This window comes from Paracoccus sp. (in: a-proteobacteria) (assembly GCF_047605025.1).
Classification (GTDB): Bacteria; Pseudomonadota; Alphaproteobacteria; order Rhodobacterales; family Rhodobacteraceae; genus Paracoccus.
Genome location: NZ_JASGGO010000002.1, coordinates 55,581 through 113,251, shown reverse-complemented (window position 1 = coordinate 113,251; position 57,671 = coordinate 55,581). Strand labels below are relative to the sequence as shown.

Sequence of the window (57,671 nt, the reverse complement as noted above, 5' to 3'; positions counted from 1 at the left end):
ACCGTGACGGCCACCACCATCGGCGAGACGATCGTGGACGATGAGCGCGGCTCGGTCATCACCGGCTCGGCCGGGAACGACATCATCGTGACGGGGGGCGGCGCGGGCCAGGATTTCGTCGCGCTAGGGGGTGGCGGCGACATCCTGCACTTCACGCGCGGGATCGGAAACGCCATCGTCTCGGGTTTCGGCGCCGATGACAGGGTCGTGCTGGAGGGCTTTCATTTCGACGGCGCTCAGGGCGCCATGTCGCGGCTGACCCAGGTGGGCAAGGATGTCTGGCTGACCAATGGCGCCTATCCCGCCGATCCTCAGACCATCATCTTTCGCGACAGCAATCTGGCCGATTTCCGTGCCGAGCAATTCGTGGTGCGCTGGTCCGTCACGCCCGAGGTCTGGAACAGCAAGATCCTGTCGTCCGAGCGGCTTAGGGATCAGGATGGCGACGGGCATGTCTGGGCCAGTTCCGAGGGTAGCCGGATGACCGATGTGGGCAGCAGCTTCGCCGGTTCGCTCACCATGCATGGCGGCGAGGGGGGCGATGTTTATTATCTTTATGGCCGTGATACCCGCGTGGTCGAGGCGGCCAATGGAGGCGTCGATACGGTCTATTCCAGCCGCAGCATGACCCTGGCCCAGAATGTCGAGAATCTGATCGCCGCGCCGGGCGTGCGCGGGATCACGCTTGCGGGCAATGACGGCGACAACCGGATCGAGGGCAACGGTTATGCCAACACGCTGCAAGGCGGCGTGGGGCAGGATCTGGTCGTCAGCCATGGCGCCGACGTGATCGTGCATGGCTTCGGCGACGGCCATGACGTGGTGGAGGGCTTTGACGGCGCCGACCGTATTCGGCTGGAAGGATACGCCGTCGCCAGCGCGCGGGACTTGCTCTCGCGGCTGGTGCAGGACGGCTCGGACGTGCGCCTGGATCTGGGAGAGGGCGGCTCGATCACCTTCCGCGACACCAAGCTGTCGGCCTTCGGTGCCGAGAATTTCGAGATCTCGGCGGGCGGCGGCAACGCGTTTGGGTCCGCGACCCGCGATCCCTATGCGCTGCCCAGCATCTCGGCGCCCGGCCAGGATGTGCCGGTCGATCCGCTTCCGTCCCCCGTGGAGGGCGGGCTTGACACCGGCACTCTACGAGGCACCCCGCTGGACGACGTGCTGCGCGGCGGCAGCGGCGATGATCTGCTGCGCGGGTATGCCGGCAATGACTGGCTGTATGGCGGCACCGGCAGCAACCACATGAACGGGGGCGAGGGCAATGACACCCTGGTCGCGCAGGGCACGGGCGACCGGCTGTTCGGGGCGGCGGGGGCCGATACCTTCATCCTGGACCTGGGCGCGACCAGCACGGCGATCATGGATTTCGCGCGCGGCGACAAGGTGGATGTCAGCCGGATCTGCGCCGAGGATGCCGATCTGCGGCTGGTCAAGGCGGGGCTTTGGTTCAACCTGGAGGTCCAGAACGGCGCGGACTGGGATCGCGTCTGCGCCATCCGCTCGACCGATGCGGCGGGTATCTGGGATGCGCTGATCACCGCCTGACCGGCGCCCGGCCCGTGCCCGGCCCGTGCCCGGACCCGTGCCTGGACCCGTGCCTGGACCCGCGCGGGTGCCGTGCCGCGTCCATGATGGTCCGGTGGTCGCAGTTCCCGCGCTGTCCACGGATTGGGCAACGCAGCCCCGATGGGGCGACCTCTCGACAGAAAGGCTGTAGCTGCTATGAAGCGCGGAACTTTCTTCCAGCAGTTCAAGAGGATCCCAGTGCGAAAACAGAATGCGGCAGGGCCGCGCGTCGGCGCCGCCCTGCCGACCGAGGTTGACGGTAAGGCGCGCAAGGCCATGTGGGGCGCCGCGATCGGCTATGCGATGGACGGGTTCGACCTGCTGATCCTGGGCTTCATGCTCAAGGTGATTTCGGCCGACCTGGCGCTGAGCCAGGCGCAGGCCGCCTCGCTGGTGACGGCCACGCTGGTCGGCGCCGTTCTGGGCGGGATCGGCTTTGGCATGCTGTCGGACCGGGTCGGGCGTATCCGGGTGCTGACCTGGACCATCGTGCTTTTCGCCGTATTCACCGGGCTTTGCGCATTCGCCCGGGGCTATTGGGATCTGCTGGCCTATCGCACCATCGCGGGCATCGGCCTGGGCGGAGAGTTCGGCATCGGCATGGCGCTGGTGGCCGAGGCATGGCCCGCCAGCAAGCGGGCGCGCGCCTCGTCCTATGTGGCGCTTGGCTGGCAAAGCGGGGTGCTGGCTGCCGCCATCGCGACGCCGCTGCTGTTGCCGCAGATCGGCTGGCGCGGCATGTTCCTGCTGGGCGTGTTCCCCGCAATCGTGGCCTATTGGATCCGCCATTCCCTGCACGAGCCCGAGGTCTTCGTCGCCAGGACCGCCCGCAGACCCAGGGAATCTGCCCTGAAGCTGCTGGTCAAGGACCGCGAGACCACGCGGATCAGCCTGGGGATGGTCATCCTCTGCTCGGTGCAGAATTTCGGCTATTACGGCGTGATGATCTGGATGCCGAACTATCTGGCCACGCAATTCGGCTTCGCGCTGACCAAATCGGCGGTCTGGACGGCGGTGACGATCCTGGGCATGGCGGCGGGCATCTTCGCCTTTGGCCATCTGGCCGACCGCCTGGGCCGGCGCCCGGCCTTTTTCGGCTATATGATCATGGCGGCGGTGATGGTCGTCGTCTATTCGCGGCTGTCCGATCCCGTGGCGCTTCTGCTGGTCGGCGCGGTGATGGGCTTTTTCGTCAATGGCATGATCGGCGGCTATGGCGCGCTGATGAGCGAGCTTTACCCCACCGCCGCCCGCGCCACGGCGCAGAACGTGCTGTTCAACATCGGCCGCGCGGTCGGAGGCTTCGGCCCGCTGGTGATCGGCGCCATCGCGGCGGCCTACAGTTTCCAGGCCGCCATCGCGCTGCTGGCGGCGCTTTACCTGGTCGATCTGGTCGCGATGTGGCTGCTGATCCCCGAGCGGCGCGGCGCGCAGCTTGAATGATCCATCCGAGGGGGCGGGCGGATGGGGGGCGGGCGCCTTGGCCCGCCCTTTTTCGTCTAATCCGTCAGCAGCAACCCCTGCCGGTGGGCCAGTTCGCTGGCACCGGCGATCTTGCCGATGACCTTGCCGGGCCAGGCGAAGGGCTGGCTGTGGCGGGCAAACAGAATGCCCGAGGTCTCGGCCAGGATGTCGACGCCACTGCCCAGCGGGTCGATGATCGTCGCCACCACCTCGTCTTTTTCCACCCGGTCGCCCAGTTGGCGGCGATAGGCGACCAGCCCGCCCACGGGCGCCTTGACCTGGGACATCGCGGCCAGCGGCGTGCCCTCGGCCCGCGCCTCGGGCAGCCCGCCCGGATCGCCCTGGATCAGCCCGCGCCGTTCCAGGATGCGATACAACGCCTCGGCCTGGTCCTGGGCCTGGCGCAGGTCCACGTCGTCGTTGCTGCCCAGTTCCAGCGTCGCGGCCAGGCAGGCGGGTGGAATCGCCGCCTGGGGATGGGCTGCGGCCAAGGCCCACCAGGGGCCGCTCAGCGCCTCGTCAAAGGGGTTCCCGCCCGAGACCTCGGCCAGCAGGACCGCGCGCGCGCCGATCTCGGCGGCGATGTCCCGCGCCTCGGGCCAAAGCGGCGTGCCGGTATAGACATGCGGCAGGGCCTGGTTGTCGGCATGCAGGTCCAGGACCAGATCGGCGTCATGGGCCAGGGTCATCAGCCGGTGGCGCAGCGCGTCCAGCGCGGTCGCGGGGCGTGTCGCGGCCAGGGCCTTGCCCATCGCGGCGCGGATCAGGGCCACGTTTTCCGCCGCATCCGCACCCAGCGCCAGCCCCTGCAAGGCGGGTGCCAGATCGGGATAGCCGCGATTGAAATTCTGGCCGCTCTCGGTCTCGTGGCGGCCATAGAGAAAGCCGTTCGGATGCTGGGTCAGGCCCAGGGGATTGGCCTGGGGCAGGATCAGGATCTCGCCCAGGACGCGGCCCTGCGCGGCGGCCTGGTCCAGGAGCCCACGCAGCAGGTAAAGCGCCAGCATGCCGGGGAATTCGTCGGCATGAAGCCCCGCCTGCAAATACGCCTTGGGCCGCGCCCCCGCCGCGCCATAACGCAAGGCGCGCAGGTGATGGACCGTGCCCGCGCCGGTGGGCGGCAGGGCGAAGTCCAGGGTTTCGGCGCGGCTTTCGGTCGTGCTCATGCGGGGTTCCAATGCGTCTGTCTTAGGCGGGTTGATCGGGGGCGGGGGCGTCCAGGGAAAACCGCTCGACCTCGTAATAGGCGGCGCAGGCATCCTCCAGCACCGCCTGCAATTCGCCGCCGCCCTTCATCACCGCCTTGGTCGCGGCCTCGATCAGCCGCTGCGAGGGCGGCATGTCGCGCAGTTCGATCTCGGCCAGCTTGAGATAGTTCAGCACATGGACCTCAAGCTCTGCGGGCTCCAGGCCCTTGTCCTTCAGTCCCAGGATGGTGCCCGCCACCGCCAGGGGCGAGGTGAACCGCTTGCGCGTCCCGGCGATGGCGGCGGCGGCGCGCTCCTCGGTGGCGGCGTCGGACAGGATCGCGGTCAGGGTCTTGCTGTCGAAATACATGGTCATGCCTTTCTTGAGGGGTTGGCCGGAGGACCGGCTTAGCCGTGCCGGTCCCGGATGCTCTGTATGTTCAACTGGCCGGTGCCGTCCCCTGCGGGGTGATAGTCCAGCAGGATATGCGCCTCGGCCGGCTGGCCGCGCGGATCGCCGGGGGTGAAGCCGCAGCAATCCTCGATCACGTCGGCCACCAGCGCGTCCAGCGCCTGGGCGGCCAGTTCGGGCGCACCCGCGCGCCGCAGCGTGCAGGTGCCCAGGTCGATCACGTCGCCGGGGGCGGCAAAGGCCAGCCTGGTTCCCGGCGCGGTGAAGTCGTCGCCCTGAAGCTCGGTGCGTTCCAGATCGATCTCGACCAGCACCGCGCCGCCGGTCCCGATCACCGTCAGGGCCGAGCCGTCATGATTGGCGATAACGCCGCTGTTTTCAAGCAGGCCCAGCCCGTGACGCACGCCTTCCTCGGCGCAGGCCACCGCCAGCCGTCCCAGCCGGCGCGAGGCGTCCAGGTTCTGGTCCACGATGGCCGCGCCGAACAGGCCCAGTCCCTCTTGGATGACCAGCCCGCGCCGGCCCATGTCGGATGCGATGCCAAAGCGCAGCGCCTCGTAGCTGGTGCCGCCGCCGATCATGAAACCCGACAGGGCCGAGGCCGCGCCGCTGACCGCGATCACCACTCCCCCCGCCGCATGGGCGCGGGCGATGGCCAGAAGGATCGGCGTGACCTCGCCCCGGTGCAGCAGCGTTTCTATCAGGCGGATCTGGTTGCCGCCGGTCAGCAGGATCGTCTTCAGCCCGGCGATCCGCTCGACCAGTTCGGCATCGCGGCCCAGCCGCTCCACATTGTCGATGGTGATGCCGAAATCCAGCGCGGCGATTCCGCGCGCCTCAAGCGCGCGGGCATAGCCGCGCGCCTCGGTCCTGGGATCGGCCGAGGCGGCCGCGATGATGCCGACCGGCCCCTGCGCCTGCGCGGCGATCTGATCTAGCAGCGCCGAGCCGTCGCGCAGCGGACTGGAGCCGAGCAGCATCAGCCGCGCCTGAGGTCCGCGCACAAGCCCGTAGTCGCGCGCCAGCGCGCTGCGATGGCTTTCCGCCAATTGCGCCGCGCTAAGCCGGCGCGTTCCCATCGAGGCGCGGAAACCCACCGCCGTCATGCGGAAGTCGCGGTCCCGCTCGGACATGAGCGCCCGCGAGCCGGGGGCGCGCGCGAATTCGACCGTCGTGGCGCAGCCGCCCTTGGGTTCTATCGCGCGGGCGCGGTCCGAGGCGTAGCTTTGCGGATCGCCCAGCACCAGCCGCGCCAGCAGGTCGTAAAGCGTATAGGCGCCGAAGACGTTGCGCAGCGAGCGGGCGGGGGCGCGATAGGCGATGTCGCGCGCCCCGACCGGGCGCTTGTCCGGGCCGGGCCTGACCTCGCCCGTGGCAAGGTCGAGGGCGTCGCCATCGTCTAGATAGGTAAAGCCGATCTCATCGACGCTTTTTTCCCGCGGATCAATGCGTGCCGTCGTCATGTCCAGCACGAAGGCGCCGAATTCACCGATCACGCGGGCCTGGTCGCCATCGACGAACAGCGCCGTGTTCTCGTCGATGCCGAAGCCGCGCGCGACGCCGCTTTCCGCCAGCGCCACCACCAGCCGGCCGAAGCGACCGCGCTTGATGAAATGCTGATCGACCACGCCCCAGGGAAAGAAGCCCAGGCCCCGGCCCAGCAGCATCCCCGGCTGGTCGGCGTCGCGCACCACGCCATAGGTCGCGGCCTCAAGCGAGGTGCCGCCCTCGATCATCACGTCCGACATGACCGCCGCCCCGGCCGAGGAGCCGGCGATCAGGCCCCCCGCCGCATGGGCGGCGCGAATCGCGGCCAGGACCGGGCTTTCGGCGCCGCCCGGCGCCAGGGCCCCGGTGATCAGCGCCTGATCGCCCCCGGTGAAGAACACGCTGCCGTAATCCGCGACCAGCGCGGCGATGGCCGGGTCCCGCGCCGCCTGGGCCGCGCCCGCGCCATGGACGGGGGCCATGGCCGCGTCGAAGCCATGGGCGGCAAAGACCGCGACGGTTTCGGCGCCCACGGCCTCGGGTTCGCCCGAGGCCGTCGGAAACACCAGGATGCGCCCGCCGGACAGGCGGTGCATCTGGGCATAGATGGCATCGTTGTCGTCTTCCAGCCGGCCGCCGATGACGGCCAGCTTGGGGTTGTCGCTGTTGATCGTCATGTCAGGCTGTCACGCGACCGGAGCGATCAGCACGCCGCGCTGATCCGTCACGACCTTGTAGCCCTCGGGGATGTCGAAGCTGTCCTGAAGGTGGCGCGCGACCTGGCTTTCCTCGGGTTCGGCCTGGAAGGCGGGGGTGAACTGGATGATCTGCTTCCACGACCGGGTGATCCCCTCGCAGAAGAACAGGATCAGGTCGTCGCGCTGCGCCATGCTCAGCGCGGTGGCAAGCGCGTCCTGCTCTTCCTCGACGATCTGGATCGCGTCGGCGGCGACGCCGTTCGCGATCAGCGCCTCGCGCATCAGGCGCGGCATCTCGTCGGGGGCACGGTTTCTCAGGTCGTCGTCGCGATGGCAGATGTAATGGTCGAAATGGCCGGCCACCTTGGCGGCGATGGCCAGCGCATCCTCGTCCCGGCGATCGCCGGGGCAGGTAACGCAGACGATCTTGCGGCCGCGCGGCTTCAGCCGGTCCACCAGATCGACCATCGCGCCCACGGCGGCCTCGTTATGGCCGTAATCCAGGATCACCCGGAAGCCGTGCTCGTCAAAGACGTTCATCCGGCCGGGGCTTTGGAAGAAGGTGTTGTCGAAGGTGCGCAGGCCGGTGCGGATCTGGTCCAGCGTCTTGCCGAGCGCGAAGGCCATGGCGGCGGCGAACATGGCGTTTTCGACGTTGTGCAGCGCCTTGCCTTCCAGCGTCGCCGGGATCAGGTGGGTCCAGATCAGGGGAATATGCGTGCCCTTGTCATAGATCACGATCTGCTCGCCATTGATGCCCTGTTCCAGCACCAGGGCGCGCTTGCCCAGGCGGATATGCTCGCGCACCAGTTCGTGCTCGGGGTTGCGCGTCACATAAAGGATATGCTTCGCCGGCGAATGGCTGGCCATCTTCAGCGTGTATTCGTTGTCGGCGTTCAGCACCACGGTGCCGCGCGTGACCTCGGCGATGACGCGCTTGACCCGCGCCAGCCCGTCCAGCGTATCGACGCCGCCCAGCCCCAGATGGTCCGAGGTGACGTTCAGGACCGCCCCCACGTCGCAGAAATTATAGCCCAGGCCGGAACGCACGATCCCGCCCCGCGCGGTTTCCAGAACGGCGATGTCCACCGAAGGATCGCGCAGCACCATCCGGGCCGAGACCGGGCCGGTCATGTCGCCTTTGACCGTCACGTTGCCGTCGATATAGACCGCATCGGTCGAGGTCTGGCCGACCACATGCCCCGCCATCTTCAGGATATGGGCCAGCATCCGCGCGCAGGTGGTCTTGCCGTTGGTGCCGGTCAGCGCCGCGATCGGCACGCGGGACTGCGCGCCCTGCGGGAACAGCATATCCATGATCGCGCCGCCCACGTCGCGCGGCTTGCCCTCGGAGGGCGCGATATGCATGCGCAGGCCCGGCCCCGCGTTGATCTCGCAGATGCCGCCGCCGGTTTCGCGATAGGACCGCGTGATGTCCGATGTCAGGAAATCCACCGCCCCCACATCCAGCCCGATGGCGCGGATCGCGCGTTCGGCCATCAGCTTGTTGTCGGGATGGATCGTGTCGGTGCAGTCCACCGCCGTGCCGCCGGTCGAGATGTTGGCGGTCTTGCGCAGATAGACCTCTTCGCCCTCGGGCGGGACGGTTTCCGGCGTATAGCCGCGCTCCTCCAGCAGGCGCAGGGCCTGGGCGTCCAGCTCCAGCCGGGTCAGCACGTTTTCATGGCCGACGCCCCGGCGCGGGTCCTGGTTCACGATCTCGACCAGTTCGGCGATGGTATGGCTGCCGTCGCCTTTCACATGGCCCGGCACGCGGCGGGCGGCTGCGACCAGTTCGCCGTTGACCACCAGCAGACGGTGATCGTCGCCGGTGATCATGCTTTCCACGACGACCGCGCTGCCTTCTTCGTCGGCGACGGCGAAGGCCGCCTCGACCCCTTCTTCGTCGGTGATGCTCACCGTCACACCGCGCCCGTGATTGCCGTCCAGGGGCTTCACCACCACCGGATAGCCGATGCGGTTGGCGGCCGAGACGGCCTCGTCGGCGTCATAGACCAGACGCTGTTTCGGGACCGGCAGGCCCAGATCGCTGAGCAACTGGTTGCAGATATTCTTGTCCGAGGCGAGTTCCACCGCGATATGCGGCGTGCGCGAGGTCAGCGCGGCCTCGATGCGCTGCTGGTATTTGCCCTGGCCCACCTGAATCAGGCTGGCGTCGTTCAGCCGCGACCAGGGAATGTCCCGCGCCTCGGCCGCGCGCACCAGTTCCAGCGCCGAGGGGCCGAGGCTGCGCTTGTCGGCATAGCGCAGGAAACCGGCGATGTCGCCTTGCAGATCGGCATCCTCGTCCTTGGCGATGGCGGCCAGCAGGTCGCAGGCGACCTCGCCCGCCTCAAGGCCGATATCCTCGGAATCGAAGCTATAGAAGACATACAGGAAATCCGGGTCGTCGGTCGTCTCGGACCAGGCCAGGTTCCCGCGCTGGCCCGCGACGCGCTGCAATTCCAGCGCCAGCCGCGCCAGCAGATCGCCCAGATCGAATCGCCCGCCGCGCGCGGCCTCGATCCAGGCCGCATCCGTGGCCGCCGCCCATCCCGGCAGCACCGCCAGCAGCCGCTCGATCACCGCGCCGCCCAGTTCCGCCAGGCGGGCGGCATAGGCGGGCTTCACGTCGATGCCAAGCCGGATCACCGGCTCTTTCGCATGCACGTTGGGGCCTACATATACCGAGGTGGAGTCGATGTTCATGCGGATTTCCTTCCTGTCCTGTCCTGTTCTGGGCGGCGTCCGCGCTTGCTCCGGCGGATTCGTGACGAATGGATCACTCTCTGGCGGACAGTGCAAGCGGTCGTGATCGCCGGGTCGGGGCGCGAAAGGGCATGGCAAGGGCCGGGCATCAGCCCGGCCCTGTTTCCGGCGCGGTTGCTTTCAGGCCAGCAGACCCGCGAAACGCAGCATTTCCTTGAGGCTGTCGATGGGCCTTTCAGGCCGGAACAGGCTGGGCGACCAGCGATGCCCATTGATCATCGCGTGCCAATACGAAGAGGGATCGCCCTTCACCAGCCCGATCAGCGTGTTTGCGACCAGATGGCTGCCCAGCGGACCCAGATGATGGCCGCCCGCCAACTCGGCCTCGCGCAGGACATAAAACCACAGCGGCGTTGCCTGATCCATGCCCGTATCGGCCAGGAATTCGCGCCCCTCGCGGACCTGTTCGGCTGTCAGCACGGGGACCGGACGGTAAAGCCCGGTCGCGTTCAGCGCCCGCGCCACCGCCTGCCCCGAGGGCAGGTTCAGCCGATAGCCGCGCCGCAGGTTGCGCTGCGCCAGCCGGCGCATCATCGCGGGGTCGGCGGGCTCGTTGATCAGATCGCCCAAAGGCGGGGCCAGATGCGTGTCGATCTTGCGCGCCGAGCGGGTCGGGCTTTCGGCATGGACGAACCGCTCCCATTCGATGACCCAATCGCCGGGCAGCGCGGTCTTCGGGTCGGGCGTCGTGGGCGAGGGCATGCGCCCGTTGCCGGTGAAGCGGAACAGAAGCTCGAACGAGGCAGAGGGCAGAAGCTGCGGCGCCCCCGCGACGGGGCTGCCGAAAAAGCGGTTGTGATCATATTCCGACCGCACCATCGAATGCCCGAAGCGAAAGCCCGCGACCGAGAATTCCAGCGGCAGGGGCAGCCGCGCCGGGTTTACGGGCGCATGCGCGTTCAGGAATTCGGCGTAAAGCGGCGCGCCGGTGGACAAAAGCTCATCCGCCACGTCGCCGGCGCAGATCGCGGGCAGATACTGGTTCAGCACCAGCCATTGGTAGTGAAAGCGGGTCAGCCTGCGGGCCTCTTCGAAATCCTCGGTCAGGTCCGCCAGCTTGTTGTGCAGCCGCAGGAAGGCGACGTGAAGCTGCGCGACCAGCAGGTTCTCGTCGTTGCGCCCGTCGCCCAGGATGGCGCGGGTGCGGATCGGGCCGTCCTGGTCGACGAAGTTCGCGCGCAACGCGGGGTCCAGGGCATCAAGCTCGGCCCGGGTGATCTCGCCCCGGTCCAGCAGAAAGCCCAGCCGCAGCAGGTCGGCCGCCGGGTCGGCGGGCAGGGGCGGGCGGCCATCGCCCGAATCCGCCGTGACCCCCAGCCGCATCTTGTGGCGAAAGGTCGGGTGGCGCATCAACCCGGCAAGTTTCGTCGCGAAGGCCCCCTGTCCGGGCGCATCGCCGTAAAGGCTGTCGAGGCCCAGCGAGCCGTCGCGCAGATTGGTGATCCCGGCCTGGACCTGATCGCGGTCGGTGGGCTGGAAATCCCCCGAGATGACCGAGATGCCCGCCACCTCGCGGTCGGTATTGGCGGTGATGTCATGGTCGATGAACTGCCCGAAATAGGTCAGGATCGGCGGCAGGGCGCTTTCCGACGCGCCCGGCGCCTCGGTCGCCATGCTGTCGGCCAGTCGATCCAGCGCGGCCAGCGTTTCCGGGGTTGCCGGAATACCGTCGGCATCGCGAAACAGATAGTGAAAGCCGCCGCTGGTGGCGATGGTGGAATACATGATCGCGCGCCCACGCATTCCAGCCGCGATGGCCGGGGCCTCGTCGATGACGGCCTGAATCCGGGCCGTTCCGGCGACGCTTCTTGCGGCGGGTCCTTCCATCACCACGCCGCCGCGTGCCAGATCGCGGGACGGGGGCGGTTCGGCCAGATCCTGAATGATGTGCATTCCGTGGCTTAGCGAAAACAACATGGCTGGGCTCCTGATAAGGTTCTGGAACTTGGCAAATAAGATGCAGGCAAGACAAATGGATCGGCATGACGAGCATGCGGGAAATGGGGGGGTGGAGAGGAAAGGCGGGCAATGGAACGCACGGGCAGGTGATTCGATTGCCTGAGGGGAAATATACTACAACCGATTTCCAGAATATAGTTTTACGTCAAATATGGTGTGATTGCGCAATTAACTCGCCAATTGGTTGTATCTCCGGGCACTCGCTTGATCGCTCGCCCGCCCGGCGAAGCTTCCAGGCGAAGCTCTCTAAAAGAGCTAGTAATTCATATGTAATACAAGGTAATTTAACGTATTTCCAGAGACTGACGTATTTTCGCATGCCGCTGTCGATAAACTCAGGCTTCCCTGGGTCGCGCGGGGTGCTATGGAAAATTTTAGATTAAGCTGACCGACCTGATATTTCCCAATATCCGTCCATCCGATTCTGTGATAAATTAACGGACATTGGATCTGATGTTAAAGAATCGCCCCTTTGGGCGCTGCGTAAGTTCAAGAAATTTAATGTCCAACTCGGCGCTTGGCCTGCAAGTGCGGGGGTGCGGGATCTGCGCGTCCGTGGGCGGGCTTGCCTCGTTACGATTTCGGTATCGCTTATGTGTGCATTTCCACATTATACTGGCGCCAGGCTCGATTTCGTCGATCTGCGCGATTATATCTATACACCGGGCCTTGCCGCGCTGCCGGCCGAGCATCTGCCCTGGGATCTGCTGCTGCCCGAGGGCGGAGAGGCGCTTGCGGTCCGCAACCAGCTTGCCGAGGGCACTTGCGTGGGCCAGGCCCTGGCGGCGCTGATCGACCTGCAACTGCGCCTGCGCGCCACGCCCGCGGCGGGCCATGTCAGCGCGGAAATGCTTTACCGCATGGCGCGTTATCACGACATGGCAAGCGAGGATCAGGGCAGCGGGGTCAGCAGCCTGCGCTCGGCGATCAAGGGGTTCTTTCATCACGGCGCCTGCCTCGATGCGGCCTGGCCCGATGGCGATGCGCGGGACTGGCCCGACGATCAGCAGGCCCTGGCCGCGACCGAGCATACCCTGGGCGCCTATAGCCGCTTGCAGCCGATCCTGCACCACTATCACTCCGCCATTCAGGAAGCCGGCGCGGTCCTGGTGACGGCCGCGATCCATGACGGCTGGATCAGCCCGGATGCCGAGGGGCTTATCGCGCCGCCGCCGCCCGAGGACGGGCCGAAGCCGCTGCGGCATGCCTTCCTGATCGTCGGCTATAACCGACGCGGCTTTCTGGTTCTGAATAGCTGGGGCCGGGATTGGGGCGGGGTGCCGATCCCCGCGCGTGGCACCACCGCCCCCGGCATGGCGATCTGGCCCTATGCCGATTGGGCGCGCAATATCGCCGATGGCTGGGTGCTGCGCCTGGGGGTTCCGGGGCAGGAGGCTTTCGCCGTCAGCACCCAGGCGCAGGGCCTGACCCCCGAGGGCGGGCGCACCGCCTCGATGCCCTATCGCGCCTTGCGCGGCCATGTCCTAAGCCTCAAGGAGGGCCGCTGGCAGACCCAGGGTGCCTATGCTACCCCCGAACGGGCCGTGCAGGGGACCGAAGAGCGGCTGCGCCAGGCGCTGGCCCAGTCCGACTGCCAGGGGCTGGTGCTGGCATTCCCCGGCATCATGATGGACGAGGCGGCAAGCTGGCGAAAGGCGCTGCGGCTGAAGAACCTGCTGCAATTCCGCAAGCTTGACCTGCTGACCTGCTTCTGGTGCGCCGATTTCTCGGCCGACATGATCGCGGTCATGGGCAATATCTTCGAGCGGTGCCGCGCCCAGTCCGGCGGCCCCGGAGAAGAGCGCGACCGGCTTTTCGAGGCGCGCGCGCAGGGAGCGGGCCGGGCGTTCTGGCGCGAGATCAACCGCCACGCCTATTGCGCCGCCTTGCCCTGCGACCCCGAGGCCGGGATGTGGCGCAACGATCCCGGCTGCGCCGGAGATCGCGGCGTGCTGGGCGATCTGCTGGAACGGCTGGGCCGGGAATGCGCCCGCCAGGGCAAGGGCCTGCATCTGCTGGCCGAGGGCGCCGGCGCGCTGGTCGTCGATGCCCTGCTGCGGCGCGCGCAGGGCCGCGACGGCGATAGCGATCCCCTGGCCTGGATGCCCGGCCTTGCCAGTCTGTCGCTGAGTTTTCCTGCCGTGCCCATGTCCCAGGCGGGCGAGCGTATCCTGAAGCTTGCCGATGCGCTGAACGCCGCCGCGCCCGGCTCGGCCCAGATCCTTCTTCCCAGCGAGCAGCTTGAGCGGCGACTGACGACGCAGGGCTATGGCGGCTCGATCCTGAAACTGGTCACGCGCTCGTTTCTGGACGGGCGCGAGCCGATGCTCGGCTCATGGGAGCAGGGCGCGGCCAAGGCGGCACCGCCTTTCCAGGTCTTTCCCCCTTCGCCCACGCCCGAGGACGGCCCGGCCCAATCCCCGGCCCAGTCCCCGGCCCCGAATCTGGCGCGGATCAACGTCGATGAGATCGAATCCGATCCTGGGGCCGAGGCGCAGTCGCTTCTTCCCCTGTTGGCCCATTCCAAGCCGGTCAAACCCTTAACCAACGCGCAGGAGCGTGACATGAACAGCTCGGATTTCCCGGCACTGACGCTGGAACAGCTTCAGGCCAAGATCAATGACGGGTCGCTGACACCCGAGGACACGCGGCATTATCTGATGCTGGACAAAAAGGCGTCCACGCCCTTCGCGCCGGTCCTGGTGGTCAATCCCGATCTGGTGCGGGTGCCGCCCGGCGCGCGCTCGGCCCTGGCGCTGAACTCGGCCAATGCGGCGGCGCGGCTGCTGCGGCAGGCGGCGTATATGACGAAGCTGGGCCAGGGCTATGACGGCCCGCGCCTGGCCGCTGAAGGCGATAGCTGGTTTCAGTATCCACTGCGCCTTTTCGACGTGATCGACTACGCGATGGATCATTACGCCGTGTTCGACACCTCGGCGGCGGGCGATCTGCTGGAGAACATGGCCCGGTCGCGCGAATATATCGCCGCGCTTCGCCGCAGCGAGGCCGAGATCCTGCTTTTGTCGGCGGGCGGCAACGATGTCTGCGCCGGCGGCAAACTGGCCGATTTCCTGGAAACCTATGATCCCGACCATCCCGACCTGAAGCCCGGCGACTATCTGAAGCGCGGCTATCAGGCGGTGATGGATAATGCCATCGCAGCCTATGAGCGTATCTGCCGCGATGTGAACCGCGAGTTTCCGGGCGTGACCATCGTGGTCCACGGCTATGATTATGTGATCCCGAATGGCGGGCGCTGGCTGGGCGGACCGATGGAAAGCCGGGGCATCGCCGACCGCAAGCTGCAACGCCGCATCGCCGCCGAGATGATCGATCAGTTCAACCGCGCGCTGCGCCGCATGGCCCGGGATCTGGGCCATGTCGCCTATGTCGATTGCCGGGGCGCCGTCGCGGATGCCGATTGGTTCGACGAATTGCATCCCACGAGCAAGGGCTTCGCCGCAGTCTCGTCGCGGATCCTGACCACGGTGAAGCAGATCCTGGCGCAGCGGCCCCCGCGCGTCACGCGCGACCTGGCCCCCGCGCGTGAGATCCAGCGGACGCCCCAGGCGCTGGCGGGCCGGCGCAATGCCGCGCGCTCGCTGCATATCGGGCTGAACTCCTTCGACCCCGCCCATTACGCGGGCCAGAACGGACAGCTTTACGGCTGCGAGAACGACGCCCGCGCCATGCGGGATCTGGCCCAGGCGCAGGGCTATGAGCCGACGGTCCTTCTGACCAAAGACGCCACGCGCGAGGCGGTGATCAGCGAACTTCGCCGGGCCGCGCGGGATTTGCAGCCGGGGGATCAGTTCCTGTTCACCAATGCCTGCCACGGCGCCCAGATCAGCGACCTGAACGGCGATGAAAAGGATTATGGCAGCAATACCCGACGCGACAGCACGCTGTGCCTTTTCGACAGCCAGATGATCGACGACGAATTGTGGCATGTGCTCTCGGAATTCCGCGAGGGCGTGCGGATCACGATGGTCGCGGATAGCTGCCATTCCGGCACGGTGATCCGCGCCGCGCCCGTGCCGTCCCTGCTGATCGACGCCGAGCCGCTGCCTGCCGTGACCCGCTTTCGCGGCCTGTCCGACAGGCTGGCCCGCCAGATCGAGTCCGAGAACTAGGATTTCTACGAAAGGATCGCGCGCGATCTGCCGCATGTCGATATCGCCAAGCTGAAATCGCCCCTGCTTTCGGACATCTCGGCCTCGGTGATCCTGTTCAGCGCCTGCCAGGACGACCAGCTTGCGGGCGATGGCGACCAGAACGGGCTGTTCACCTCGGCCTTGCTGCGGATCTGGGACAAGAGCGGCTTTCAGGGCGGCCATGAGGCGTTCATGCGCCGCTTGCAGGACGAGCTTGCCGGCTCGGGACAGACGCCCAACATCCTTACCGTCGCAAGGAATGATCCAAGCTTCGTGCGCCAGCGGCCGTTTTCGCCGATCGGCACGGCGCGGACCCGGCCTGCCGCCGCGCTGGACCCGGTGCCTGACCCCGCCCCCATATCTGCCCCCGCGTCCGACCTGCTGATGGTCGAGGATGGCGAGGACGATCCCGATGCCGGCCCCATGCCCATGGGCAGCCGCGCCCTGGTCCCGGATGTCCCCGCCGAGATCGTGGCGCGGTTCCGCGACCTTCTGGCGCCCCTGGCGCTGCGCCATTTCGATCCGGCCGAATTCCTGACGCTGGGCGGCCAGCACTATGCGCCGGGCAAGGCGCATGGGCTGAACTCGGCCCCGCCCGAGGATCTTTGGTTGAACATCATCCCCACCGCCCGCGTGCTGGACGAGTTGCGCGACCGCCTGGGCAGTCCGATCCACATCAACAGCGCCTATCGCAACACGGAATACAACAAGGCCGTGCGTGGCGAGCCGAACTCGTTCCATATGCGCTTCATGGCCTGCGACATCACGGCAGAGGGGGTCGCGCCCTCGCGCGTGGCCGACGAACTGGCGTCGATGCGCGCGCATGACGTATTTCATGGCGGGATCGGGCGCTATGCCACCTTCACCCATGTCGATACGCGCGGGGTGGATACGGATTGGACCCAACGCTCCCGCACGCGGGGCGGGACCGGGACGCAGGTGGCGCGGCTGCGTCGCCTGGCCGCGACGATCCCCCTGGCTCCGCGCAGCCGGAACGGCGCGGGCAGCCAGGCGCTGTCGGTGGACCCCGCCAAGGCGGCGGCCGACCTGGCCCAGGCGACGGGGGCGGTCAACGGCTCGCAACTGGTGGCGCTGGACCAGCCGCTGGACGCCGATCTGCGCCGCGCGGTGCTTTATTCGATGCAGTTCGCGCAGCGGGCGGCGGATGCGGATGCCGATCCGGTGACGCAGACCACGGCCTGGTGGGCCACCTATCTGTCGGCCCTGGCCGCCGTGGGCTGGGTCGTCAACGACACCGTGACCCGCAGCGCCACCGGCAAGCAGCTAGACGCGACGCTGGACCAGCTTGCGCTGGAGGTGATGGCGGGACTGGTCGGGGCCAACAAGCTTGGCGCCATCACCGCCGTCCTGAGCGGGCTGAAGGATCTGGCCGTAGGGGATGAGCGCCTGATCCTTCTGGACAGCCAGGCCCGCCAGCAGAACGGCGGCGCGGTCCAGGTCGGCCAGGCCGAGGTCGAGGGCGACAGCGTCGCCATGACCCTGGGCGCCGTGCAGTTCTCGGGCAGCGACGACCGCAAGAAGGTGCTTTTCGCGCAATGGGGCAAGTCGATGCAATCGGTCTGGCTGGCCGCCGGACGGTTGGTGCTGAACCGGGATTTCTATTTCGGCACCGCCCGCAGGATCATCGAGGATCGGTTGCAGGACGCCGAGGCCCGCATCCTGGCCTTCGACCCAGGCCCGGCCCCCATGCGCGAGATGGAAAGGGATATTGCCTGACCTTGGCTCGCCGCGCCCCTGGGCGCGGCACCTGGTCCGGCCTGGCAAGGGAAAGGCGATGACCCTTCCCGCAAGAACCGCCCGAAACAGCGGCGGAACGACCGGCAGGCAGTTTCCGCCTGCCCATCGGAACAGGGACAGGATCTTAACGACCTTAACGCAACATATCAAAAATTGAGGGTAATACGATGAAAACGCTTATTTTGATCTGCGCCACGCTATTCCTGGCCTCGCCCTCGGCGGTGACGGCCCAGGCGACATGCAACCCGGCCGAGCAAGTTTGCAGATAGTGCGGGTCCGCCATGGAACAGCAATTCGCAGCCTTGGCCCCATTCTATGGGGCCGGGGTGATCATCTTCTATGCCTATGGCAGGTTCAACGAAACCTCGTTCGAGACCCGAGCCGGGCTGGAGCGGTTGAACAGCCTTTTGCGCGTTGACAAGATGCGGACGATTTCGGTCGTTCGAGTCTCGTTTCTATATTATCTGGCGGGGCTGCTGGCGATCTATCTGCTGGGCACGATCTATGTCCTGTTTTTCGCGGATACGAAAATCGACGCCGTCGCGATTGGCGGCATCGCCCCCGACGCGGTTGCCAAGGGGATGGGCGGCAAGGGGGCGGCCTTTCTTGCCGTGGCCTTGGGCATCGTCGGTCTTGCGCCGAACTTCCCCATCCTGCGCAATGTCGAGATCTGGCTGCGCCGCAGCGCCCATGCGCTGGCGGGCATTCCAACGCGCGTGCTGACCCATGCGCGGGGCCTTGTCGATGAGGGGTTTCCCAGCAGCGAGAATCTGGGAGTCGTTCTGGACCTGTTGCCTTTTGAGGATCGCGATCTGGTGAAGCGTCTCGACGATGACGCCCAGGCCGACCTCTCGATCAAGCCCCTGCTGCGCGACGTGACGCTGATCGCGGCGGTCGGGGCCTGGGTGCTGAACAGCCGCGCTTTGGTCGGGGATTCGAACATGCAGGACAGGTTCGGCAAGCTGGAAGAGGATCTTCGCCAGCGCCGCCGCAATCTTTTCAGGCGGTTGAAAGAGGAATTGAAGGCATCTTCGATCATATCGGCGGCTAAGGGCGATCCCGATGCGTCGGGGACCGGCAGCACGGCCAAGACCCTCAGCAGCGCCGCCGAGGCCGACGAACTGGCCGACGATCTTTGCGTCCTGCTGGCGCTTTACCGCGAGCATGGGCTGCTGCGGCCCCCGATCGGGGGCAAGAAAGGCGAGGAAGACGTGCATTATTCCGCCAATCTGCATCGCGCCAAGATCCTGGACGCCTTTCTAAGTGCGGGGGGCATGGGGCAGGGCGATGACGAACTGGTGGCGGGCCGGGCGACCCAGGCGCTGCTCTGGACGCTTTGCGTGCTGGTGGTGCTGTCGCTGGCCTGGACCACATGGCCCGGCCCGTATGAGCGTCAGGTCATGTTCCCCGATATGCCAAACGAGGCCAATCTGGGCTGGGGATGGCGCCTGGCCGAGCGGTTGCAGGAATCGTTCGGGACTTTCTTTATCCCGGTGGCCTTCGGTATCGGGATTTGGCAGGGGTCCAAGACCTATGGCAGTTGGGGCAAGGGATTTCGCGACCATTGGACGGTCGTGCTGCCCAAGGTCCTGACCGTGCTGGCCGGAGGCTGGGCCGTGGGCGCCTTCGTGGTCTGCGGCCTCGGGCTTTGGTCCGCGGCCAATCAAAACAATTGGGCGGCTACGGACGTTCCGACTCTGGACAGCCTGGCGCGAAGCCTTGCCTTTCAGGGGCCGCTGATCGCCAAGGGCGCGCTGCTGGCGGTCTTCGTCGTGGGCTGCCTTGACCGATACGACGCCGAGTGGTCCCCGGCGGAACGGTCGTTCCTCCACAGCCTGCTGGGCGCGCTTCTGGTCGCGGCCTGCGCGGGGGCGGGTCGCGTGATGTCGATCCATTCTCTTGGGGCGGACTTGACCACCTGGCCCAGCGAATACCGGGCGGGGGCGGTGCTGTATCATGCGATCCACTCGGGCCTGTTCGCGTTTTTCCTGATCTTCGCGCTTTCGACATCTCTCAGAACCAAGCAACAGGAGCGGACCAAGCAACAGGAACGGGCCAGGCAACAGGATCCGCCAGAGGATCCACCCCCCGCCAGACCCGCCTCGGCCACGGGCATGACCGCGATCATGGGCGGGATTTTCCTGGTGCTTTGCCTGCTGGCCACCACGGCCCGCGCCGAAACCATCACCATCGGCGTGCGAGAGGATGCCCGCCCCTATGTCTGGGTCGAGCGGGACGCGAATGGCCATGCATCGCCCAAGGGCTATCTTTGGGAGCTTTGCGCCCTGATGGCCTCGAATGCGGGGTTCAGCGTGGAAATGGTTCCGCTGGCTGCGGATGCCCGCAGCGCCTTTCTGACGGGTGCGGCGTCGACAGTCGACGGCGCCGCCCATCCGCGGCAGATCGATCTGCTTTGCGACCCGACGACCTTGACGCTGGGGCGGCTCGTGGCCTTCACGCCCAAGCCCGGATCGGCGGATAACGAACCGGACCGGGCGCGGCTGCGGTTCCTGCCGGTCTTTCATCTGGCGAACCAGGGCTGGATCGCCCGCCAGCCGCCGCCACTCTCGGACCAGGAGGATAAATCCTGGTGGGAAAGATGCCTCAAGACGCCGCGACACCCGTGCCTGCGCATGCGCCTTGAGAAAGCGTCAGAGAAGACGAACGAAGAACCCTCGGCGACATGCGAGGACATCGCCGTCGAGGGAACCACCGCCGCCGAAGGGTTGAAGCGCCCGGATTCCGCCGACAGATGCGGCGAGAATGCCCCCATCGTTCAAGCGGCAAGCCATCAGGACGCCGCCCGGCAGTTCTGCACCGCAACCGGACCCACCATGCGCTATCACGGCGATATCGAGCTGATCCTGGCCGCCATCGGCGAATGGAGCAGGCTAAATCCGCCCGGCAAGGGGCAGAAGCCCTGCATCGATTCCAAAAAGCAGCCGACCATCTCGAATTACGAACCCTATGCCCTGGTCGTCTCGACCCGGCGGGTGCCCGACCTGGATCTGCGCCTGACGCTGGAGCTTTACCGGCTGGCCAATGAAAAGCGGTTGCGCCCGATGCTGGAAAGCCATTTCCCCGGCCAGGCGCTTTCGCCGGATCTGTCCAGCCTGTTCCGCATTCTGACCGTGCCCGCCGGCACCGAGACCGACCCGCCTTCGCCAACGGACGCCCGGCTTGCCCAGGGCGAGGCGCGGAACTGAGCCCCAGAAAGCTGACCCGCAGAAAGCTGATCCGCCGCCTTGGCCGAAGCGCCGATCAATGCCGTCAGGCTTGGGTGCCGGAAGTCAGCTTTCGCGAGGCTTGCCGCCAAAGACAGGACGAAAGCCGTGGCGGCGGCCTTCGTCATCAATTCGCTCTTGACCGCCGCACGCCTTCGCCATGACCGCCTGAAAGGCCGGCAAGGATTACCGAGGATCCCCGGCCCGGATCCGTGGCAACCTTCAAGGGGTCAGCGGTCCTTGATCCCAAGCGGGCCGATAGGGGCCACGTTGGGCAGGATCAGCATGACATCCCCCGCCTCGGCTGGCGGAGCCTCGAAAACCGCCTTCCAGGTGCCGACACGCGGGTTCTTCTCGGGGTCGTAGTTGAACGAGGTTTCCGCGCGATCCGGCGCCATCGGCTTGCCCGCCGCGTCAAGAAACAACGGATAGTCCCGGCCGCCCGCAGTCAGATGCGGAACCTCTGCCGCCGGCAGAGCGGCGAGATCGGTATAGATGACCTCGCCCGAATAGCCGCTGGTCCTGGTCAGAAAACGCAGTTCAATCGACAATTTGCCGTCCTTGCGGTTGGCCTTGTGGAGTTCGGCCCAGGCTTTGCCGCTGGTCGTGACAGCCAGGCCGGCGGCGTCGAAGGCGTGAACAGGCGCGATCAGCGACAGGCTGAACCCGAACAGCGCGGCGGTGAATTTGGATCTCATGGGATCTCCTGAAAACGGGACAGGCCCCCGGCCTGAGACCGGGAGCGAATAGGCGATCTGCGCTGGATCACTCGGCCTTCAGGCCGAAGGCGTGCATCGCGGCGCGGAACACATCGGTGTTGTCGACATAGACCTGGCTGTCCTCGTCCACCCCATAGGCGGCAAGCCCCGCGGCCGGGTTCGCGACTTCGTTCAGGAAATCGGCGCCGGCACCCTTGGCATAGACCGGCACCAGTTCACGGGTATGGGTGTCCGAGTTCCAGCGCACCAGCGGCAGCGCACCAGCGCCCTGGCTGATGATCGGCTGGTAGGCTTGCTTGTCCGAGTCCGGGCCTTGCAGCAGGCCGTTGCCGTGATCGGTGGTCACGATCACCAGCGTCTGGTCCCAGGAACTGTTCTTCTCGACCCAGTCCACCACGGTCTGCACCGCGTCGTTGAAATCGATCTGTTCCTCGATCAGGCGCGGCAGGTTGTTGGCATGCGCCGCCCAGTCGACCGCGCCGCCCTCGACCATCAGGAAGAAGCCGTCCTCGTCCTGGGCCAGCGTGTTCAGCGCGCCAAGCGTCATCGTCGGCAGGTCGGGCGTGTTGTCGAGCTTGTCGCCCATGGCGACGCCCGGCCGGTTGAACTGAAGCGTGGCGATGTTCTCGGCGGTGCCCAGGACCTTCTTCTTGCCGCCCAGATCCAGCTTGCCTTGGGCCAGCGCCTGGAAATCGGCCTTGGTCTCGATCAGCTTGTATTCGGTATCGCCCTTGGTCAGCCTTTCCCAGGTCGCGCGACCGCCGACATAGCCGAAATCCTTGTCCGAGGGTTCGGCGATCCTGCGCCCGGCCTTGTCGAAATAAGGATGCCCGGTGCCCATGACCACGGTTGCGAGGCCCGATTCCACGATTTCCGTCCCCAGCCCGACATAATCGTTGCGCGAGCGATTGTGGGCAAGGAAGCCCGCGGGCGTCGCATGGCTCCATTCGACCGAGGTGATGACGCCAAGTGCGCGGCCGGATTCGACCGTGTATTCGCCGATATGCTTAAGCTTCTGGTCGGTATTCGACCAGTTGATCGCATTGTTGTAGGTCTTGTGCCCCGACGCCAGGGCCGTCGCCGCCGCCGCGCTGTCGGTATAGTTGGCGCGGGCATAGTCGTATCCCTCGAAGAAGCCGGGGTAATTGCCGATCGTCCCCTCGAAGACCTTGGCCGAGGGCGTGGCGTTCCATAGCGCGGCCGGATCGAAGGTGACCTTGCCCGCATCGCTGCCGGTCGGTTCTTTCGAGGTGTTCAGCGGATAGGTCGAGGCGAAAACCTTGACATCGAAATCGTCATAGACCTCATGACCAAGTGCTCCGTGGCGGTAGAAGCTGGCGGCATTCCAGGTTTCCATCCCGGCACCATCCGAGATCAGCACGATCACGTTTCTGGCCAGCGCCTCTTGCGCCAGGACCGGGGAGGTCAAGATCGTGCTTGACCCAAACGCCAGGGCAAGCTTCATCGCGGTTTTCATCGTCATCTCCTTGCAGGGATCGGCAGAGCCATCTCACGAAGGACGACGTAATCGGATAATGTAACATGCGCGTGAACCGCGCCGAGGTATTTTCCTTCTCAAGCGCCGCCGGCACCAAAGAGCTTGGATGCTGAAGACCATTCCGGGCCGTCCCGCACGGCCTATCCCGTCCGGGCGTGCCGCGCCTCAAGATCACCCGCTTCCGTGAGGCAGTGGACTATTGCCGTGGCGGCGACGTGATCACGGTTCAGTTCACCGCCGATCACTCCCAGCCTGTCGTGACCCAGCACAATCACCTCAAGAAGGCTTAAGCCCCCTGGCCAGCGGGAAGGCAGCGACAGCCCGCCCCTTGGCGCGGAAGTCACCCGGAGGCCCCCTTATGGCACGCAACCTCCTGATCGGCTGGCAGGTCGCGCGGTTTCCGGGTCACGGTTTTCTTGGCCAATCCCGATCGCAGCAACCCCGCTTCTATGCTGGCGGCGGCCTTGCGATCCGGCCAGGGCGGGATGATCGGCATAAGGCCGCGCCATCGCCGCACTCCGAACAGGACGCATGGAGGCGTTCGCTTTGGTCGCCCCCGCCGCTTCTGGGAAAGCCGGTGGTGGAAAGCCCGGACCCCGTGCCGGATCCTGGCCCGTTTCGCGGATCCCATCCGCGACGGTGGCCACCCGCCCAGGATCAGGCGAGGGTCTGGCGGATCTCTCCGGTGGCGCCGTCGCAGATGCCGATATCGGTCACATGCGGCCCGGCATTGCAGGCCAGCGAGGCGCCGACCAGCGCCTTGAAGCTGCGCAGCGGCGGCAGCCAGTCGGCGACCTCGGCCGCGGCCTCGCGCAGCCTTGTCAGTGTGCGGCCGACATCGGCGGTCGGCACGTCCGAGAGCAGGCCGCAAACGGGTAGTTCCAGAACCGCGATCACCTGGCCGTCGCGCGCGACCGCCATGCCGCCGCCACAGGCGATCAGCGCATTGGCCGCCGCCGCCATGTCGCGCGGATCATGGCCGAAGACGTTCAGGTTATGGCTGTCATGGGCGACCGTGGTGGCGATGGCGCCGCGCCACGATCCCCATTCCCGCAACAGCCCGACCACAGGGCGCGGCTCGGCCAGGCCGTGGCGGTGGATCACCGCCATGCGCAAAAGCTGGGGCGGCACCTGCACCAGCCCATCGCGCACCGGCAATTCGGCGCTGGCCCATTCGGTGAAGCGGGGTTTGCTGACCAGGTTCACCCGCGCCGAAGGGCCGGGCGCGCGGATCTGGAAATCCTCGGGCGCCAGCGGGGCCAGCTTCATCGTATCGGCGAAGGGCAGGGGCTCGGGCGGCAGCGGGCCCGCCAGATGAACCCCGTCCCGCGCGACCAGCCGCCCCGAGGCCAGCACCAGTCCCGCCTGGAAATCCCGCAGATCCCGGAAGACCGCGATATCGCCCCGCCTGCCCGGCGCGACCAGCCCCAGATCGCCGCGCCCCAGCCGCATCGCCGCGTTCAGCGTGGCCGCCCGCAGCGCGTCCAATGCCGCCATGCCATGACCGACCAGCCGACGCAGCACATCCGACATGCCGCCCAGGCGGGCCAGATCGTCGGGGAACACGTCATCGGTGCAGATGGTCAGGGTCTGAGGCATCTGCGGCAGTTCCTTCAGCGCCGCGACCACCTCGGGCAGCACATAGTCATGCGAGCCGCGCAGTTCGATCGTATAGCCCGCGCGCAGCTTTTCCATGAAATCGGCGCTGCCGCTGATCTCGTGATCCGAGCCGATGCCGGCGGCGGCAAAGCCCTGCACCTCGGCCCCGCGCAAGCTGCGGGCATGGCCGCAGACAAGCTTGCCCGAGGCCAGCCCCGCGCCGACCACCCCCGCCATCCTGGCCGAGCGGCTCAGCACGCCGCGCATGTCCATCACCTCGGCCACGCCGTGAATGGCGGGCCAGGACAGCATCCGGGCCAGTTCGGGGGCGCCGAATTCGGCCCCCGCGCGTTCAAGCCCCGGCGCCGAGGGCACGCAGGAGGGCGCCAGGACCAGCATCCGCAGGTCAAGGCCCAAGGCGGCGTCGCAGGCCCAGCGGACGCCCGGCAGGCCCGCGACATTGCCGACCTCATGGGGGTCCCAGACCACGGTTGTCGTGCCCTGCGGCACCACCGTCCGGGCATAGCGGCGCGGCGTCACCATCGAGCTTTCGACATGCATATGCGCGTCGATCAGCCCCGGCGCGATGAAGCCGCCCGCGCAGTCGATCACCTGGGTCGCGTCGCCGCGGCTGCCCGGCGCATGGACCGATGCGATCAGCGGGCCGACCAGCCCCACATCGGCGGCGTAGATCTCGGAGGTGGCGACATTGACCAGAAGTCCGCCGGTCAGCAGCAGGTCGAAGGGCGCCTGGCCCTGGGCCGCGCGCACGGCGCGGTCGCGCAGGCCGGGGGCGTTCAGGTCCTGGGGTTCAGTCGGGGCGGTCATCGCGGTCCCTGCTCATATGGGCCAGCGCGGCGTGAAAGCGGCGCCGGATTTCCGGGGCGTCGGGCTGTGTCGCGACGCGGGCATTGGGGGCGGCCTTGTGGGCGCGCCATTCGATCACGGTCATGCCGCGCGTATGGGTGCCGGTCAGCTCGGCCCGGATATGGACGGGCTGGAACGTGGCAAGCCGGGGGTCCAGCGCCAGCGCGGCGGCGACGGGATCGTAAAGCGCCATCGGCCGCGCGCCATTCGCGGCGATGCGGACATAGCCTTCGTAAAGATCGGCCAGCAGGGCGGCGCGAGGGCCGGGCAGGGCGCGCAGGGCCGCAAGATCGTCCAGCCCCACCAGCACCTCGCGGCAGCATTCCAGGCCGATCATGATCAGCGCCACCCCCGCGCCCAGCACCGCGTCTATGGCTTCGGGGTCGACGGCGGCGTTGAACTCGGCCACGGCCGAGTGGTTGCCGCGCGCGAAGGCGCCGCCCATCCAGGTCAGGCGCATCCCGGCGGCAAGCTTGGGCTCCTGCCGGACCAGATGCGCGATATTCGTCAGCGGTCCCAGGGCCAGGACATCGCGGCCCCCGCCGCGCAGATAGGCGGCAAGCCCCGCCACGGCATCGCCCGGATCGGGGCCGCGCGCGGGCGCGGGCAGGCGGCGCCCGGCCGAGGGCATCCCATCCGGTCCCAGCACATAATCCGCCGTTTGCAGCGCCCCGGCCAGCGGCGCATCGGCCCCGGCCAGGATGGGCATTGACCAGCCGAACATCTCGGCCGCCGCGCAGGCATTCGCCACCGCGCGCGGCAGCGGCACATTCCCCGCGACCACGGAAAGGCCCGCGACCCGCGCGCCTTCGGCCAGGCAAAGCCCGATGGCGGCCAGGTCGTCGAAGCCCATATCCGTGTCGATCCAAAGATCCATTTCAGGCCCGGCTGAGCGCCGCCGCCGAGGCCAGCGGCAGGTCGAAGCGCAGTTCCTGGCCCATCGCGTGGCGGGGGGCGGCGGCAGGGGTTTCGGCCTTGATCGGGCCGGCGGGGGTCTCGATCAGATATTCCACCGTCTCGCCCAGATAAGAGGCGCCGATCACCCGCCCCAGATGCGGTCCCTGGCCCAGCACGACGGCGCGCGGGCGCCAGGCCAGCCCCTGCGCGCCCTGCGGCGCCTCGGGCAGCGGCAGCCGCCCCGCCGCCGTCGTCAGAGCGCCGTCTTGCAGCGCGAAGGTGTTCTCGAAGCCGATGAACTCGGCCACGAAACCCGAGACGGGACGCTCATAGATATCGGTCGGGCTGTCGATCTGCTCGATCTTTCCCTGGCGCATGACCACGATGCGGTCGGCCAGCGCCAGCGCCTCGGCCTGGTCATGGGTCACATAGATCATGGTGATGCCCAGTTCCTTTTGCAGCCGCGCCAGTTCCGAGCGCATCTCAAGGCGCAGCCGGGCGTCCAGGTTGGAAAGCGGCTCGTCCAGCAGCAGAAGCTTGGGCTGCACCACGATCGAGCGCGCCAGCGCCACCCGCTGCTGCTGGCCGCCGGACAGCGCGCGGGGCTGGCGGTCGGCAAAGGCCGAAAGCCCGACCGAGGCCAGGGCCGCGCCGACCCGGCCGGCGATCTGGTCCTTGGCCACGCCTTGCAGGCGCAGGCCGAAGGCGACGTTCTCGAACACGGTCAGGTGCGGGAAAAGCGCATAGGACTGGAACACCAGCCCGATCCCGCGCTTGTTCGGCGCGACGCGGGTGATGTCGCGCCCGTCCAGCGTGATCCGCCCCGACATGGGTTTCATCAGCCCTGCGATGGCGCGCATGGTCGTGGTCTTGCCACAGCCCGAGGGGCCGAGCAGGGCCACCAGCTCGCCCCGCCTCAGGTCCAGGTTCAGCTTCTCGACCGCGGCGGGGGCGCCGCCGCCATAGCCAAGGGTAAGGTCTTGCAGCGAAAGGAAGGCGTCAGACATAGCGCGAAAGCCCCAGCAGTTTCTCGGCCACCATGACGATCGCCAGCGACATCAGCGCCAGAAGGCCCGACAGCGCGGCGATCGAGGGGTCGTAGTTGAATTCCATATAGGCCATCATGTCGATGGGCAGCGTGCTGACCCCCGGCCCGGTCAGGAACAGTGAGACCGGCACCTGGTTGAACGAGGTGATGAAGCCGATGATGAAGGCCGCCATGATGCCGTTGCGGATATTCGGCAGGACGACCTTGGTGAAGCTTTGCAGCCGCGAGGCGCCCAGCAGGACGGCGGCCTCCTCGATGTCCACCCGCAGGTTCATCAGCGACCCCGAGACGATCCGCACCGCATAGGGGATCAGCAGCGCCGTATGCCCGATGAACAGCGCGGGCAGGATGCCCACCCCCATCGGGATCACCAGATGGCGCAGCAGGGCCAGCCCGACGATGATCCCAGGCACGATGATCGGCGTGCTGAGCACGTTGCGCACCAGGTTCGCGCCGGGCGGGTCGTAACGCTCAAGCGCATAGGCGGCGGGCACCCCGATCAGAAGCGCAAGCAGCGTCGAGCCGATGCCCAGCGTGATCGAGATCAGGAAGGTCGCGCGAAAGCTTTCGACCTGGAACACCCGCGCCACCCAGCGCAGGGACAGGCCTTCGGGCGGAAAGGCCAGGGTCTCGCCCCCGGAAAGGCCGGCCAGGCAGATCAGCACGAAGGGACCGATCAGGAAGGCCAGGACCAGAAACAGGACAATCTGTCCGGCGATACGCATTACTTGCCCCCCTTGCGCGCCGTGGCGAGGCGCTTCAGCGCGACATTGGCGATGATGGACATGACGATCAGGATGACCGCGATCACCGCCGCCGCCGCGAAATCATTGGCGACCGAGACGCGCTGATACAGCAGCGTCTCAAGCATCAGCACCTTCGAGCCGCCCAGGATCGCGGGCGTGACATAGGCCGTCAGCGAGCCGGTGAAGACCAGCGTGCCGCCGACGATCAGCCCTTCGCGCGTCAGGGGCAGGATGACCTTCCAGAAGACTTGCAGCCAGTTCGCCCCCAGCATCCGCGCCGCCGGCACCACGTCGCGGGGCAGGTTCTCAAGCGCCGAGATCAGCGGCAGCACCATCAGCGGAAAGAAAAGCTGGATCAGCCCGATGAAGATCGCGGTTTCCGAAAACAGGATGCGGGCGGGGGTCTGCATGATCCCGGTCCCGGTCAGGAACTGGTTCACGATCCCGGTCTTGCCCAGAATCACCACCCAGGCATAGGTCCGCGCCACCGGAGAGATCATCAGCGGCAGGACCAGCGTGGCCACCAGCCGTCCCTTGGCCTTGTCCGAGGCGTCCACGATGGCCAGCGCCACGGCATAGCCGATCAGGGCCGAAATCGCCGTGACATAGATCCCCAGGCGGAAGGTGCGCCAGAACACCTCGCGATGCAGGGGCTTGGCGAAGAATTCCGTGAAGCTGGAAAGACCCCAGCCCTCGGGCGTCTGGAATGCGCCGGCCAGCAGGATCGCCACCGGCAGCAGAAAGCCCAGCAAGACGAACAGCGTGGCCGGAGCCAGCAGCGCAAGACCCAGCCTGCGGTCCTGAAACATGGTCTAGCTCTCCGAAAGGGGCCGCGGGCGCGCTGCCGCGGCCGGTTGAGCCCTTTACTGGGCGACCTTGGCGTTCCAGGCGTTCAGCCAGGCATCGCGGTTTTGCAGCATGTCGCGCGCCGGCAGGAACCTGATCGACGCGGCCATCTCGGGGCCATAGGTCAGCCCCTCGGCCACATCGGCCGCGACCTGGACCTTCTGGTTCACCGGGCTGTCCACCTGCGCCTCGGCCAGTTTCTGCTGCACCTCGGTCGAAATCCAATAGTCGATGAATTGCTGCGCCAGCGCCGCGTCCTTGGTGCCCTTGACCACGGAAAGCACGTTCATGCCCCCGGCCTGGCCCTCTTTCGGGCTGGCCCAGCGGGCGCCCGGCACGGTCTTGGCCAGGTTCGCCCAGCCGAAACGGCCGATGACGCTGGCCGCGATCTCGCCCTGCTGCATAAGTTGAGGGATCTGGCCGCCCTTTTCATAGAACGTCACGATGTCGTCGCGATGCTCGGCCACCAGGTCGATGGCCTTGCCGAAATTCGGATCGTCCGATCCCAGCGCGGTCTCGATCATGTAAAGCGTCAGCGGGCCTTGCGTGGTCGAGACATTGGGCAGCGCCACCTGACCCTTGAGCTTGTCGCCGAGCAGGTCGAGCCAGCTTTCCACCCCGTCGATCACCTCGGAATCGTAGACGATCGAGGTGCCGTAGAAAGTATAGCCGACCGCCATGTTGCCGCCGACCGGATCGCGGGCGAAGTCGTAAAGATCGGGCAGGCTGGCCAGCGCCGCCGGGTCCAGCGGCTGGATCAGGCCCCGGTCCGCCGCCTCAAGCGCATTGGCGTCGGAAAAGGCGATCACATCGACGACGGGCTTGGCCGCGTTGGCCTCCAGCTTGGCGAGGCGCTCCGAGGAATTCCCCATCTCGATCACCAGTTTGCAGCCGCATTTCTGCTCGAACGGGGCATAGAGCGCCTCCTTGTAGGTGTCCTGCGAGACGCCATAGACCGAGATGGTCAGGCTTTTCTCTTGCGCCTGGACAGAGGCGGCGCTGGCTGCAAGGGCCAGCAGGCTGGCGGAGAGAAGCGGTTTCATCATGAGGTTCCTTCGGGGCGGGGGGCGGCGGCCGAGCCGCGCCGGACAAGGGTGACGGGGATCAGGTCGGGTGTCTTGCGCATTCCCAGCGCATGGGCCAGGGCGCTCTGCGCCACCTGGTCCAGGTCCTGGCGCACGGTGGTCAGCGGGGGCATGGTGATGCGGCCCCAGACGGTATCGTCAAAGCCCGTCACCGAGATGTCCTGCGGCACGCGGATGCCGCGCGCCGACAGCGCCATCAGCGCACCCACCGCAAGGGCGTCATAGCTTGCCGCGATGGCGGTGACGCGACCCGGCTGCCATTCGGCCAGATAGTCGCGCGCGGCCTCATAGGCGACCGGAGCGACGGGCAGCAGCGTCTCATGCACCGTGACGCCGCGCGCGGTCAGGACGGCGCGCATCCCTTGCAGGCGCAGCGCGTTCACGCGCGAGCCGCCCTGGCCCCCCGCGCCCAGCAGCAGCACCTCGCGATGGCCCAGATCGGCCAGATGCCCCGCCACCAGCGCGCCGCCCTGATGGTGATCCGAAGCGACCGCGTTCCTGGGGTTGCTTTCCGCATCGACGACGATCAGCGGACGCTTCAGCGGCAGTTCGTCCAGCGCCGTGCCGCGCATCGGCACCAGCACCACCGCGTCGACGCCGCGCGCATCCATGTCGCGCAGATGCTCGCCCTGCCGCTCAAGGCTGCCCAGCGAATCCGCCACCGTCATCACCATGTCGCAATCCTTCGCGGCCAGCGCGAAGGCGCGGGCGAACTCGGCGAAAAGCGGCATGCGGAAATCCGGCAGGATCAGCGCGAATGTGTGGGATCGCCCCGTGCGCAGCGCCCGCCCGAAGGCCGAGGGCGAAAAGGCCAGTTCCTCGGCCTTTTGCAGAATCAGCCTGCGGGTTTCATCGGAAAGCCTGCCCTTGCCGCGCAGCGCGTTCGAAACCGCCGCGCGCGACACGCCCACCAGATCGGCGATGTCCTGCATCGAGGTCCTGGGGCGGGCATCTGGGTGCAAAATCTTATTTTCCTGATGATTACACGATTAATCGAATCTTTAAGAGAGGTGCGGCGCGCAAGTCAACAAAATTTGCCGCCTCGGCGGCGGCACAGAGGCACTAAGGACGGAGGGGCCTAAATATCGGGCGATTTCGGGGGGCAAGGTTCGTCCGGTTTCCCCGTTTCGTGCAAGAGGGCAATCTTGCCCTGCCGGGGCAGGCCGCTAGCGGTTGCGGGTATCAACCGGATAGACCGTGCTGAAGCGGATTCGCTCCATCGAGAAATGCGAGGTCACGTTCTTGATCGGCACCGCATCGGTAAGGCGGCGATAGAACTGGTCGAAGCTTTCGATATCCGGGATCGCCACGCGCAGAAGATAGTCCATCTGGCCGGCCATGCGATAGGCTTCCATGATCTCGGGCATGCTGGCCACGGCACGGGTGAAAGTCTCGCGCCAGGCGGTTGAATGGTCGGGTGCCTCGATCTCGACGAAGACGATGATGCCCAGGCCCAGCTTCGCCGGATCGGCCAGGGCCACGCGCCCGGTCAGCACGCCTTCGGCCTCAAGCTTCTGGATCCGCTTCCAGCACGGGGTCTGCGACAGTCCAACCTTGTCCGCGATCTGGGCAATGGGCAGCGTCGCGTCCCGCATGAGTTCGGTGACAATCTTGCGGTCGATCAGGTCGAGGTCGCGCATGGCTTCACCCTTGGTTCGATTCGTGTCGTGCGGTAGAATATCGTTATTGTCTACCATGTAAATCGTGTATTTGAAATCTCTTTCCGAACCGTCCGGTCTGATACGGGGCGCTTTACGGGAAATTTCGACTTTCCCGGCTCTGGGGTTGAAAATTCCTTCAGGAAGGTGCATCTATGGCTTCGCTGGGTTACTTCCTCTGCATCCTGTCTCCTTACCGGCTTCAGTTGCGCTATGATTTGACTGAGCCGGGTCGTCGCAATGTCGTGGACGACAAACTTATAGGAGATGTCACGATGGCCAACGGCACCGTGAAATGGTTCAATGCAACTAAAGGCTTCGGCTTCATCGCGCCGGAAGATGGCGGCAAGGACGTTTTCGTCCATATCTCGGCGGTCGAGCGCGCCGGCCTGCGTGGCCTGGAAGATGGTCAGGCCGTGACCTTCGAGCTTGAAAGCGGACGGGACGGGCGCCAGTCGGCGCGCAACCTTCAGCTCGCCTGATCGGCAGCTTTAGCCCGGCCCTAGCGCCGGGCTTTTCATTTCGGGAGGGATGGAATGTCGAAACCCGCTCTGCGCGGGAACGATCCGCTTTTTCGTGCGCCGGTGCTGTCCGTCGCCGAAAAGACCACGATCGAGGCGCGCAAGATCATCGACGAACAACGCAAACACCGCGACCAACTGACCGCCGCGCTTCGCGCCGCGAGGCTGGCGCGGGATGCCGCGCAGGAACCCCCCGCGATGCGGGCGGAACCCAAGACATCCGCAAGGCGGACAAGGAAAAGGAATGAAACGGAACACACGCCCCAGGGCGACTAGGCGCCGGGTAACCAGCCGGCACCAGAATCAGCGTCGGCTGGCCATGCTTTACACCAGGATCGCGCAAGAAACGCCGCGCCAGGACCACCGGACCCAGACCGAATCTCTGGTCAGGACCGCAGGCGGCGGCGCCCGCTGATCCCCCCTTTCTCCGGCATCATTTCGGACTGGCCCTTGAAGGCGCGGCGCGGCATGCCATGATGGCCCCGCCCTGGACCGGAGCCTAAGATGACGGAAATCCCCCCAAGCTGGACCAGCACCGCCCGCCGCGATCAGGTAAAGGCCGATCCGGCGCCGATCCCTGTCGTGCTGGCAGAACCGCCCGCGCCCATCGGCTCGGTCCTGCTGGTCCATGGCCGCAACGGCGCGCCCGAGCAGGTCCAGATCGCCGAGATCGCGCGGGCCTATCTGGCGCGCGGCTGGCGCGTGGTCGCGCCGGAACTGCCCCATTCCCTTGCCTTGCCGCGATCCGGCCCGCCCGGCGGGATCAGCTTTGCCGGCCATGTCCGTGCGGCGGCGCAGGTCTGGGACTGGATGGCGGGTCGATGGCCCGACCGGCCCCGCGCCCTGGCCGGGCACAGCATCGGCGGCTATGCGGTGGCGCATCTGGGCGCGGGTTCGGATGCGCATCATGTCCTGGCCGTATCGCCGCCCATGTCGGGAATGGTGCTTTATCGCGCGCGCCAGGCGATGGGAGAGGCCGCCCTTGACGAGGTGCGCCGCGAGGCACCGGGTTATTTCGACGAGATGCGGCTGGCCGATGCCGAGCCGGCGCTGCGCCGCCTCGCCGCGCCCCTGGCGGTGGTCACGGGGGCCGAGGACGGTCTGGTGCGGCTGGCCGATGCGCGCGCCTATTTCACCGCCGCGCCGAACGGGCGTTTCTTCGGCGCCCTGCCGGGTCAGCATCATTGCCCGGCGGGCGCGGCCTGCGGGCAGATGCTTGCCGTGGCGCTGGCAAGCCTGGGGGCCTGAATGCGGCGGCCCGACCCCGATTGGATCGCGGCGCAGCGGCTGGCCTCGGCGCGGGCGATGCGCGGGGCCTGCTCGGCCGGCCATCTTTCGCGCCATCGCGCGGGGTTCGGCTGGAGCGTGGTGCCCGCGCCCGGTTCGGTCCTGGCCTCGACCCGGACGGCAAGCTGGGACCCCGAGCCGGATTATTTCCACCATTGGATCCGCGATTCGGCCATCGTGCTCCGCGCGGTGCCGCGCGCCATCCAGGCCGCCCCCGAATCGCGGGATTTCTGGCTGCGCTTCGTTGCGGATTACGTCGATTTCTCGCTGCGGATCTCGGATCCGGCGCGCCGGTCCCCGGCACGGAACCCGCTGCGCGACGGCAGCCGCGCCGATCATCTGCAATTCCTGCGCCCCGATGCCGAACTGGCGGCGCTGACCGGCGATGCCTGGATGGAGGAGCCGCGCTGCGCCGCCGATGGCGGCCCGGACCTTGAGCAATGGGGCCGACCCCAGGATGACGGCCCGGCGCTGCGCGCCTCAAGCCTGATGGCGGTGGTGGCGGAGCTGCCCGAACTGGACGGCGCCCGGCCCCGCGCGCTGATCGCCCGCGATCTGGCGCATCTGCGACGGGTGGCGGGCCGCCCCTGCATCGGCCCCTGGGAAGAGCACCCGCCCCGGCGGACCACCTTCACCCTGCTGGTGCAATGGGACGCGCTGGACCGCGCGGGGATGCGCGACGCGGCCGATCCGCTGGCGGCCCTGCTGGCCAAGGCCGAGGACGGCCCCGGCGGCGGCTGGCGCGAAAGCATAGAGGCCGCGCCGGGTGTCATCGACAGCGCCACCTGCCTTGCGATCCTGCATGCCGGGCGCGCGGACGGCCCCTTCGCCATGACCGCCCCCCGCAGCCGGGCCATGATCGCTGATCTGGAACGGCTTTTCGCCCGGCTTTACCCGATCAGCCGGGACCAAGCCGTTCCCGCCATCGGCAGATGGAAGGGGGATGTCTATTTCGGCGGCAATCCCTGGTATCCGAACACGCTGGGCATGGCCGAACTGCATTACCGCATCGCCGCCCTGACGGGCGAGGCCGAGGCCCTTGCCAAGGCCGAGGCATGGATGGCCCTGATCCAGAAGGTAGCGCCCGAACCCGGCCCCTTGCCCGAGCAATTCGAGCGCGTCAGCGGCGCGCCAGCCTCGTGTCTGAACCTCACCTGGTCCTCGGCCGCCTTTCTGGAGGCAGCGGCGGCGCGCGGGCGGGCGCTTCAGGCGACGGGGTCCAGATAGGGGGCCGAGAAGCCAAGCGCCGAAAGCCCGCGCCGGATCTCGGGACGGCCCGAGACCAGCCGCCAGATCAGGCCCGAGCGGTGATTCTCCAGCCCGATCACGATGGGCGCCTGGTCGATCGCCAGCCGGCTTTCCGCCACCCAGTCATGCGACAGGCTGAAGGCATCGACGAAACCGGCCTCGCCCCAGATCCGGTCCCCCAGATCGTCATGCATGCGGCGCAGGACCGGCATCGCCTCGGCCGGGGCAAAGGGGAACGAGGCCAGCGCGGCGGTGGGCGTGATCGTGCCGGTATCGTCGGTCGGCGAATGCGCGACATAGCCCGCATGGTCGTCGCTGGCGGTCAGCCCCCACAGATCCGCGCCATAGCCGCGCCAGCCCCTGGGATTGATCAGGCAATGCTGGCGGTTCACCAGCGCATGCGCCCGCGCCTGCCGCCCGTAATCGGCATAGGCATCGCGCAGCCCGCGCGGGTCGATGCCCAGAAAGGGATATTGCGACAGAAACAGCGGCCCGCCCCAATCCGGCCCCAGCGGCAGTTCGATCCCGCCATAGGCGCGGCCGTTCAGGAAGGTCGGCGTGCGCGCCCAGCTTTCGTGATAGGACGATGCCGGGATCGGATGCGTGGCCGAGCCGGCGCCCAGGACAAAGACCGGGAAAGCCTCGTTCCAGCCCCGGATCGGCAGGGCGTTCGCGGGCCAGGGGCGACCGGGATGATTGTGCCACATCACCGCACCATCGCCGCGCAGATGCGCGTCCCATTCCACGGCGTCGTAAAGCGCCTGGATGCGGGCGCTCAGCCAGTGTTCCTCGGCGAAATAGGCCGCAGCACCCAGAAGGCCCAGCATCAGGAAGGCGGTCTCGACCAGATCGCCGCCATCGTCTCCGGCCATGAAGGGCAGAACGCGGCCGGTGGCGCCGTCCATGAAATGCGGAAACACGCCCCGGAAGCGGTCGGCGCGTTCCAGAAAGCCGACCAGCCGCTCGACCCGGTCCAGGATCTGGCGCCGGGGGCGCCAGCCGCGTTCGGCGGCCGCGATCTGGGCCAGAAGGCCGAAGCCGGTGCCGCCGGTGCAAACGGTCTGCTCGACATCATAGCCGAAGGCGCCGGCGCTGCGCTCGCGCGCCATGCCGCTGACGGGATGGCTCCAGTCCAGGAAGTAAAGCGCCGTCGCCTGCGAGACGCGATCTTGCAGCGCGATGTCGTCCAGGCCCCGGATCAGTCCAGCCATGTCAGTTCCTTCGTCTGGGTGTCGCGGCTGTTCGGGCCGACATGCAGCCGGATCAGCCCCGGATCGCGCACCCATTCCACCCGGTCCAGCGAGGGTGCCAGCGGATAGCGGAACTGCTCGGCCCGGATCTGGAACACAACCTCGCGGCTTTCACCGGGGCCAAGGGTCATACGCTGAAAGTCGATCAGCTTGCGCAGGGGGCGGGTCACGCGGGCAACGGGGTCGCCGGCGTAAAGCTGGACCACCTCGACCGCCGGATGAGGGCCGTCATTCGTCAGGGTCAGCGACAGTTCCACCGTCAGATCCGCCCGCGCGGCGGTTTCGGACAGCCGCGCCGGGCCATAGCTTGCCTGCCCATAGCCCAGGCCGAAGCCGAAGGGAAAGCGCGGCGCGTCGTCGGGCAGGTCCAGCCAGCCGGTCAGGAACTTGGCGAAACGGCCGGGAAAGGGGCGCCCGGTCGGATCGGCGGCATAGGTCAGCGGCGTCTCGGCCGGATGCGCGGGCAGCGAGACCGCCAGCCGCCCCGAGGGCCGGGCCGCGCCAAAGATCAGGTCGGCCACGCCCTGCGGGCCACCGATGCCGCCATGCCAGGCGTAAAGCAGCGCATCCGCCTGCGCGGCGACCGGCCCCAGCGCCAGCGGCCGCCCGGCAAAGACCACGACCAGCAGGGGCTTGCCCGTCCGGGCCAGCGCCTGGATCAGCCGCTGCTGCGGCGCCGGAATGTCCGGGGTCAGACGCGATGAGGATTCGCCCGCATGTTCCTTGGCCTCGCCGATGGCGGCGACGATCACATCGGCGCCTGCGGCGGCGGCCAGCGCCTCGGCCAGGATATCGGCCTCGGGGCGGGGATCGCGGGTGACGGTCACGCCATGGACGTTGAGCCGGGTTTCCAGCCAGGGCTCGTCCACGACATTGGCGCCCCAGGCCACGGCAGGGGCCTGGCCGGTCAGTTCCGCCACGGCCTGGTCCAGCGGCACGACATCCTCGGCCCGGCCCGAGACGGCCCATGTGCCCAGCATGTTCGCCCGGTCCGAGGCGAAGGGACCGATCAGCGCCACCCTGGTTCCCCGCGCCAAAGGCAGAAGGCCGTCATTCTTCAGCAGCACCGCCGATTGCGCGGCGGCCTCGCGCGCCAGCACGCGGCCCTGATCGCGCGAGGGGGCGCGGTTGGTGCCCTTCAGCCCGCGGAAGGGATCGTCCAGCAGCCCCAGCCGGGCCTTGAAGGTCAGGACGCGGCGGCAGGAAGTCTCGATCAGTTCGATCACCTCGGCGGCGGAAAGCGCCATCCCCGCCTCGGGCGCGCACAGCCCCGACAGCGCCAGGGCCGGCAGTTCGCGCAGATAATCCTCGCCCACCATGTCCATGTCGACCCCCGCATGCAGCGCGCGGGCGACCGAAAGGGGCGCCGGGCCAAGCCCGTGGGCGATAAGTTCGCGCACCCCGGTGTAATCCGAGACGACCAGCCCGTCGAAACCCTGCGCGCCTCGCAGCCAGTCCCGGATCAGCGGCCCATGCGCGTGCATCGGCAGCTTGTTCACGGCGTTGAAGGCGACCATCAGGCTTGCCGCGCCGGCCTCCAGCCCGGCCTGGAAGGGGGGCAGGTAGGTTTCGGCCAGATCCTCCCAGGCGATGCTGGCATTGTCGTAATCGCGCCCGCTTTGGGTCGCGCCATAGGCCACGAAATGCTTGAGGCAGGCGGCGACCCTGCCATCGGTGCCGATCCCCCCGCCCTGAAAGCCGCGCGTCGCGGCGGCGGCGATGCGGGCGGCCAGCAGCGGATCCTCGCCCGGCCCCTCGGCCACGCGACCCCAGCGCGCGTCCCGGCTGATGTCGATCATCGGCGCATAAACCTGGTGCAGACCCTCGGCCGAGGCTTCGGCGGCGGCAAAGGCCGATGTCCGCTCGACAAGATCCATGTCCCAACTGCATGCCATCGCGATGTTCAGCGGAAAGACGGTGCGGTGGCCGTGGATCACGTCCTCGGCAAAGAACAGCGGGATGCCCAGGCGCGAGCCGGCCAGCGCGCGTTCCTGCATGGCGCGGGCCGAAGCCAGCGACTTGGTGCCGAAGATCGCGCCGACCTGGCCCGCGTCCAGCCGCTGGGACAGGGCGGTCGGCTGGCTCGCGCCGGTCACCAGCCCCTCGCCCGCCGCCAGCAGGTTCAACTGGCCGATCTTTTCGTCAAGCGTCATCCGGGACAACAGATCCCCGACGGCATCAGGCTTGGTCATGTGGCGTCCCCGTAGCGTCTATTCGGCCGCGTGGCGCACGACCTCAAGGCCCGAACCCAAGACCGGGCGCAGGTGACCGACGCCCTCGCGGATCTGAAGCACGGACGCATAGAAGGGCGTGCCGTCGGGATCATGGGGCGCCGAGTCGCCATGCAGCACGGCGAGGATGGCGGTCTTGGGCAAGCAGTCGCACAAGGTCTGGTGGAAGTCCACGACCGCATCGGCGTCCAGCGCCGCCGTCGCCTCGTCCAGCAAAAGCACCTGGGGCTTGGCCAGCAGGATCCGCGCCAGCACCAGCCGCTGCTTCTGCCCGCCCGACAGGACATTGCGCCAGTTCTTGCCCTGATACAGATCATCGCCCAGGCTGGCGATGAAATTCCCCAGGCCGACGCGGGCCATGGCGGCGGCGGCGTCGATGTCGGAATGCTGCTCAGGGTGGTCGGGATAGGTCACCAGCGCCTTGAGGGTCAGGCGGTCGGGCACGTCGGGTTCCTGCCCGGCCAGAAACAGGCGCGCCCCCTCGCGCAGGGTCACGCACCCCTCGCCATAGGGCCAAAGCCCGGCCACGGCCTTCAGCAGGCTGCTTTTGCCGCAGCCGTTCTGGCCGTTCAGAAACACCCGGTCGCCGGGGTAAAGCCGCAGCCGCGCCACCGACAGGAAGGGTGCGTTGTCATGCCCGCGATGGTGCAGGCGCAGGTCGTCCAGGCCCAGAAGCGCGCCCTGGGCGCTGCGGGCGCGGGAAAAGCGGCTGACGCCGGTCTGGGCATAGAAATCCTGCCGCGCCTTGACCCGCTCGATCGCCGCCGCAAGCTCGGTCAGGCGCTGCGCATTGGCCTTGAGCGCAGCGATGTCGGGCATGACGTTGATGAACCAGGACAGATCGCCGATCAGCTCGGCCGTCAATTCGCTGCCGGCGGCCAGGTCGCGAAAGGTCAGGTTGCCGGCCATATAGGCGGGCAGGCCCGGCAGATAGGCCAGCAGCCGCGCCGAGAGGAAACTGTAGACGTTGTTGAACAGCATCACCCCGGCGCCCAGCCAGTTCTGCTTGCCCCAGGTGCGGTCCAGGTCGTCGTAAAGCCGGTCGTTGATGCGCGCCTGCGCCCGTTCGCCCCGCGCCGAGGCCAGTTGCCCGACCCGGCTCAGCATGATGCTCCATTCGCCCCGCCATGCACCGTCATGGCGCTGGCGGCGGATGGTCAGCCGCTCGATCACGCGGCCCAGGCGCCAGGCAAGCCAGGTGATGACCGGGACATAGACCACGACCAGAGCCAGCGTCAGCAGGACCGAGCCGTATTGCCCCGGCACCAGGTCGATCCGCCCCGCCAGCCCCGCGCCCAGCCACGGCTCCAGCGCGGCATTGGCGCTGGCGCCCCAGCGGTCCAGGAAAGGCACCGGCTGGCTGCGCTGGATCAGCGCCGAGAACACGAAATAGGTCGAGGCGACCGCGCCCCAGACGCCCATCGTCAGCCCGATCAGGCCGCCGTAAAGATTGGCCGAGCAGACATCCACCCGCTGGTCGATGGCATCCGGCATGCGCGGCCCGTCGCCCCGGTCCGAGCGGTCGCTCATCAGGTCCAGGGCGATCCGCTCATCCGCCAGGATGGCGGCGTTGAAGCGCCCGACCAGCCAGCCCCGCGCCCGGCGGTGCAGCGTGGATGAGAAATAGTGCCGCATCGCCACCCCGACCATGCGCGAGACGAAGATCGCCAGATAGATCGCGCCGGCGGTCAGGATGGTGTGGCCGGGATCGACGCCAAGGCCGGGGGCATGAAAATTCGCGAGCGAGGCCAGGAAGTCCGCGCTGGCGAGCGCGACCCAGACGCTTGCCTTGCTGAGCAGCGTGGTCATCACCAGAACCAGACCCGTCAGCAGCCACGCCTCGCGCCACCGCTCGGATGTCCAGTAAGCGAAGATCAGACCCCAGAAACCACTCAAGCGTTCCAACTGCTTCTGCCCTTCCGTGCCGGCATGCGGTCACCTGTCCCAGGGCGACATGCTTACCCCCTGGGCCGGAACCGGCACATTGTTCGATTTCTCTCCTTGGTCGCCCTTGGCCATCACGGCTTCGCGACCCCTTCATCCTTGAAGCATAGCAACAGAAAATATAAGCGGTAAATCGCCGATATGGGATAGGCCCCTGTATTAATCGTCATCTCTTTGCGGGGAAGGGGGGTGAGAAATCGTCGCATAGGCGAAATCTCTCTTGACGGCGTGACGGAACCCCCGTGCGAAAGACCGCCCCTGGCCGTGGCCAGATGCCCTGATTCGAACCGCCCTTCGCGACTAAAGGATTGAGATGGCGGAAAGTCTGATATCGGTTTTCGCGCGCATCCCGGCGCTGGCCGGGGGCGGCGGCGCGCGTATCGCCGCGCGGGCTTGCCGCTCTGGGAAGGAAGTCGGGGCAATCCGCTTGGGCGGGCACCTGTTGCCGAACCGCCCCATGGCCGCATGAATTCCGCCGGTCGCGGAGATTTTAATCGTTTCCACCGCGCGGGATCGGCAGGATCAGGCCGGCTGCATCGGATAGGGCCGAGGGCGCAATGCGCGCGGGATAGTTAGGTCCAGCACCGGCTCGACCTGCCGGCCATGTCGAAATGCAATCCCGGAACCAGGCCGGGCAACCCGCCATGGCGGCCACCCGGCCGGAGCGAGGCCGCAGACGCGACTTGGCGGACAAGGCACGGCATAGGTGTGTCATACACCCAGGCCGCCGATGCCGGGAAGTGCCGCCTATAGCGCGGCATCATGCGTCGCCAGGCCCAAGGGCGCGGCTTCGTCTTGCGCAAAGGGGACCACGCCCGGAAAGGCGCGGTCCCGTCGCATCATCAGCGGGCGGCGGTCCAGCCTTTGTATTCGCCGATATTGTCATGCGTGATCAATTGCGGCTCAAGCAGGACGACGTTCGGCTCGGGCACCGTGCCCTGCATCGCGTCATAGCCCATCTGCAACGCCTGGCCCGCCATGGCATAGGGATCCTGCGAGGCCGACGCCTTGATCAGCCCCTTGCCCGATTGCAGCTCCTTCTCGATATCGGGTGCACCATCGACCGAGGTGATGATGAATTCGTTGCGGCCGGCCTGCTTGGCGGCCAGCGCGAAGCCGATCGCGCTTGGGTCGTTGATCGCGAAAACGCCGTCGATCTTGTCGAAGCGGGTCAGGATGTTCTGGCCGACGTTCAAGCCGCCGTCGCGCGAGCCTTGGGCGTTCTGGTCGTCGGACAGGATCTTCATGTCGGGATACTTGGCCAGCTCGTCCTTGCAGCCCTTGACCCGATCCAGGACCGCGGATGCGGACGGGCCGTTGACGATGACGATATCGCCCTTCTGGCCCAGGTTCTCGGCCAGATAGGCGCAGGCTTTCTCGCCGGCCTGGACGTTGTTGGTCATCACCGTGATGGTCGCGCCCGGCGCCGACACGTCGAAGGCCGCGACGACGACACCCGCCGCGGTCGCCCGTTTCACCGCCGGAGCGATGGCCGAGGCATCGACCGCGTTCAGCATGATGATGTCGGCGCCCGCCGCCACGAAGCTGTCGATCTGGCTGACCTGCTTGTTCAGGTCGTAATCGGCCGAGACCGACGTGACCTTGACGTTCGGATTGATCTTGCGGGCCGCGTCCTCGATCCCCTGGATGGTGGCGACGAAGAAGGGGTTGCCCAGCAGTCCGACCGAGATACCGACATTGTTCAGGTCCTTGGCGGAGACAGGCACCGCCGCTACGGTGGCCAGGGCAAGGGCCGAGGCCAGGGTCTTCGCAAAACGCATGTGGTTTTCCTCCCGTGATATGCGTGTGGGAATGGGTCGTATCAGGTCCGCGCGCCGCCTTTTTGGCGATAGCGGTCCAACGCCACGGCCGCGATGATGACGAGGCCCTTGACGATATATTGCCAGATGTCGCTGACCCCGATCAGGATCAGGCCGTTCGACAGAACCGCGATGATCAGCGCGCCGATCAGCGTGCCCCAGATCGTGCCGATGCCGCCGACGAAGCTGGTGCCGCCCAGGATGACGGCGGCGATGGCGTCAAGCTCGTAAGCCTGGCCCAGTTGCAGGCCGTTCGCGGCGTAAAGCCGGGCCGCCGCCATGGCGCCGCCCAGACCCGCGAACAGGCCCGAGATGCCATAGACGAAAAGCAGCACCAGCGGCACCTTGATGCCAGTCAGGCGCGCCGCCTCGGGGTTGCCGCCGGTGGCATAGATCCAGGTGCCCAGCACCGTGCGCTTCAGCACGAACCAGGATGCCAGCACCACCGCCAGGGCGATGATCGCAAGCCAGGGGATACCGAACAGGGTGCCGTTGCCGATCACGTCGAAGGGCAGGTCCGGGTTGAACACGGTGGTGTCGTTGCCCAGCAGCCGGGCAAGGCCCCTGACCGCCGTAAGCGAGCCCAATGTCACGATGAACGGCGGCAATCGCAGGGCCGAGATCAGGACGCCATTGGCCAGCCCGCAGGCCAGCCCGATCCCCATCGAGGCCGGCACGCCCAGCCAGCCGATCCCAGGGATCAGCGAGACGATGACCGCGATCATCGCCGAGGTGGCAAGGATCGAGCCGACGGAAAGGTCGATGCCCCCGGTCAGGATCACGAAGGTCATCCCCGAGGCGAGGACGATATTGATCGATGCCTGCTGCATCACGTTGGATAGGTTGTTCACGCTCATGAAGCGGCCGCTCATCATCTCGAAGATGATGGCCAGCAGGATCAGCACGGGCAGCATGCCCACCACGCTCATCATGGCGCGCAGGCGCTGGCTGGCGGCGGGACTGGTTTTGGGATCGGACATGTCAGGCTGCTCCTTCGGTGACCGTGCCGGTCGAGAATTCCATGATGGCTTCTTGGGTGATCGGGCGGCCGGGGGCGGATGCGACCTCGCCGGCGATATGGCCCTCGCGCATCACCAGCACCCGGTCGCAGGTGCCGATGATTTCGGCCAGTTCGCTTGAAATCACGATGACGCCCACGCCCTGGCGGGCCAGCGCGTCGATCAGCTTGTAGATCTCGGATTTTGCGCCCACGTCGACGCCTCGGGTCGGCTCGTCCAGGATGACGACGCGGGGCTTGGTCTCAAGCAGGCGGGCGATCAGCACCTTCTGCTGGTTCCCGCCCGAAAGGCCGCCCACGGGCAACCGTGCCGAGGGCGTCTTGACCGCCAGCGCCTTGACCGCCTCATTGGCGCGGCGGGCGGCGGCCTTGAAATCCAGCAAGCCCCCCTTGCCCGCATCCTGCTGGATCACGCCGATATTCACATTGTCCGAGATCGACATGTCCAGAAACAGGCCCAGCTTGCCGCGATCCTCGGTCAGATAGGCGATGCCGGCGGCAAGGCTGGAACGCGGGTCCGAGGTCGTGACCGGCTTGCCCTCAAGCTCGATCGTGCCGGCGCTATGGGGATCGGCGCCGTAGATCAGCCGCGCAAGCTCGGTCCGGCCCGAGCCGACCAGCCCCGCGATGCCCAGAACCTCGCCGCGCCACAGCTCGAACGAGCAGGGCTTGACCATGCCGCCATCGGTCAACCCCGAGACCCGCAGCAGCGGCGCGCCGCTTTGGTCGGGGGCGGGGTTGTGCTCTTTCTTGTAGAAGCTGTCCAGATCGCGGCCGACCATCATCTGCACCAGCCGCGCCGCCGACAGTTCCTCGCGCTCCAGCGTGCCGATATAGACCCCGTCGCGCAGGACCGAACAGCGGTCGGCCAGCGCATAGACCTCTTCCATGCGGTGGCTGATATAGATGATGGCGATGCCTTCGGACTTCAGCCGGGCGATCACCTCGAACAGCTTCTCGCTTTCGCGCGCGGAAAGCGATGTCGTCGGCTCGTCCATGACGATCAGGCGGGCGTCGGTGGTCAGGGCGCGGGCGATCTCGACCATCTGGCGCTCGCCCAGGGACAGATCGCCCACCTTGCTGCGCGCGTCGAAGCCGACACCCAGCCGGTCCAGGATCGGCTGCGCGCGCTCGCGGGTGGTGGCGCGGTCCACCACGCCCCGGCTGGCGATCTCGCGGCCCAGGAACATGTTCTCGGCCACGGTCAGGTTCGGGGCCAGCGACAGTTCCTGATAGATCACCGCGACGGCGCCCGCGGCCTCGGCCTGGGGCTTGCCCTCGATGGTGACGCTGCCGCCCGGATCGGCCTTGTAGGCCCCGGACAGGATCTTCATCAGCGTCGATTTCCCCGCGCCGTTCTCGCCCATCAGGGCGTGAAGCTCGGCCGGGTTGACGGTCAGGCTGACATCCTTGAGCGCGCGCACCGCGCCGAAGGTCTTCGAGATATTCCGCATTTCTAGGATCGGGGCCTTGCTCATGTCTCCCTCTCATTCTTGGCAATGATGATCTGGACGCCTGCGCGTTCCAGCAGCTTGGCATGGGCATCGCTCAGCCCGTCATCGGTGACGAGCCGGGCGACGCGGGAAAAGGGCAGGGCGACGGTCGGCGGGCGGATGCCGAACTTGCGGCTGTCGGCCAGGACCACGGTTTCATTGGCGCGGCGGCTCATCTCGTCGCTCAGCCGCACCAAAAGGGGGTGCTGCTCCAGGACGCCCTGCTCTCCGATCCCCAGCGCGCCGACGAAGAATTGCGCGGCATAGAAATCGGGGCGCATGGCGGCATCATACATCACGCCCGGCGCGCGGTGCAGAGCGCCCCCCAGCACGTCAAGCTGGCACAGGCCGAATTCCGACAGATAAGCCGCCAGCGGCATGGAATAGGTCAGCACGCGCAGGTTCCGCTCGGCCATGCGGCAACCGAAGTGAAAGCAGGTCGAGCCGCCATGCACGACGATGGCGGTGCCGTCCTGGACCAGCTTCTCGGCCTCGCGCGCGATGGCGCGCTTGGCGGAAACGGCGATGTCGCGATTTTCGACGAAGGGCAGGTCGGCGGGGCGAAGACTGCGTTCCATGGCGGCGACGCCGCCATAGACCTTGCGCGCGCGCCCGGTCTCGTTCAGCTTTTCGATGTCGCGGCGGATGGTCGCCCCCGATGCGCCCACAAGCTTCTGAAGCTCGCGCACGGATGCGAAAGGTTGCTCACCCAAAAGGGCGACAATCTGCGCCTGTCGGTCGGAATCGCTCACAACCCCTCCCAAAGCCGCGTGCTGATGATCGAACTTACTCGCGAAGATGAGGCTGCGCAAACAGTATTTCACCCCTGTCCAAGCCCCGTCCCGCGCGGGAAGACGATGGCCTTGGAAGCGAGTTGCCCATGATTTCAGCGATATTTACGCCCCCGCGAGAGTTGCCTGTTTTTACGCCAAGACACAACCGTAAGGATATATGAAAATAAACGATATGGTGTAATGAGGCGCAGCCCTTCCGCTGCGGGAATCGGGTCCATTGTGATCACAGTTGAGCAATCTGGAGATGTTTTTAAGATAGATTATTCAATCTAAGATTGATAAACTTCCTTTTGATATACCTTATATGGTTTGTAAAATCGCACGACACAACCATAACGGTATGCGAGAGGTGACAGTTCGGCGGAAAACAATGTTGTCAGATCATTCACCGTTAAGTAGAACGGTAGTGCATTCACAGTCGCCATCTGACGGAATCGCATTGCCCGGATCCATGAAGTTTTTAACACGTGACAGGGAGAACGCATGCCGCGAACATGCAAATCATATCCAGACTATTTTGACAGTCCTGACATGATTGCCCTGACCTTGGGGCGTGCTCTGATGGCGATGCTTTCGTCGCAGAGCCAGGTGTCACGCGTGACGCTGCGCGATTGTCTGGCCGGGGCGGCCCGGCAGGACGAGAATGCGCAACTGCACGGCGTCTCGGTCGAGATGGCCATGGCGGCGGTCGCCCATCTGGAGCGCGGCGCGATGCCCGCCCCGGCAAGGGCTCCGATAATGCGGGCTCGCGCCTGAAACAACCCCAAGGGCGGCCCAGGGGACCGCGCCACCCGCCTAGGCGGATGGCGCGGGGATTCAGCCGCGAAAGATGATATCCAGGATCTCTTCCTCGATCGCCGCCAGTTCCGGGCTGCGATGGCCTGCGGCATGATCGCGCGTGATCCGCGTCTCGTGCAGGATGCCGCCCTGGCCCAGCACGATGACGCGATCCGACAGCGCCACGGCCTCGGCCACGTCATGGGTCACAAGGACAGCGGTAAAGCCCGCCTGCTCATGCATGTCGCGGATCAGGGTCTGCATGGTCAACCGGGTCAGCGCATCCAGCGCGCCCAGCGGTTCGTCCAAAAGCAGCAGGCCCGGATGGCTGACCAGCGCGCGGGCCAGGGCGACACGCTGGCGCTGACCGCCTGAAAGCTGCGCCGGCCAAAGCCCGGCCTTGTCGGAAAGCTGGACCGAGGCCAGGGCATCCGCCACCGCCTGCGGATCGCGCCCGTTGCGCAGGCCCACGGCGACATTCTCGGCGACCGAGGCCCAAGGCAGCAGGCGCGGTTCCTGGAACATGATGCGCAGCTTGTCGCTGGCCTCATGCGCGGGCAGGCCGCCCACGCTGACCTGGCCCGCGCTTGGCCGGTCCAGCCCCGCGATCAGGCGCAGAAGCGTGGATTTGCCGCAGCCGCTTTTCCCGACAAGGGACAGAAACTCGCCCGGCCGCACGCTTAGGTCCAGATTGCGCAGGACGGTAGTGCTGCCGAAGCTTTGGCTGAGGTGACGGATATCGACCGGCGCCCCGGCCAGCGACAGGCGTGACGGATGGGGCGGCGGGGCCAGCCCGGCCTGCGGCGCGATCTCAGTGATTGGCATAGGCCGGGCTCCATTTCAGGGCGCGCCGTTCAAGCGCGCGGGTCAGCGAATCCGCCAGCTTGCCCAGGGCGGCGTAAAGCAGGATCGACAGGACGACGACATCCAGCACCATGAATTCGCGCGCCTGCATCGCCATGTAGCCCAGCCCAGACGAGGCCGAAAGCGTTTCCGCCACGATCAGCGTCAGCCACATGATCCCCAGCCCATAACGCAGCCCCACGAAGATCGAGGGCAGCGCCCCCGGCAGCACGATGCGGCGGAAAAGCTGGCGCCCGTTCATCCCGTAGGCGCGGCCCATCTCGATCAGTTGCGGGTCCACGTTGCGGATGCCGTGCAGCGTGTTCAGGTAGATCGGGAAGAACACGCCAAGCGCCACCAGGAACAGCTTGGCGCCCTCGCCGATGCCGAACCACAGGATGACCAGCGGGATCAGCGCCAGGTGCGGGATATTGCGCACCATCTGAAGCGTGCTGTCGGTCAGCACCTCGCTGGTTCGCGAGACGCCGTTGGCGACCCCCAGCGCAAAGCCGATGCCGCCGCCCACGATCAGCCCGGCCAGTGCCCGCGCGGCCGAGACGCCCAGATGGGTGAACAGCTCGCCCGAAAGGCTCATCCGCACGGCGGTCGCGAAGATGGTCGAGGGGCGGGGCATCACCGTATCGGCGACCAGCCCCGTCGCGCCAGCCAGTTCCCACAGCACCAGGATGGCGGCGGGCACGGCATAGGGCAGCAGGGACTGCGCCTTCGGCAGGCCGGGGCGCCAGCCCGCGATACGCTGCACCGAGGTTTCTGCAAGGCTCATCACGATCTCCTTAGCTGGCTTTCTGCGGGGTCCAGACCACCGAGGCGATGTCGAGTTGCCGCGGGATGATCTTGAGCTTGAAGAACTCGTCCGCGACGCCCTGCTCATAGGTGACATGGTGCGGCTCGACATAGCCGACGCGGCCCAGATCAGCCTCCTTGCGGGTCAGGGCGCGCTCCATCACCTGCTCCGACAGGCCGGTTTCCTTCGAGAAGGTGCGGATCGTCTCGGGCAGATCCTTCTGCCCCGCGACGCCGTCCTGGCGCACCAGTTCGACCAGCTGGGCCACCAGTTCGGGGTTGTTCTTGGTATAGCTGTCATTGGCGGAATAGAAATTGTAATCCGGCTCCAGGATCTCGGTCGTGGACAGCACACGGGTGTTGGGCCGGTCCTGCGCCATGGCGAAATAGGGGTCCCAGATCGTCCAGGCCCCGATGGCGCCCGCGTCGAAGGCGGCGATGGCATCGGGGGGCGAAAGGTCCTGCGGCTTGATGTCGTCCAGCGTCAGCCCAGCCTTCTCCAGCAGCTTGATCGTCGCGTAATGGGCCGAACTGCCGCGCTTGAAGGCGATGCTCGCGCCCTTCAGATCCTCAAGCTTTTGCAGGGGCGAGTCCTTGGGCACCAGGATCGCGTGCCCCTCGCGCGAGTTCTGGCCGGCGCCGACGAACAGCAGGTTGCCCCGCGCCGCATGGGCGAAGATCGGGGGGACGTTCCCGGTATAGCCGAAATCCAGCGCACCGGCGGAAAGCGCCTCAAGCAGGGGCGGACCCGAGGTGAATTCGGACCAGGTGACCCGAATGCCCTTGTCGGCCAGCGCCTTCTCGAAGGTGCCGGCACCCTTGACGAGGCTCAGAAGGCCGGCTTTCTGCCAGCCGACGCGCAATTCGCGGGCGGGAGCGGCGCGCAGGATCGCGGGGGCAGCCATGGCGGCCAGGCCCAGCCCGATGGCGGCACGGCGCGAGAAAATCATGGTCATGGCTTCAGTCCTTTCAAAGCGCCTTCAGGATGGGCGCGGGGGCCTCGGGCAGGGCCGGGGCGGTGTAGGGATTCAGGAAGGGGGCGAACTGGTTCACGGCGCGGCTAAGACGTGTGCGTGCCGCCTCGTCCGTCAGGCGTCCGCCCAGGAAATCGCGATCCGAGGCATAGACCCCTGTTGCCAGGGTCTGGGCCTCGAAAAAGCCGAAAAGCGGGCGCAGGTGCTGCTCGATCACCAGCGCGTGGCGGTCGCCGCCGCCCGTCGCGGCCAGAAGCACGGGCTTGCCCGCCAGCATGCCGGGATCGAGCAGGTCGAACAGATGCTTGAACAGGCCCGCATAGCTGCCCTTGTAGACCGGGCTTGCAATCACCAGCGCGTCGGCGCGCAGCAGCGCGGTCACATGCTCAAGCGCCTCGGGGGCCAGGTCGCCCAATTTCCGGGCATGGCCCAGCGAGGGACCAAGCTGGGCCAGATCAAAGACATGGCCCACGGCATTGAAACGCTCGGCGACCAGATCCACGGCCTGCTCGACCAGCGCACGGCTGCGCGAGGGCGCCGAGAAACTGCCAGCAAAGCCGGTGACGGTCAGGATGGTCATGGAAAACTCCTCGTGATTTCGGATGGTCCCGACGGATCAGGACGACAAGGCGGACCGGCCGGGCGCCGGGGGCTGCGGGGTCGGCAGGGGCATCGCGCTTGGCGCGGCCCGCCGGGCGATCTGCTGCGCGATCCCGCGCGCATGGACGGCACATTCTGGCGCGCCCACCAATTCCCCCACATGCCCCCGAGCCAGCGGCCCCGCGACCAGGATGCGGTCGCTGGCCTGACCCTGGGCATCGACGGCCTTGCAGCTTTCCCGTGTGGCAAGGCCCAGGCCCAGGGGATCGGCAGTGATCAGGCCCAGACGGGCCAGGGCCCCCAATGCGGGGTTCCCCTGAATGCATCGCCCCTGGGCCGGGCCGGTGGTGACGATCAGCCGGTCGAAGCCCTGTTGCCGGACCTGCCCGTTGCCGCGCGGCCTCCACGCGACCCTTAGCTCATCGGCCTCGCGATGGACCGAGACCACATGCCCTGCCTGATAATGCAGCCGGTCCTCGGCGATCAGGCCCTGGATCACCGCCTCGGTCTGCGGCGGCAACCGATAGCGGTGGACATCCCAGAAACTGCGCAGATGCCGCAGCAGCCGGGCGCGGGACGGCTGATCCAGCGCCGCCCAGATCGCCGGACCCTGCATGCGCAGCCGGCGCAGAACCGCATGCCAGCTTTCGCCCCGCGCCTGATCGTCCACCACGGCATGGCGCACGCGCCGCACCAGGTCCGAAACGCCTTGCAGCGGCGGATCGGTGAAATCGGCCTCGCTTAACTCGCGCACATGGCCCTGCCCGCGCGAGCGCAGCCCATGGCGCGAAAGGCAGGTGATACGACCCTTGAAACCCTGCCGCGCCAGCGTGGCCACGGCATCCGCCGAACTAAGCGCGGCGCCCAGGATCAGCACACGCCCGTCCTGGGGAACCTGGGCCAGGCCCTCGCTGTCCGAGGTATCTACGACATCGGCAAGACCCACCAGAAAGCCGGGCGGGGCGGGGGCCGGATGGCCCGTCGCCAGCACCAGAAGATCGGCCCGGATCCGGCTGTCATCCGACAGATGCAGCATCAGCGTGCCCTCGGGACCCCGCTCGATATCGCCGACGCGGGCGCGGATGTGGCGGATCGCGCCGCTGTCCAGATCGGGCTGCAACCGCTCGGCCATATAGCGCCCGAACAGCGCGCGGGCGGGAAAGATGCCGTATTCGGTCGCGGCCGCCGGATCGGGGGCGACGCGGCCCGCCGCCTGGGCCTGGGCCAGCCATTCGGCGAAATCCAAGGGATTTCCGGGGTCGATCGACATATTGTTATCCGCCGAGACGTTCAGCCGATGCGCCGGATCGGTGGCGGAGTAAGCTTGGCCCCGGCCCAGATCGGCGCGCGGCTCGACCACGGTGATCCGTGCCGGCAGCCTCATCCGGGCCAGGTGCCAGGCCACCGCGGCGCCGGTGAAACCGCCGCCGATGATGACCGCGCGCAGGGGAGGCTCGACGGTCGTCATGATCCTAGCCGCCCGTGACCAGGACGGGGCGCGGCGTGCTGCGGGGACCGGGGCGATAGTCGTTGCCGACCGCCTCGCCGAAGGGACCCATATTGGCCACGGCGTCCTGTGCCGGCCGGTCATGGTCCAGCGGCAGCAACGGCAGCACGCGTTCGCCGAAGCTGTAGGCTTCCTCCAGATGCGGATAGCCCGACAGGATGAAGGTATCGATGCCCACGCGGCGGTATTCGTCGATCCGCTCGGCCACGGTGGCGGCATCGCCCACCAGCGCCGTGCCCGCGCCGCCGCGCACCAGACCCACCCCGGCCCAGAGGTTCGGGCTGATCTCCAGCTTGTCGCGGCGCCCGCCATGCAGTTCGGCCATGCGCCGCTGCCCGACCGAATCCATCCGCGCGAAGGTCTCTTGCGCCTTGGCGATGGTCGCGTCGTCCAGCTTGCTGATCAGCCGGTCGGCGGCTTCCCAGGCTTCGGCATTGGTTTCGCGCACGATCACATGCAGGCGGATGCCGAAGCTGACCTCGCGGCCCTCGGCCTCGGCCAGGCGGCGGACGCTGTCGACCTTGGCCTGGACCTGGGCCGGAGGCTCGCCCCAGGTCAGGTATTTGTCCACCTGCTTGGCCGCCACCGCATTGGCCGCGTCCGATGAGCCGCCGAAGTAAAGCGGCGGGCCGTTTTCTTGCACGGGGGGGAACAGCAGCTTGCCGTCCACGATGCGGAAATGCTTGCTTTCGTAATTCACCGTCTCGCCGGCCAGCAGGGCCTTGTAGACATCCAGGAATTCCCGCGTGACCTCATAGCGTTCGGCATGGTTCAGGTGGATGCCGTCGCCCGCGTTCTCGACCGGATCGCCGCCAGTGACGACATTGATCAAAAGCCGCCCGCCCGAAAGCCGGTCCAGCGTCGCGGTCATCCGTGCCGCCACGCCCGGCGATTGCAGGCCGGGGCGCACCGCGACCAGAAAGCGCAGCCGCTCGGTCTGCGAGACCAGCGCCGAGGCCACGATCCAGCTATCCTCGCAACTGCGACCCGTGGGCAGAAGGACGCCGTAATAGCCCAGGGAATCGGCGGCTTGGGCGATCTGGCGCAGATAGGGCAGATTGACCGCCCGCCCCCCTTCCGAGGTTCCCAGATAGCGGCTGTCGCCATGCGTGGGCAGGAACCACAGCACTTTCACCTTTTCCGGCACTTGGATCGTCATCCGGCATTCCTTCCTTCCGAAACTTTCGCGCCTCTGGGGCTCGGTATCCGGGGAATAATACAGCAAATGACGATTGTTTAAATAGTGATTTTCTCACTCGGCGATTTTGAACAGATCGTTCTGCCTTTGTAAATTTAATGGGGAAATTTATCCCGCAATCTGCCGGCCTGGTGGAATGATTTGCTAATCATGCGCTATGCTACCGGGGTCCAAAGAACCTCGTCGATGCGCGGCGCGCCGGTCGCCAGCATCACCAGCCGGTCGAATCCCAGCGCGCAGCCCGAGGCCGGAGGCATGAAAGCCAGCGCCGCCAGAAAGTCCTCGTCCAGCGGATAGCGTTCGCCGTAAACGCGGGCCTTCTCGTCCATCTCAAGCTGAAAGCGGCGGCGCTGCTCGGCGGGATCGGTCAATTCGCCGAAGCCGTTGGCAAGCTCGACGCCGCAGGCGTAAAGCTCGAACCGCTCGGCCTCGCGAGGGTCCGAGGCGGGCCGCGCCAGCGCCGCCTCGGCGGCGGGATAGCGGTCCAGGATCGTGGGCACGCCATGGCCCAGATGCGGCTCGACCTTCTCGACAAGGATGCGGGACAGGATGTCGGACCAGGTGTCATCGGCAGCCAGACGGATGCCCTGGGCCAGGGCCTGGGCGCGCAGCGCCGCGGCATCCGTTTCGGCGCCGTCGCAGGTCGAAAGCAGGTCGATCCCCGCGAATTCCGCGAAAGCCTCGGCCAGGGTCACGACCCGAGGGCTGGCGAAGGGGTCGCAGGTGATGCCGCGATATTGCAGGCGCTTGGCCCCGGCCCGACTGGCCGCCAACTTTAGATACTCCATGCAATCATCGAACAGAACGGAATAATCCTCGCCCACGCGATACCATTCCAGCATGGTGAATTCGGGATGGTGCAGCCCGGTCCGCTCGCGGTTGCGCCAGACATGACCAAGCGAGAAGATCCGCCGCTCACCCGCCGCCAGCAGTTTCTTCATCGCGAATTCGGGGCTGGTGTGCAGATACATCGGCCGGGCCGCGCCGTCATTGCCGATCAGCCGGGTCTGGAACCCGTGCAGATGCGCCTCGTTGCCGGGGCTGACCGCCAGACCGGCGGGATCGACCTCAAGGAAATCCCGCTCGGCCAGCCAGGCGCGGATCGCGGCCTGGATGCGGCCACGCGCCAGCAGCAGGGGGCGGCGCCCGGCATGGCGGTCGCGATCCCACCAGGGCGTGTCCTGCGGCATGGGTCGGGTCGGTGTCATGGGATGCCTCTTTTCCGGCAAGCTTGCTTCTGGCAATGCGGCGCCAAAACCGCTATGGGACCACATCTTTCGCCGATCCGATCCGCATCGGCCACCCGGAATTTCAAAAGCACGCAGGGAAACCGCCTTGAAAGTCATCGCTTCCAGCCTTCGCAAAGGCAATGTCGTCGAGATCGACGGCAAGCTCTATGTCGTCCTGACGGCGACCAACTTCCACCCCGGCAAGGGGACGCCGACCACCCAGGTCGATCTGCGGCGCATCTCGGACGGCAACAAGGTCTCGGAACGCTGGAAGACGACGGAACAGGTCGAGCGTGCCCATGTCGATGAGCGCGCCTATAACTTCCTTTATGAGGATGGCGAGGGCTTCCACTTCATGGAGCCGGAAAGCTATGAGCAGGTCACCGTCTCGCCCGATGTGGTCGGCGATGACAAGGTGTTTCTTGAGGACGGCATCAGCGTCTTTCTGCAAGTCCATAACGGCGTCGCCATCGCCATCGAGCTGCCCCAGAAGGTGACGGTCGAGGTTGTCGAGACTGAGCCTGTCGTCAAGGGCCAGACCGCCTCGTCCAGCTACAAGCCCGCGATGGCGCATAACGGCGTGCGGATCATGGTGCCGCCGCATATCGGCGTGGGAACGAAGGTGATCATCAACACCGCCGACCTGACCTATGTAGAGCGGGCGAAAGCCTGATTTCGGCGAAAAGGGGGCCTCGGCCCCCTTATTCTATTCCGGCTCGCGCACCGCGCTGCCCGCGCCCGGCGGTCGGGCGATCAGCCTGGCCGCATCCGCCAGGGGCAGCAGCGGCGGCATCGAGGTCGGCGTCGCCAGGTAATGCGGCGTCCATTCCGGCCCGAACTTGTCCTTGAAGGCGCGCAGCCCCTCGAATTTGTAGAAGCTGCCGCCATGGCGAAAGATCAGCGCGCCGAAGCGGTCCCAGGTCCGGCGCGACCGCTGCGGGTCAAGCCCCGCCAAGGGTGCCATGCCCAGCGAAAAGAACGGATAGCCGCGCTCCTTCAGCGCCAGCATCAGCGCCGTGAACATGTATTCCATCGTCCCCGAGGGCGCATCCGCGCGATGCCGCATCAGGTCGATCGAGGCGATGCGCCGCTGATCCGTGGTCATCACATTGCCGAAGGCCACGATGCGCCCGTTCAGCCGCACCAGCGCCAGATCCCAAAGGTTCAGCCAATCGGCATCGAAGCGCCCGACCGAAAACCCTTTTTCCTTCGATTTTTTTGACAGAAGCCATTCGTCTGAAATGATTTTCAGTTCGCCCATCAGGGCGGCGCCATGCGGCGGAGCGGTGATTTCAAGGCTAAGCCCGTCGCGGCCCGCACGGGCGAATGTGGTGCGAAGGCGCTTGCGATGCGGCCCTTCCAGAGAGAAGCCGCGCAGGTCCACCAGCGCCTCCTCTCCCATCTTGTGCAGCGTCATGCCCAGATCCAGCATCAGCGGCACCGCGTCCGGCCCGACCTCATAGAAGATCGGCCGTGCCCCGGTCCGGCGGGCGGCATCGACGAAGCTGTAGGCGACTTCCTCGGCGGCCTCCTCCTCGCCCACCGGGGGGCCATAGGCGATCCAGCTTGACCCGGCGACGCCGAACATCAGGAAAGCCTGGCGGCTATCGGAAAGCATGATCGCCTTGTCGCCGGTCAGCACGAAGCCCGCATCCGGGTTTTCGCCCTGCATGGCGATCTGGCCCGCGATCTCAAGCGTGCGCGGGTCGGGCGGCTGGGGCCGGAAGCGGGGGATGCGCAGCAGCATGAACAGCGCCGAGACACCCACCAGCAGGCAGGCCAGCAGCCCCGCCCGCAAAGCGCGCGGCGCGCGCTCGTCGGTGGCGAACTGCCACCATAATTCATTCGAATAGGTGGTGTCCTTATGCGCGAAGAACAGCACGAAGCCGAAGCCCGCCAGCGCCGCGACCATCAGCGCCACCCAGCCCGGCGTCAGCGCCGAATGCGTCAGCATCGAGCGGCGGTGAAAGGCGCCGCGAAAGGGCAGCAGGATCAGCACGCCCAGGATCAGCGCGCCCGCCTGCTCGATATCGACGCCTTCCAGCAGGGCGAAGGCCGCGCCCGTCAGCATGGCGGCGACGGTCAGCCAGAAGGCGCCCAGGCTGCGCCGCACCACGCCCAGCGACAGCACGATCAGCCCGGCGCCAAGCGCGCTGGACAGCATCACCGAACCCTCGACGAAGGCCAGCGGAAAGAAGCTTTCCGCCAGTTCCGAAGTTTCGGTCATCGGCGGCAGCACGGCCGAGACGCTCATCCACAGGCCCGAGCCGAAGACCATCACCGCCAGCAGAAGCGGCGCGATGGGCGTAATGGCGCGCAGCGCCGGCTCAAGCGTGCCAAGCGTGCGGCCGATCACGGTCGCACGGCCCCGGCCCAGGATCCGCCAGCCCTCATAGGCGGCCAGCAGCACCAGCGCCAGGGCGAAGGGCACGAGGTAATAGATCAGCCGGTATAGCAACAGCCCTGCGGCGACCTTGTCGATGGGCGTGCCCTGCGGCATGGCGGCGATGATCACCGATTCAAAGACGCCGACGCCCCCCGGCACATGGCTGAGCACCCCGGCCATGAGCGCGGCGGCGAAGACGGCCAGGAAGGTGGGAAAACCGATCTCGGGCGAGGGCAGCAGGATATAAAGCGTCGCCGCCGAAAAAACGATGTCGCCCAGGCAGATCACCAGTTGCGTGCCCAGGACGCCCAGCGTGGGCGCGTGCAGGCGAAAGCGGCCGATGCGCAGTTCGCGCCGGGTGATCGCGGCCCAAAGCAGCGGCAGCATCACCGCCAGCACCGCCAGGATCGCCAGCAGCCGCACCGTGCCGTCGGGCAGGGGCAGGATCGGCCCCAGCGCGCTGGGATGGATCGCCAGCGCGGTGAAGCCGATCAGCGAGGCCGCGATGCCGAACGAGGCCGCCGTGAAGGTCGAGATCGCGGCGATGTCATAGCCGTCCAGCCCCAGCCCCGAATAGACCCGCCAGCGGACCGCCGCGCCCGAGATGGCCGAAAGCCCGATGGTGTTGCCGAAGGCATAGGCCATCAGCCCCCCCGTCATCGCGACGGGCAGGGGCAGGGGCTTGCCGATATGGCGCAGCGCCGACCAGTCGTATGCCGCCAGGAACAGATATCCCAGCACCGTCGTCGCCAGCGCCAGCGCGGTGACGTGCCAGGGCGTGGCGCGGATATGCAGCGCGACCTCATGCACATTGACCGGCGCCAGCAGCCGGTTCAGCGCGTAAAGCCCGGCCCCGAACAGCACGAAGGCCGCCACATAGGGCAGGAATTGCCGCCAGAGGGCGGTGCGGGGCTCTGGCTCGGTCTGGCGCGGCCCTGGGGGCCTTTGCGAAACGGTCATCTACATCTGCAAAGTCAGGGCCTGCCGCCGCTTGCGGGCGGCGGCGGGGCGGAACATTTCAGGCTGCATAAAGCAGCGGCGCGCCGCGCGAAAGATGCCGCGCGCGGGTCTTGCGGCATTTGCCGCGCCTGTGCGATGGCCTGCGCGGCAGGCCGTCCGCGATGATCGCGCGCGGAGCCTGGACGGGGAAAAGTCATTGCCCGCAGGCGGATCCGCCATCTTCCTGCCCCGTGGCTTCCAGGGCCGATGCTCAGGATCGCGCGGGTTGCGCAGGCGCGGCGACGTGCGAGGGATTCCCGTAGAGATCATATTAAATCAATTAATAACATATGATTAAAGTAAAATAATATAATATTTCTATGGCTGCCTGAAAGGGGCGGATGGCCGTCGCTGGTGCCGCTCATGGGTGTAGGTCTCGGGGTGGGCGAGGCGATGGCGCGGGGATTGGGTAGGGGCGCGCACTTCACCCGCGCCGGCACCCAGCCATGCCCCGGACTTCATTCTGCCTATGTTTTTAAAAAATTGCATATAGAACAATTATAAATAAGTTATATCTAGATTTTTTTGGCGTTCCGCCCTCCGTGGACCGGCTAGACCTCTTGCGACAGGATCACCATTGTCGAGGTCTCACCGACCGAGGGGATGCCTTGCAGCTTGTCGCGGATGAAGTGCCCCAGCGCGTCCACGTCCCGCAGCCGGGTCCGCAGCATGTAGTCGATATTGTTGCCTGTCACGAGATGGCATTCCACCACCTCGGGCAGCCTCGCGATGGCCGAGAGGAATTGCGCCGTGCCCTCGGGCCCGACGCGGCCCAGCCTGACCGAGATGAAGGCCCCGATCTGAAATCCCAACGCGCGGTGGTCGATGCGCGCGCCATAGCCGCGGATGATGCCCGCCTCTTCCAGGCGTTTGACGCGGCGGCCGCAAGGGGTAGGGGACAGGCCCACCCGCCCGGCCAGTTCCAGGATGGGCAGCCGTCCCTCGGCCTCCAGGAGGGTCAGGATGCGGCGGTCGGTAGCGTCAAGCTGAAGCATGGCGTAACTCTCTAATGCTTGCCATGATATTAGAGAATTACTGCGCATAATCCAGGTTTTTCAAGCAAGATTGCAGGGACAGAAAGGCTTTGCGCGGATATGCTG

42 protein-coding genes (1 of these 42 only partly in view) are annotated in these 57,671 nt (G+C 66.8%); 11 read left to right on the top strand and 31 right to left on the bottom strand.

Annotated elements, in window-relative coordinates:
- Both QM682_RS02380 and QM682_RS02375 read left to right on the top strand, forming a co-directional pair.
- On the top strand, nt 1-1,551 hold the 3' portion of the coding sequence (locus tag QM682_RS02380) for a hypothetical protein (RefSeq protein ID WP_415126716.1). It extends 972 nt beyond the left edge of the window; 1,551 of the gene's 2,523 nt are visible here — the last part of the coding sequence; its start codon lies off the left edge, out of view; its stop codon occupies nt 1,549-1,551.
- Nucleotides 1,552-1,770: 219 nt separating this feature from the next.
- On the top strand, nt 1,771-3,015 hold the full coding sequence (locus QM682_RS02375) for an MFS transporter (protein ID WP_415126714.1): 1,245 nt from the start codon (nt 1,771-1,773) through the stop codon (nt 3,013-3,015).
- Between the two features lie 56 nt (nt 3,016-3,071).
- Here the strand turns inward: QM682_RS02375 and QM682_RS02370 are convergent, their stop codons facing one another.
- The 5 genes from QM682_RS02370 to QM682_RS02350 all read right to left on the bottom strand — a co-directional run bounded on the left by QM682_RS02370 (nt 3,072) and on the right by QM682_RS02350 (nt 11,507).
- Nucleotides 3,072-4,202, bottom strand: a complete 1,131-nt coding sequence (locus tag QM682_RS02370; RefSeq protein ID WP_415126712.1) for a succinylglutamate desuccinylase/aspartoacylase family protein — start codon at nt 4,200-4,202, stop codon at nt 3,072-3,074.
- A gap of 22 nt (nt 4,203-4,224) precedes the next feature.
- On the bottom strand, nt 4,225-4,599 hold the full coding sequence (locus QM682_RS02365) for a hypothetical protein (RefSeq protein ID WP_415126710.1): 375 nt from the start codon (nt 4,597-4,599) through the stop codon (nt 4,225-4,227).
- A 32-nt stretch (nt 4,600-4,631) separates the two neighbouring features.
- On the bottom strand, nt 4,632-6,800 hold the full coding sequence (locus tag QM682_RS02360; RefSeq protein WP_415126708.1) for a cyanophycinase: 2,169 nt from the start codon (nt 6,798-6,800) through the stop codon (nt 4,632-4,634).
- Between the two features lie 9 nt (nt 6,801-6,809).
- Complete coding sequence (cphA, locus tag QM682_RS02355; protein WP_415126706.1) at nt 6,810-9,530, bottom strand: cyanophycin synthetase; 2,721 nt, start codon at nt 9,528-9,530, stop codon at nt 6,810-6,812.
- Between the two features lie 180 nt (nt 9,531-9,710).
- On the bottom strand, nt 9,711-11,507 hold the full coding sequence (locus QM682_RS02350; RefSeq protein WP_415126704.1) for a peroxidase family protein: 1,797 nt from the start codon (nt 11,505-11,507) through the stop codon (nt 9,711-9,713).
- A gap of 635 nt (nt 11,508-12,142) precedes the next feature.
- Between QM682_RS02350 and QM682_RS02345 the strand changes: the two genes are divergently transcribed.
- The 3 genes from QM682_RS02345 (at nt 12,143) to QM682_RS02335 (ending at nt 20,667) form a co-directional block, all read left to right on the top strand.
- Complete coding sequence (locus tag QM682_RS02345) at nt 12,143-15,682, top strand: GDSL-type esterase/lipase family protein (protein WP_415126702.1); 3,540 nt, start codon at nt 12,143-12,145, stop codon at nt 15,680-15,682.
- A gap of 87 nt (nt 15,683-15,769) precedes the next feature.
- The gene (locus QM682_RS02340) at nt 15,770-17,440 is read left to right on the top strand and encodes a D-Ala-D-Ala carboxypeptidase family metallohydrolase (RefSeq protein WP_415126700.1); all 1,671 of its coding nucleotides are present in this window, start codon (nt 15,770-15,772) and stop codon (nt 17,438-17,440) included.
- A 302-nt stretch (nt 17,441-17,742) separates the two neighbouring features.
- Entirely contained in the window at nt 17,743-20,667 is a 2,925-nt protein-coding gene (locus QM682_RS02335; RefSeq protein WP_415126698.1) for a hypothetical protein, read from the top strand.
- Nucleotides 20,668-20,915: 248 nt separating this feature from the next.
- On the opposite strand, the gene QM682_RS02330 is transcribed toward QM682_RS02335, so the two are convergent.
- From QM682_RS02330 to QM682_RS02285, 10 genes are all read right to left on the bottom strand, one after another.
- On the bottom strand, nt 20,916-21,383 hold the full coding sequence (locus QM682_RS02330) for a hypothetical protein (protein WP_415126696.1): 468 nt from the start codon (nt 21,381-21,383) through the stop codon (nt 20,916-20,918).
- Nucleotides 21,384-21,450: 67 nt separating this feature from the next.
- Nucleotides 21,451-22,881, bottom strand: a complete 1,431-nt coding sequence (locus QM682_RS02325) for an alkaline phosphatase (protein WP_415126694.1) — start codon at nt 22,879-22,881, stop codon at nt 21,451-21,453.
- Between the two features lie 678 nt (nt 22,882-23,559).
- A complete protein-coding gene (locus tag QM682_RS02320; RefSeq protein ID WP_415126692.1) occupies nt 23,560-25,329 on the bottom strand; it encodes an adenine deaminase in 1,770 nt (589 codons plus the stop codon).
- Nucleotides 25,313-26,245 carry a nucleoside hydrolase gene (locus QM682_RS02315; RefSeq protein WP_415126690.1) on the bottom strand — a complete coding sequence of 311 codons (933 nt, stop codon included), beginning with the start codon at nt 26,243-26,245 and terminating at the stop codon, nt 25,313-25,315. The genes QM682_RS02320 and QM682_RS02315 overlap by 17 nt, the downstream gene beginning before the upstream one ends.
- Before the next feature lies 1 nt (nt 26,246).
- Entirely contained in the window at nt 26,247-27,272 is a 1,026-nt protein-coding gene (locus QM682_RS02310; protein WP_415126688.1) for an ABC transporter ATP-binding protein, read from the bottom strand.
- Nucleotides 27,265-28,038 carry an ABC transporter permease gene (locus QM682_RS02305; protein ID WP_415126686.1) on the bottom strand — a complete coding sequence of 258 codons (774 nt, stop codon included), beginning with the start codon at nt 28,036-28,038 and terminating at the stop codon, nt 27,265-27,267. Before QM682_RS02305 ends, QM682_RS02310 begins: the two co-directional genes overlap by 8 nt.
- A complete protein-coding gene (locus tag QM682_RS02300) occupies nt 28,038-28,868 on the bottom strand; it encodes an ABC transporter permease (RefSeq protein WP_415126684.1) in 831 nt (276 codons plus the stop codon). Before QM682_RS02300 ends, QM682_RS02305 begins: the two co-directional genes overlap by 1 nt.
- A 54-nt stretch (nt 28,869-28,922) precedes the next feature.
- Complete coding sequence (locus QM682_RS02295) at nt 28,923-29,948, bottom strand: ABC transporter substrate-binding protein (protein ID WP_415126682.1); 1,026 nt, start codon at nt 29,946-29,948, stop codon at nt 28,923-28,925.
- Complete coding sequence (locus tag QM682_RS02290; RefSeq protein ID WP_415126680.1) at nt 29,948-30,922, bottom strand: LacI family DNA-binding transcriptional regulator; 975 nt, start codon at nt 30,920-30,922, stop codon at nt 29,948-29,950. The genes QM682_RS02295 and QM682_RS02290 overlap by 1 nt, the downstream gene beginning before the upstream one ends.
- 234 nt (nt 30,923-31,156) lie before the next feature.
- On the bottom strand, nt 31,157-31,630 hold the full coding sequence (locus QM682_RS02285) for an Lrp/AsnC family transcriptional regulator (RefSeq protein WP_415126678.1): 474 nt from the start codon (nt 31,628-31,630) through the stop codon (nt 31,157-31,159).
- A 293-nt stretch (nt 31,631-31,923) separates the two neighbouring features.
- Between QM682_RS02285 and QM682_RS02280 the strand changes: the two genes are divergently transcribed.
- From QM682_RS02280 to QM682_RS02265, 4 genes are all read left to right on the top strand, one after another.
- Nucleotides 31,924-32,130, top strand: a complete 207-nt coding sequence (locus tag QM682_RS02280) for a cold-shock protein (RefSeq protein ID WP_415126883.1) — start codon at nt 31,924-31,926, stop codon at nt 32,128-32,130.
- 54 nt (nt 32,131-32,184) lie between these two features.
- On the top strand, nt 32,185-32,445 hold the full coding sequence (locus tag QM682_RS02275; protein ID WP_415126676.1) for a hypothetical protein: 261 nt from the start codon (nt 32,185-32,187) through the stop codon (nt 32,443-32,445).
- A gap of 228 nt (nt 32,446-32,673) precedes the next feature.
- Nucleotides 32,674-33,417, top strand: a complete 744-nt coding sequence (locus QM682_RS02270; protein WP_415126674.1) for an alpha/beta hydrolase — start codon at nt 32,674-32,676, stop codon at nt 33,415-33,417.
- Nucleotides 33,418-34,683: a glycoside hydrolase family 15 protein gene (locus QM682_RS02265; protein ID WP_415126672.1), complete on the top strand. Its 1,266-nt coding sequence runs from the start codon at nt 33,418-33,420 to the stop codon at nt 34,681-34,683.
- On the opposite strand, the gene QM682_RS02260 is transcribed toward QM682_RS02265, so the two are convergent.
- From QM682_RS02260 to QM682_RS02230, 7 genes are all read right to left on the bottom strand, one after another.
- A complete protein-coding gene (locus QM682_RS02260; RefSeq protein WP_415126670.1) occupies nt 34,662-35,915 on the bottom strand; it encodes a glucoamylase family protein in 1,254 nt (417 codons plus the stop codon). The two genes, QM682_RS02265 and QM682_RS02260, sit on opposite strands and share 22 nt — an antisense overlap.
- A complete protein-coding gene (locus tag QM682_RS02255; RefSeq protein ID WP_415126668.1) occupies nt 35,903-38,146 on the bottom strand; it encodes a glycoside hydrolase family 3 N-terminal domain-containing protein in 2,244 nt (747 codons plus the stop codon). Before QM682_RS02255 ends, QM682_RS02260 begins: the two co-directional genes overlap by 13 nt.
- An 18-nt stretch (nt 38,147-38,164) precedes the next feature.
- A complete protein-coding gene (locus QM682_RS02250; protein WP_415126666.1) occupies nt 38,165-40,081 on the bottom strand; it encodes an ATP-binding cassette domain-containing protein in 1,917 nt (638 codons plus the stop codon).
- An 890-nt stretch (nt 40,082-40,971) separates the two neighbouring features.
- Entirely contained in the window at nt 40,972-41,910 is a 939-nt protein-coding gene (locus QM682_RS02245; RefSeq protein ID WP_415126664.1) for an ABC transporter substrate-binding protein, read from the bottom strand.
- A gap of 41 nt (nt 41,911-41,951) precedes the next feature.
- Nucleotides 41,952-42,929, bottom strand: coding sequence for an ABC transporter permease subunit (locus QM682_RS02240; protein ID WP_415126662.1), 978 nt, complete (start codon nt 42,927-42,929; stop codon nt 41,952-41,954).
- A gap of 1 nt (nt 42,930) precedes the next feature.
- On the bottom strand, nt 42,931-44,445 hold the full coding sequence (locus tag QM682_RS02235; RefSeq protein WP_415126660.1) for a sugar ABC transporter ATP-binding protein: 1,515 nt from the start codon (nt 44,443-44,445) through the stop codon (nt 42,931-42,933).
- Complete coding sequence (locus QM682_RS02230; protein WP_415126658.1) at nt 44,442-45,212, bottom strand: DeoR/GlpR family DNA-binding transcription regulator; 771 nt, start codon at nt 45,210-45,212, stop codon at nt 44,442-44,444. The genes QM682_RS02235 and QM682_RS02230 overlap by 4 nt, the downstream gene beginning before the upstream one ends.
- A gap of 603 nt (nt 45,213-45,815) precedes the next feature.
- Between QM682_RS02230 and QM682_RS02225 the strand changes: the two genes are divergently transcribed.
- Nucleotides 45,816-46,010, top strand: coding sequence for a hypothetical protein (locus QM682_RS02225; RefSeq protein ID WP_415126656.1), 195 nt, complete (start codon nt 45,816-45,818; stop codon nt 46,008-46,010).
- A gap of 60 nt (nt 46,011-46,070) precedes the next feature.
- Here the strand turns inward: QM682_RS02225 and QM682_RS02220 are convergent, their stop codons facing one another.
- The 7 genes from QM682_RS02220 to epmA form a co-directional block, all read right to left on the bottom strand.
- Nucleotides 46,071-46,856 (bottom strand): ABC transporter ATP-binding protein, encoded by a 786-nt coding sequence (locus QM682_RS02220; protein ID WP_415126654.1) that lies wholly within the window; start codon nt 46,854-46,856, stop codon nt 46,071-46,073.
- Nucleotides 46,843-47,658 carry an ABC transporter permease subunit gene (locus QM682_RS02215; RefSeq protein ID WP_415126652.1) on the bottom strand — a complete coding sequence of 272 codons (816 nt, stop codon included), beginning with the start codon at nt 47,656-47,658 and terminating at the stop codon, nt 46,843-46,845. The genes QM682_RS02220 and QM682_RS02215 overlap by 14 nt, the downstream gene beginning before the upstream one ends.
- Before the next feature lie 10 nt (nt 47,659-47,668).
- Complete coding sequence (locus QM682_RS02210; protein ID WP_415126650.1) at nt 47,669-48,634, bottom strand: aliphatic sulfonate ABC transporter substrate-binding protein; 966 nt, start codon at nt 48,632-48,634, stop codon at nt 47,669-47,671.
- A gap of 13 nt (nt 48,635-48,647) precedes the next feature.
- The gene (msuE, locus tag QM682_RS02205) at nt 48,648-49,232 is read right to left on the bottom strand and encodes an FMN reductase (RefSeq protein WP_415126648.1); all 585 of its coding nucleotides are present in this window, start codon (nt 49,230-49,232) and stop codon (nt 48,648-48,650) included.
- A 36-nt stretch (nt 49,233-49,268) separates the two neighbouring features.
- Nucleotides 49,269-50,720, bottom strand: a complete 1,452-nt coding sequence (locus QM682_RS02200; protein ID WP_415126646.1) for an FAD/NAD(P)-binding protein — start codon at nt 50,718-50,720, stop codon at nt 49,269-49,271.
- 4 nt (nt 50,721-50,724) lie between these two features.
- Nucleotides 50,725-51,894 carry an FMNH2-dependent alkanesulfonate monooxygenase gene (gene ssuD / locus QM682_RS02195; protein ID WP_415126881.1) on the bottom strand — a complete coding sequence of 390 codons (1,170 nt, stop codon included), beginning with the start codon at nt 51,892-51,894 and terminating at the stop codon, nt 50,725-50,727.
- 218 nt (nt 51,895-52,112) lie between these two features.
- Nucleotides 52,113-53,165: an EF-P lysine aminoacylase EpmA gene (epmA, locus tag QM682_RS02190; protein ID WP_415126644.1), complete on the bottom strand. Its 1,053-nt coding sequence runs from the start codon at nt 53,163-53,165 to the stop codon at nt 52,113-52,115.
- A gap of 127 nt (nt 53,166-53,292) precedes the next feature.
- Here epmA and efp point away from each other — a divergent pair, with 127 nt between their 5' ends.
- A complete protein-coding gene (gene efp, locus QM682_RS02185) occupies nt 53,293-53,859 on the top strand; it encodes an elongation factor P (RefSeq protein ID WP_415126642.1) in 567 nt (188 codons plus the stop codon).
- A gap of 33 nt (nt 53,860-53,892) precedes the next feature.
- On the opposite strand, the gene mprF is transcribed toward efp, so the two are convergent.
- Together mprF and QM682_RS02175 are read right to left on the bottom strand one after the other, a co-directional pair.
- Nucleotides 53,893-56,532 (bottom strand): bifunctional lysylphosphatidylglycerol flippase/synthetase MprF, encoded by a 2,640-nt coding sequence (gene mprF, locus QM682_RS02180; protein WP_415126640.1) that lies wholly within the window; start codon nt 56,530-56,532, stop codon nt 53,893-53,895.
- Between the two features lie 590 nt (nt 56,533-57,122).
- On the bottom strand, nt 57,123-57,566 hold the full coding sequence (locus QM682_RS02175; RefSeq protein ID WP_415126638.1) for an Lrp/AsnC family transcriptional regulator: 444 nt from the start codon (nt 57,564-57,566) through the stop codon (nt 57,123-57,125).
- Nucleotides 57,567-57,671: the final 105 nt, after the last annotated feature.

What these genes read in the sequence shown, in the direction of transcription:
- QM682_RS02260 (WP_415126670.1), bottom strand. Translation starts at nt 35,915, where the DNA reads ATGGCTGGACTGATCCGGGGCCTGGACGACATCGCGCTGCAAGATCGC.
- QM682_RS02330 (WP_415126696.1), bottom strand. Translation starts at nt 21,383, where the DNA reads ATGAGATCCAAATTCACCGCCGCGCTGTTCGGGTTCAGCCTGTCGCTG.
- mprF (WP_415126640.1), bottom strand. Translation starts at nt 56,532, where the DNA reads ATGACCGTTTCGCAAAGGCCCCCAGGGCCGCGCCAGACCGAGCCAGAG.
- QM682_RS02270 (WP_415126674.1), top strand. Translation starts at nt 32,674, where the DNA reads ATGACGGAAATCCCCCCAAGCTGGACCAGCACCGCCCGCCGCGATCAG.
- QM682_RS02200 (WP_415126646.1), bottom strand. Translation starts at nt 50,720, where the DNA reads ATGACGACCGTCGAGCCTCCCCTGCGCGCGGTCATCATCGGCGGCGGT.
- QM682_RS02370 (WP_415126712.1), bottom strand. Translation starts at nt 4,202, where the DNA reads ATGAGCACGACCGAAAGCCGCGCCGAAACCCTGGACTTCGCCCTGCCG.
- QM682_RS02325 (WP_415126694.1), bottom strand. Translation starts at nt 22,881, where the DNA reads ATGAAAACCGCGATGAAGCTTGCCCTGGCGTTTGGGTCAAGCACGATC.
- QM682_RS02225 (WP_415126656.1), top strand. Translation starts at nt 45,816, where the DNA reads ATGGCGATGCTTTCGTCGCAGAGCCAGGTGTCACGCGTGACGCTGCGC.
- QM682_RS02245 (WP_415126664.1), bottom strand. Translation starts at nt 41,910, where the DNA reads ATGCGTTTTGCGAAGACCCTGGCCTCGGCCCTTGCCCTGGCCACCGTA.
- QM682_RS02335 (WP_415126698.1), top strand. Translation starts at nt 17,743, where the DNA reads ATGGAACAGCAATTCGCAGCCTTGGCCCCATTCTATGGGGCCGGGGTG.
- QM682_RS02255 (WP_415126668.1), bottom strand. Translation starts at nt 38,146, where the DNA reads ATGACCAAGCCTGATGCCGTCGGGGATCTGTTGTCCCGGATGACGCTT.
- QM682_RS02210 (WP_415126650.1), bottom strand. Translation starts at nt 48,634, where the DNA reads ATGACCATGATTTTCTCGCGCCGTGCCGCCATCGGGCTGGGCCTGGCC.
- QM682_RS02235 (WP_415126660.1), bottom strand. Translation starts at nt 44,445, where the DNA reads ATGAGCAAGGCCCCGATCCTAGAAATGCGGAATATCTCGAAGACCTTC.
- QM682_RS02220 (WP_415126654.1), bottom strand. Translation starts at nt 46,856, where the DNA reads ATGCCAATCACTGAGATCGCGCCGCAGGCCGGGCTGGCCCCGCCGCCC.
- QM682_RS02175 (WP_415126638.1), bottom strand. Translation starts at nt 57,566, where the DNA reads ATGCTTCAGCTTGACGCTACCGACCGCCGCATCCTGACCCTCCTGGAG.
- QM682_RS02365 (WP_415126710.1), bottom strand. Translation starts at nt 4,599, where the DNA reads ATGACCATGTATTTCGACAGCAAGACCCTGACCGCGATCCTGTCCGAC.
- QM682_RS02345 (WP_415126702.1), top strand. Translation starts at nt 12,143, where the DNA reads ATGTGTGCATTTCCACATTATACTGGCGCCAGGCTCGATTTCGTCGAT.
- QM682_RS02275 (WP_415126676.1), top strand. Translation starts at nt 32,185, where the DNA reads ATGTCGAAACCCGCTCTGCGCGGGAACGATCCGCTTTTTCGTGCGCCG.
- QM682_RS02300 (WP_415126684.1), bottom strand. Translation starts at nt 28,868, where the DNA reads ATGTTTCAGGACCGCAGGCTGGGTCTTGCGCTGCTGGCTCCGGCCACG.
- cphA (WP_415126706.1), bottom strand. Translation starts at nt 9,530, where the DNA reads ATGAACATCGACTCCACCTCGGTATATGTAGGCCCCAACGTGCATGCG.
- QM682_RS02315 (WP_415126690.1), bottom strand. Translation starts at nt 26,245, where the DNA reads ATGGATCTTTGGATCGACACGGATATGGGCTTCGACGACCTGGCCGCC.
- QM682_RS02280 (WP_415126883.1), top strand. Translation starts at nt 31,924, where the DNA reads ATGGCCAACGGCACCGTGAAATGGTTCAATGCAACTAAAGGCTTCGGC.
- QM682_RS02310 (WP_415126688.1), bottom strand. Translation starts at nt 27,272, where the DNA reads ATGTCTGACGCCTTCCTTTCGCTGCAAGACCTTACCCTTGGCTATGGC.
- QM682_RS02305 (WP_415126686.1), bottom strand. Translation starts at nt 28,038, where the DNA reads ATGCGTATCGCCGGACAGATTGTCCTGTTTCTGGTCCTGGCCTTCCTG.
- QM682_RS02360 (WP_415126708.1), bottom strand. Translation starts at nt 6,800, where the DNA reads ATGACGATCAACAGCGACAACCCCAAGCTGGCCGTCATCGGCGGCCGG.
- QM682_RS02290 (WP_415126680.1), bottom strand. Translation starts at nt 30,922, where the DNA reads ATGCAGGACATCGCCGATCTGGTGGGCGTGTCGCGCGCGGCGGTTTCG.
- QM682_RS02320 (WP_415126692.1), bottom strand. Translation starts at nt 25,329, where the DNA reads ATGACCGCCCCGACTGAACCCCAGGACCTGAACGCCCCCGGCCTGCGC.
- QM682_RS02265 (WP_415126672.1), top strand. Translation starts at nt 33,418, where the DNA reads ATGCGGCGGCCCGACCCCGATTGGATCGCGGCGCAGCGGCTGGCCTCG.
- epmA (WP_415126644.1), bottom strand. Translation starts at nt 53,165, where the DNA reads ATGACACCGACCCGACCCATGCCGCAGGACACGCCCTGGTGGGATCGC.
- QM682_RS02295 (WP_415126682.1), bottom strand. Translation starts at nt 29,948, where the DNA reads ATGAAACCGCTTCTCTCCGCCAGCCTGCTGGCCCTTGCAGCCAGCGCC.
- QM682_RS02350 (WP_415126704.1), bottom strand. Translation starts at nt 11,507, where the DNA reads ATGTTGTTTTCGCTAAGCCACGGAATGCACATCATTCAGGATCTGGCC.
- QM682_RS02285 (WP_415126678.1), bottom strand. Translation starts at nt 31,630, where the DNA reads ATGCGCGACCTCGACCTGATCGACCGCAAGATTGTCACCGAACTCATG.
- QM682_RS02215 (WP_415126652.1), bottom strand. Translation starts at nt 47,658, where the DNA reads ATGAGCCTTGCAGAAACCTCGGTGCAGCGTATCGCGGGCTGGCGCCCC.
- msuE (WP_415126648.1), bottom strand. Translation starts at nt 49,232, where the DNA reads ATGACCATCCTGACCGTCACCGGCTTTGCTGGCAGTTTCTCGGCGCCC.
- QM682_RS02240 (WP_415126662.1), bottom strand. Translation starts at nt 42,929, where the DNA reads ATGTCCGATCCCAAAACCAGTCCCGCCGCCAGCCAGCGCCTGCGCGCC.